Annotated in this window: 37 protein-coding genes; 11 read left to right on the top strand and 26 right to left on the bottom strand. The window is 27.9% G+C overall.

Translation table 11 applies throughout. The features are described from left to right. Window positions 1-81: IS3 family transposase (locus HCG70_RS17840; protein ID WP_221697873.1), on the top strand; the 81-nt coding region annotated here is incomplete at its 5' end. A 119-nt stretch (window positions 82-200) separates the two neighbouring features. Here the strand turns inward: HCG70_RS17840 and purD are convergent. From purD to HCG70_RS13410, 8 genes are all read right to left on the bottom strand, one after another. Beyond that, window positions 201-1439 (bottom strand): phosphoribosylamine--glycine ligase, encoded by a 1239-nt coding sequence (purD, locus tag HCG70_RS13445; protein WP_042400860.1) that lies wholly within the window; start codon window positions 1437-1439, stop codon window positions 201-203. A gap of 109 nt (window positions 1440-1548) precedes the next feature. Beyond that, on the bottom strand, window positions 1549-3054 hold the full coding sequence (gene purH, locus HCG70_RS13440) for a bifunctional phosphoribosylaminoimidazolecarboxamide formyltransferase/IMP cyclohydrolase (protein WP_055291998.1): 1506 nt from the start codon (window positions 3052-3054) through the stop codon (window positions 1549-1551). Window positions 3055-3067: 13 nt separating this feature from the next. Continuing rightward, complete coding sequence (purN, locus tag HCG70_RS13435) at window positions 3068-3670, bottom strand: phosphoribosylglycinamide formyltransferase (protein ID WP_042400866.1); 603 nt, start codon at window positions 3668-3670, stop codon at window positions 3068-3070. Beyond that, on the bottom strand, window positions 3658-4659 hold the full coding sequence (gene purM, locus HCG70_RS13430; protein ID WP_055277778.1) for a phosphoribosylformylglycinamidine cyclo-ligase: 1002 nt from the start codon (window positions 4657-4659) through the stop codon (window positions 3658-3660). Before purM ends, purN begins: the two co-directional genes overlap by 13 nt. Window positions 4660-4668: 9 nt before the next feature. Next, window positions 4669-6084, bottom strand: coding sequence for an amidophosphoribosyltransferase (purF, locus tag HCG70_RS13425; protein ID WP_154820610.1), 1416 nt, complete (start codon window positions 6082-6084; stop codon window positions 4669-4671). A gap of 177 nt (window positions 6085-6261) precedes the next feature. After that, a complete protein-coding gene (gene purC / locus HCG70_RS13420) occupies window positions 6262-6966 on the bottom strand; it encodes a phosphoribosylaminoimidazolesuccinocarboxamide synthase (RefSeq protein ID WP_042400876.1) in 705 nt (234 codons plus the stop codon). Next, the gene (gene purE / locus HCG70_RS13415) at window positions 6966-7445 is read right to left on the bottom strand and encodes a 5-(carboxyamino)imidazole ribonucleotide mutase (protein ID WP_042400878.1); all 480 of its coding nucleotides are present in this window, start codon (window positions 7443-7445) and stop codon (window positions 6966-6968) included. Before purE ends, purC begins: the two co-directional genes overlap by 1 nt. Window positions 7446-7594: 149 nt before the next feature. Further along, complete coding sequence (locus HCG70_RS13410; RefSeq protein WP_055277781.1) at window positions 7595-11341, bottom strand: phosphoribosylformylglycinamidine synthase; 3747 nt, start codon at window positions 11339-11341, stop codon at window positions 7595-7597. A 296-nt stretch (window positions 11342-11637) separates the two neighbouring features. On the opposite strand from HCG70_RS13410, the gene HCG70_RS13405 reads away from it, so the two are divergent. The 3 genes from HCG70_RS13405 (at window position 11638) to HCG70_RS13395 (ending at window position 16135) form a co-directional block, all read left to right on the top strand. Beyond that, window positions 11638-12279, top strand: coding sequence for an undecaprenyl diphosphate synthase family protein (locus tag HCG70_RS13405; protein WP_221697872.1), 642 nt, complete (start codon window positions 11638-11640; stop codon window positions 12277-12279). Between the two features lie 25 nt (window positions 12280-12304). After that, window positions 12305-13786 carry an NAD(P)/FAD-dependent oxidoreductase gene (locus HCG70_RS13400; protein ID WP_042400887.1) on the top strand — a complete coding sequence of 494 codons (1482 nt, stop codon included), beginning with the start codon at window positions 12305-12307 and terminating at the stop codon, window positions 13784-13786. A gap of 171 nt (window positions 13787-13957) precedes the next feature. Next, window positions 13958-16135: a UvrD-helicase domain-containing protein gene (locus tag HCG70_RS13395; protein ID WP_221697871.1), complete on the top strand. Its 2178-nt coding sequence runs from the start codon at window positions 13958-13960 to the stop codon at window positions 16133-16135. Window positions 16136-16272: 137 nt separating this feature from the next. On the opposite strand, the gene HCG70_RS13390 is transcribed toward HCG70_RS13395, so the two are convergent. Both HCG70_RS13390 and HCG70_RS13385 read right to left on the bottom strand, forming a co-directional pair. After that, window positions 16273-17214, bottom strand: coding sequence for an SPFH domain-containing protein (locus HCG70_RS13390; RefSeq protein WP_042400895.1), 942 nt, complete (start codon window positions 17212-17214; stop codon window positions 16273-16275). A 1-nt stretch (window position 17215) separates the two neighbouring features. After that, a complete protein-coding gene (locus HCG70_RS13385; RefSeq protein WP_055277784.1) occupies window positions 17216-17644 on the bottom strand; it encodes an NfeD family protein in 429 nt (142 codons plus the stop codon). A gap of 315 nt (window positions 17645-17959) precedes the next feature. Between HCG70_RS13385 and HCG70_RS13380 the strand changes: the two genes are divergently transcribed. Next, complete coding sequence (locus HCG70_RS13380; RefSeq protein ID WP_055292013.1) at window positions 17960-19864, top strand: NAD(+) synthase; 1905 nt, start codon at window positions 17960-17962, stop codon at window positions 19862-19864. A gap of 105 nt (window positions 19865-19969) precedes the next feature. Here HCG70_RS13380 and HCG70_RS13375 read toward each other — a convergent pair whose 3' ends face one another. The 6 genes from HCG70_RS13375 to HCG70_RS13350 form a co-directional block, all read right to left on the bottom strand. Next, window positions 19970-20620, bottom strand: a complete 651-nt coding sequence (locus HCG70_RS13375; RefSeq protein ID WP_042400906.1) for a deoxynucleoside kinase — start codon at window positions 20618-20620, stop codon at window positions 19970-19972. Between the two features lie 125 nt (window positions 20621-20745). Continuing rightward, a complete protein-coding gene (locus HCG70_RS13370; protein ID WP_055292015.1) occupies window positions 20746-21609 on the bottom strand; it encodes an NAD(P)/FAD-dependent oxidoreductase in 864 nt (287 codons plus the stop codon). 15 nt (window positions 21610-21624) lie between these two features. Further along, the gene (gene trxA, locus HCG70_RS13365; RefSeq protein ID WP_042400914.1) at window positions 21625-21939 is read right to left on the bottom strand and encodes a thioredoxin; all 315 of its coding nucleotides are present in this window, start codon (window positions 21937-21939) and stop codon (window positions 21625-21627) included. Between the two features lie 140 nt (window positions 21940-22079). After that, window positions 22080-23789: an ABC transporter ATP-binding protein gene (locus HCG70_RS13360; protein WP_042400916.1), complete on the bottom strand. Its 1710-nt coding sequence runs from the start codon at window positions 23787-23789 to the stop codon at window positions 22080-22082. A gap of 129 nt (window positions 23790-23918) precedes the next feature. Next, window positions 23919-24143, bottom strand: coding sequence for a hypothetical protein (locus HCG70_RS13355; protein ID WP_042400921.1), 225 nt, complete (start codon window positions 24141-24143; stop codon window positions 23919-23921). Window positions 24144-24192: 49 nt separating this feature from the next. After that, window positions 24193-24567 carry a hypothetical protein gene (locus HCG70_RS13350; RefSeq protein ID WP_042400923.1) on the bottom strand — a complete coding sequence of 125 codons (375 nt, stop codon included), beginning with the start codon at window positions 24565-24567 and terminating at the stop codon, window positions 24193-24195. A 169-nt stretch (window positions 24568-24736) separates the two neighbouring features. Between HCG70_RS13350 and HCG70_RS13345 the strand changes: the two genes are divergently transcribed. Further along, window positions 24737-25336 (top strand): restriction endonuclease, encoded by a 600-nt coding sequence (locus HCG70_RS13345; protein ID WP_055292017.1) that lies wholly within the window; start codon window positions 24737-24739, stop codon window positions 25334-25336. Further along, on the top strand, window positions 25314-25826 hold the full coding sequence (locus tag HCG70_RS13340; protein ID WP_052330732.1) for a restriction endonuclease: 513 nt from the start codon (window positions 25314-25316) through the stop codon (window positions 25824-25826). Before HCG70_RS13345 ends, HCG70_RS13340 begins: the two co-directional genes overlap by 23 nt. A gap of 70 nt (window positions 25827-25896) precedes the next feature. Here the strand turns inward: HCG70_RS13340 and HCG70_RS13335 are convergent, their stop codons facing one another. After that, window positions 25897-27150, bottom strand: a complete 1254-nt coding sequence (locus HCG70_RS13335; RefSeq protein ID WP_198134002.1) for an MFS transporter — start codon at window positions 27148-27150, stop codon at window positions 25897-25899. Window positions 27151-27322: 172 nt separating this feature from the next. On the opposite strand from HCG70_RS13335, the gene HCG70_RS13330 reads away from it, so the two are divergent. Beyond that, window positions 27323-28051 carry an HAD family hydrolase gene (locus HCG70_RS13330; RefSeq protein WP_221697870.1) on the top strand — a complete coding sequence of 243 codons (729 nt, stop codon included), beginning with the start codon at window positions 27323-27325 and terminating at the stop codon, window positions 28049-28051. Window positions 28052-28177: 126 nt separating this feature from the next. Here the strand turns inward: HCG70_RS13330 and HCG70_RS13325 are convergent, their stop codons facing one another. From HCG70_RS13325 to HCG70_RS13295, 7 genes are all read right to left on the bottom strand, one after another. Then, window positions 28178-29458 carry an MFS transporter gene (locus HCG70_RS13325; RefSeq protein WP_042400933.1) on the bottom strand — a complete coding sequence of 427 codons (1281 nt, stop codon included), beginning with the start codon at window positions 29456-29458 and terminating at the stop codon, window positions 28178-28180. Between the two features lie 10 nt (window positions 29459-29468). Then, window positions 29469-30770 carry an ectonucleotide pyrophosphatase/phosphodiesterase gene (locus tag HCG70_RS13320; protein ID WP_221697869.1) on the bottom strand — a complete coding sequence of 434 codons (1302 nt, stop codon included), beginning with the start codon at window positions 30768-30770 and terminating at the stop codon, window positions 29469-29471. Window positions 30771-30910: 140 nt separating this feature from the next. Next, window positions 30911-32338, bottom strand: a complete 1428-nt coding sequence (locus tag HCG70_RS13315) for a HAMP domain-containing sensor histidine kinase (RefSeq protein ID WP_042400938.1) — start codon at window positions 32336-32338, stop codon at window positions 30911-30913. A gap of 5 nt (window positions 32339-32343) precedes the next feature. Then, entirely contained in the window at window positions 32344-33027 is a 684-nt protein-coding gene (locus HCG70_RS13310) for a response regulator transcription factor (RefSeq protein WP_042400942.1), read from the bottom strand. Between the two features lie 68 nt (window positions 33028-33095). Then, window positions 33096-34412, bottom strand: coding sequence for a hypothetical protein (locus HCG70_RS13305; RefSeq protein ID WP_042400945.1), 1317 nt, complete (start codon window positions 34410-34412; stop codon window positions 33096-33098). Between the two features lie 279 nt (window positions 34413-34691). Continuing rightward, window positions 34692-35531 (bottom strand): S1 RNA-binding domain-containing protein, encoded by an 840-nt coding sequence (locus HCG70_RS13300; RefSeq protein WP_055276091.1) that lies wholly within the window; start codon window positions 35529-35531, stop codon window positions 34692-34694. An 8-nt stretch (window positions 35532-35539) separates the two neighbouring features. Beyond that, on the bottom strand, window positions 35540-36043 hold the full coding sequence (locus HCG70_RS13295) for a gamma carbonic anhydrase family protein (protein ID WP_042400950.1): 504 nt from the start codon (window positions 36041-36043) through the stop codon (window positions 35540-35542). 133 nt (window positions 36044-36176) lie between these two features. On the opposite strand from HCG70_RS13295, the gene HCG70_RS13290 reads away from it, so the two are divergent. Further along, entirely contained in the window at window positions 36177-37205 is a 1029-nt protein-coding gene (locus tag HCG70_RS13290) for a CehA/McbA family metallohydrolase (protein WP_042400953.1), read from the top strand. Window positions 37206-37238: 33 nt separating this feature from the next. On the opposite strand, the gene HCG70_RS13285 is transcribed toward HCG70_RS13290, so the two are convergent. Further along, window positions 37239-37604 (bottom strand): hypothetical protein, encoded by a 366-nt coding sequence (locus tag HCG70_RS13285; RefSeq protein WP_042400956.1) that lies wholly within the window; start codon window positions 37602-37604, stop codon window positions 37239-37241. A gap of 205 nt (window positions 37605-37809) precedes the next feature. On the opposite strand from HCG70_RS13285, the gene HCG70_RS13280 reads away from it, so the two are divergent. Together HCG70_RS13280 and HCG70_RS13275 are read left to right on the top strand one after the other, a co-directional pair. Continuing rightward, entirely contained in the window at window positions 37810-38277 is a 468-nt protein-coding gene (locus HCG70_RS13280) for an Lrp/AsnC ligand binding domain-containing protein (RefSeq protein WP_042400958.1), read from the top strand. A 103-nt stretch (window positions 38278-38380) separates the two neighbouring features. After that, a complete protein-coding gene (locus tag HCG70_RS13275) occupies window positions 38381-38584 on the top strand; it encodes a DUF378 domain-containing protein (RefSeq protein WP_042400961.1) in 204 nt (67 codons plus the stop codon). A 96-nt stretch (window positions 38585-38680) separates the two neighbouring features. Here the strand turns inward: HCG70_RS13275 and HCG70_RS13270 are convergent, their stop codons facing one another. Continuing rightward, complete coding sequence (locus HCG70_RS13270; RefSeq protein ID WP_042400965.1) at window positions 38681-40423, bottom strand: phosphoenolpyruvate carboxykinase; 1743 nt, start codon at window positions 40421-40423, stop codon at window positions 38681-38683. Between the last annotated feature and the right edge of the window lie 100 nt (window positions 40424-40523).

The following is a 40523-nucleotide window of genomic DNA, read 5'->3' as shown; positions in this document are numbered from 1 at the left end:
TTTCATACTTACGAACAGCTTGAAAAAGCTATAGATGAATATATAGAATTTTATAATACAAAAAGAATACAAAAAAACTAAAAGGCATGGCTCCACTTGAATATAGGAGTCATACCTTAGCATCATAATTTTTTATTATTTACCCTGTCTACTTGACGGGGGGCAGTTCACTGCCGATGGCTTTTTACATTAATAATATACTATATATCTCTTCTAAAATATTTCCCCTTAAAATCAACCTTTTCAATCAATCCATAAGCTTCTTTTCTAGCCTCCTGAACAGTTCTACCTCTACCAACAACAGATAAAACTCTTCCTCCACTAGTTCTAAGAACTCCATCTACTAATTGAGCTCCTGCTAAGAATACTTTATCCTTAATGCTTTCGTCAATAGTGATTTCGAACCCCTTTTCAAAAGTTCCAGGATACCCCTTAGAAGCTAAAACAACATTAACACAAGCTCCATCATACCATTTAACTTCAACTTCATCTAATCTACTGTTTAAAGCCGCTTGAACTAAATCAACTAAATCACTTTCCATTAAAGTTAATACAGATTGAGTTTCTGGATCTCCCATTCTTACATTATACTCTAAAAGATAAGTTCCTTTCTTTGTTATCATTAATCCAAAGAAAATAATCCCCTTAAAATCAAATCCTTCTTCTTGAATTCCCTTTAAGGTATTAGCAACTATATTTTCTTCAAACTCCTTCATTACCTCTTCAGTAACAAATGGATTTGGCGCTAAAACTCCCATTCCTCCAGTGTTTGGTCCTTTATCTCCATCAAAAATTTGCTTGTGATCTTTTCCTGAAATAAAAGGTATTAAGGTCTTACCATCTGTAATTGAAAGTATTGAAGCTTCTACACCTTCAAGAAATTCTTCAATAACAACCTTTTGACCTGCACCACTAAATATATCTGAAATCATGAAATCATTAATTGTTTTCATAGCTTCTTCTTTAGTTGCTGCAATTACAACACCTTTACCTGCAGCTAATCCATCTGCTTTAATAACTATTGGATATTCACAATTTTCTAAATAAGCTTTAGCTTTATCATATTCTGTAAAAGTTCCATATTGAGCTGTTTTAACTCCATATTTCTTCATGAAATCCTTAGAAAAAGCTTTACTTCCTTCTAATTGGGCTCCTCTGCTATCAGGCCCAAAGCATCTTAATCCTGCTGCTTTAAATTTATCTGTTATACCCTTTGTTAATGGATCTTCAGGTCCAACAAAAGTAAAAGCTATATTATTTTCTCTTGCAAATACTACCAACTCATCTAAATCAGTAATATTAACATTTTCACATTTATTTGTCGTTGCAGTTCCCCCATTACCAGGTGCTACAAATACCTTACTAACCTTTTCACTCTTAGCCAATTTCCAAGCAATAGCATGCTCTCTTCCACCAGAACCAACTAATAAAATTTTCATATAACATTACCTCTTCTCAAATATACTATTTTTTAAATTCACAGAAAGTCAGCCTAAGCTGACTTTCTACCTTCACTATTAACTCTTCACTCTTACTTCTTAACTATTCTTAGTGTTTAAAGTGTCTAATTCCTGTAAACACCATTGCTATTCCATGTTCATTACAAGCATCAATTGATTCTTGGTCTCTCATAGAACCACCTGGTTGAATTATTGCTTTAATTCCATACTTAGAACATTCATCAACGATATCTCTAAATGGGAAGAATGCATCTGAAGCTAAAATTGTAGCTCCTTCACCTCTTCTTAAAGCATCCATTGTTGGCCAAATTCTATTAACTTGTCCTCCACCAATTCCTACAGCAACACCGTCTTTAACTGTAACTATAGCATTCGATTTAACGTATTTAACTACCTTCATACCAAATAATAAATCTTTCATTTCGTCTTCAGTTGGAGTTTTTTCTGTAACAATCTTTAATTCATCTAAAAGCTTAGTATCTTCTTCTTGTACTAAGATTCCTCCATCAACAGTTACCATGAATCTCTTATCGCATGGTTTAACATTACATTTAATAACTCTTAAATTCTTCTTAGTTCTTAAAACTTCTAGTGCATCTTCATCAAACTCTGGAGCTGCAACTACTTCTAAGAATATTTTAACCATTTCTTCAGCAGTAGCTTTATCAACTTTCTTATTGATAGCAACTATTCCACCAAAGATAGAAGTTGGATCTACATCATGTGCTTTAGTATAAGCTTCTACAGCAGTCTCACCTATTGCAACACCACATGGAGTGTTATGTTTTAATGCACAACAAGCTGTTTCTTCAAATTCATTAGCAACTTTCCAAGCAATATCTAAATCCTTTATATTGTTATAAGAAAGTTCTTTACCATTTAATACTTCAAAGTCATTCATACCACCATCAAATTCATTTGAAATATAGTATGCAGCACTTTGATGTGGATTTTCACCATATCTTAAACTTTGCTTTTTCTTATATGAAATTGAAAGATATTCTGGATATTCTTCTTCATCACTCAACATAAAGTTTGAAATTGCAGCATCGTAAGCACTCATTAAGTTAAATACCTTACCAGCTAATTTCTTTCTTAACTTGTAGCTAACATCTCCAGTTTCCTTAATTTCAGTCATTACAGCTTCATAATCAGAAACATCTGAAATAACAACAACATCTTGGAAATTTTTCGCAGCTGCTCTAAGCATTGTTGGTCCACCAATATCTATAAATTCAACCTTTTCTTCAAAGCTTAAATCTTCTCTTACTTTTTCAAAGAAAGGATATAAATTAACTATAACCATATCTATTGTTTCAATGTTTCTTTCTTTTATAGTCTTCATATGTTCTTCATTATCTCTTATAGCAAGTATTCCTGCATGAATTATTGGGTGAAGAGTCTTAACTCTTCCATCTAGCATTTCTGGGAAATTAGTAACTTCATTAACTTCTGTTACAGCTACTCCATTATCTTTTAAGTGCTTATAAGTACCTCCAGTTGAAATAACCTCAACTCCACTTTCAGCTAAAAACTTTGAAAAATCTAAGATACCTGTTTTATCAAATACACTAATTAATGCTCTTTTAATCATGTAAAAATCCTCCCTATTTTAAAATATTTACTCTACCGTCTATAATTTCAACTTTACCTCTGCTTATTAAATCAATAGCTCTAGGTAACATTTTATGTTCCTCTACTAATACTCTCTTTTGAATATCCTCTGCAGTATCCTCAAAATATACTGGAACTGCTTCTTGAAGTATGATTGCCCCACCATCTACTTCTTCATTTACAAAATGAACTGTACATCCAGTAAACCTTACCCCTGAAGCTCTTACTGCATTATGTACATGCATTCCATACATTTTATCTCCACAAAAACTTGGAATTAGTGAAGGATGAATATTTACTATTCTATCTTTAAATACTTTTAATATTTCCCCATCTAATATTGAAAGATAACCAGCTAATACTATTAAATCAACTTTACCTTTAGTTAATTCTAATATTTTATTTGAAACTTCATCTCCATATTCTTTTCTTGAAACAACATAACTTGGAACTCCTGCGTTTTTAGCTCTTTCTAAGCCATAAATACCATCTTTACTTCCAATAACCATTTCAACTTTAAAAGAATCTTGTTCATAATCTAAAATTGATTGGAGGTTTGACCCTCCACCAGATACAAGTACTGCTACTTTAAGCAAACTCCTTCACCTCCAGCTGTTACAATACCAATTTCATAAGCTTTTTCACCTAATTCAATAAGGTCTTTAATAACAGAATCAACATCTTTTTCATCAACACATAATACAAAACCAATTCCCATGTTAAATGTATTATACATATGATCTCTGCTTACACCTTTATTAATCATATCTTCGAATATTGCAGGTAATGGATAACTATCTTTTCTTATTTCTGCAGTTAATTCAGAACCGTTAAACATTCTTGGAACATTTTCAATAAATCCTCCACCTGTTATGTGAGACATACCTTTAATCTCAAACTTTTCTATTAAGTTTAATATTGGTTTAACATATATCTTAGTTGGAGTAATTAATGTTTTCCAAACCTCTTCTCCATTAAATTCTTCATTTAAATCTGTATATAATTTTCTAACTAAAGAGAAGCCATTTGAATGTACTCCTGAAGAAGCAATACCAATTAGCTTATCTCCTGGTTTAATATTTTTTCCATTTATTATTTTATCTTTATCTACAATACCTACTGCAAATCCTGCAATATCATATTCTCCTTCTTTATAAAAACCTGGCATTTCAGCAGTTTCTCCACCAACTAAAGCACACTCTGACATAACGCATCCATCAGAAACACCTTTAACTAAATCAGAAGCTACTTCTGCTTCAAGCTTTCCACAAGCTATATAATCTAAGAAAAATAATGGTTTTGCTCCATGACATAAAATATCATTTACGCACATAGCTACACAGTCAATTCCAACTGTATCGTACTTCTTAGTTTTAAATGCTAATTCAAGCTTAGTTCCAACACCATCTGTACCCGAAACTAAAACTGGCTTTTTATATCCTTCTGGTAATTCAACCATTCCAGCAAAACTTCCAAGACCATTTAAAACATATTCACTCATTGTTCTTTGTGCATATTCTTTTATAAGCTTTACTGACTTATAACCTTCTTCTATATTAACCCCAGCCTCTTTATAAGTTATCATTTAAATTACCTACCTTTCAGTTTCTATTGGTGTCGCAACTGGATATATTCCATTGAAACATCCTACACAATATCCTTGATTTGCATTAAAGCACTTGTACATACCATCCATTGATAAATATCCTAAAGAATCGCAGCCAATTATTTCTCTCATTTCTTCTATAGAATGATTAGCTCCTATAAGATCTTTTCTGTAAGGAGTATCAATTCCAAAGTAACATGGATATTGAACAACTGGAGATGCTACTAAGAAGTGAACTTCTTTAGCTCCTGCTCTTCTTAATGATTCTACTAAATGCTTTGAAGTCGTTCCTCTTACTATAGAATCATCTATAAGAATAACTCTCTTATCTTTAATATTTACCTTTAAAGGATTTAACTTAACCGCTACAGCTCTTTCTCTTACCTCTTGAGATGGTGTAATAAATGTTCTTCCTACATATCTATTCTTTACAAATCCAGTATCATAAGGTACTCCTGATGCTTTAGCATATCCTATTGCCGCTGGTATACCTGAATCTGGAACTGCAACAACTACATCTGCATCTATTGGGAATTCTTTATATAATTGTTCTCCAGCTCTAACTCTTGATTCATGAACATCTAATCCATCTATTATAGAATCTGGTCTAGCAAAATATATATACTCAAAAGCACAAGTTTGACATTGAGTATTTTCAGAATATCTATATGAATTTATTCCATTTTCATCAATTACAACAATTTCACCTGGCTCAATATCTCTAACTAACTCTGCACCAATTGCATCTAAAGCACAACTTTCTGAAGTTAATACATAGCCTTCTTCAATTTTTCCTAAACTAAGAGGTCTTATTCCATGTGGATCTCTTACACCAATAAGCTTATTTTCAGTTAATATAACCATTGCAAATGATCCTCTAACAGCTTGAATAGCATCTAATACAGCTCTTTCAACACCTTTTTTAGCGCCTCTTGCAATTAAATTAGCAATTACTTCTGAGTCAATTGATGTATGGAATATATGTCCTCCATCTTCTAATAACTCTCTAATAACATCTGCATTAACTAAAGTTCCATTATGAGCCATAGCTATTGGTCCTAGCTTTGTTTGGCTTAATAATGGCTGTGCATTTTCTATTCTAGTATCACCACTTGTTGAATATCTAACATGTCCAATAGCAGCAAATCCCTTTAAACTATCTATATCTTCTTGAGAAAATGCTTCTGTTATAAGCCCCATTCCTTTTTTAATATTTATATCTTCACCATTTGCAACAGCTATACCCGCACTTTCTTGCCCTCTATGTTGAAGTGCATATAGACCGTAATATGTTACTGAAGCAACATCTAATGGATTATTAGAATAAATACCAAATACTCCACATTCATCTTTAAATTTATCATTACTTGGATCCATTATAATATTGTCCAACTTTAGATTCATACTCCTACCCCCGTTAATTAGTTAATAGTTTTGAGTTAATAGTTATTAGTTCTGAGTTAGTAGTTTAGGTAGAAACTGCTATCGTAGTTTCTTAAAGTTTATTTTTCCTAAAACTGATTTGAATCAACTTTATTCCTCAACTTACCACTTGTAACTTGAAACTTGAAACTATCTAAACTATTCTTGTATTCTCTTTAAGATTTCAACATATGCATCTTTAACATTTCCAAGATCTCTTCTGAATCTGTCTTTATCTAACTTTTCTCCAGTAGTTGCATCCCAGAATCTGCAAGTATCTGGTGAAATTTCATCTGCTAAAACTATATCTCCGTTATATCTACCAAACTCTAATTTAAAATCTATTAATCTTATGTTAGATTTTAAGAACATATCCTTTAAAATATCATTTATTTTTGCTGTTAAAGAATAAATCTTTTCTAATTCTTCAAAAGTTGTTGCTCCTATAGCAACTGCATGGTAATCATTTATTAATGGATCTCCTAGTGAATCATCCTTGTATGATAATTCAAATACTGTTGTTTTAAGTTCTGTTCCTTCTTCTAATCCTAATCTCTTAGCCATTGAACCAGCTGCAACATTTCTTACAATCACTTCTAGTGGTACTATTTCAACCTTTTTACATAATTGTTCTCTATCATTTAGCTTTTCAATAAAGTGAGTTGGAATTCCCTTGTTATTTAACATTTCAAATAACATTGACGTAATTGCATTGTTTAAAACACCTTTATCTTCGATTTGACCTTTCTTTTCGCCATTAAAAGCCGTTGCATCATCTTTGTAATATACTACAACTTCATCAGCCTTATCTGTAGCATATATTTTCTTTGCCTTACCTTCGTACATCATTTCTAATTTTTCCATTATAAATCCACTCCTTCACCATTTTCAGCTATAAACTTTTCTTTCATTTCTTTTCTATATTCAACTAATTTAGCTTTTAATTCTTTATCTCCAACAGCTAACATTTGAACTGCAAGCATTCCAGCATTGTAAGCATTATTTATTCCAACTGTTGCAACAGGAATAGATTTTGGCATTTGCACTATTGAAAATAATGCATCTAATCCTTCAATAGCTCCTTTACAAGGAACTCCTATAACTGGCATTGTTGTTTGAGAAGCTATTACTCCAGGTAAGTGTGCTGCAAGTCCTGCACCTGCTATTACAACTTCACATCCTTGTGCTTCACATTCTCTTAAAGTTTCTTCTAACTTTTCTGGAACTCTGTGAGCTGATAAAACAAATGCTTTATACTCAATTCCGAATTCTTTTAAGCAGTTAGCTGCTCCTCTCATTATTTCTGTATCAGATTTAGATCCAAAAAATATTGCTACCTTCATTTTTAAAACCACCTTTTTGTAGTTAGTAGTTTTTAGTTAATAGTTAGTAGTTTAGGTAGAAACTCCTTAATAAGTTTCTAAAATCAATTACGCTGACTTTATTCTTTAACTTTTAACTATTAATTCTTAACTCTTAACTATTTTAAATTTTATTTAAAATACTTAACTCCTGATTCGAAAATCTTTTGATCAAAGTTTCCTGGTACGTTTTTATATAGGTTTTCTCCAATTCTTTCAGAGTGTCCCATTTTCCCTAAAACTCTACCATCTGGACTTGTTATACCTTCTATTCCAAGCATTGACCCATTTGGATTAAATGGCATGTCTAATGCTATATTTCCTTTATTATCAACATATTGAGTTGCTACTTGTCCATTTTCAACTAATTGTTTTAATAGTTTTTCTGGAGCAACAAATCTACCCTCTCCATGAGAAATTGCAACATTGTGGATGTCTCCTAATTCTACTCCACTAAACCATGGTGATTTCTTAGAAACAACCTTAGTCTTAATTATTGAACTCATATGCCTATTAATTTCGTTATAAGTTAATGTTGCCATATCTTCTTCAATATCAACTATTTCACCATAAGGTACTAATCCTAACTTAATTAATGCTTGGAAGCCGTTACAAATACCTAACATTAATCCATCTCTATTCTTTAATAAATCCATAACTGCATCTTTAATTCTTTCGTTTCTAAATACTGTTGATATGAATTTACCTGAGCCATCTGGTTCGTCTCCAGCCGAGAATCCACCAGGTAACATTATTATTTGACTTTCTCTAATTTGCTTTTCTAAGTTTTCAATTGACTCTGCAAAAGCTTCTTTAGAGTAATTTCTAAATACTAAAGTTTCTGTTTTTGCTCCAGCATTTCTAAATGCTCTTTCACAATCATATTCGCAGTTTGTCCCTGGGAATACTGGAATTATTACCTTTGGTTTAGCAACCTTTATAATAGGTGATTTAACATTTGATTCATTGTATAAGACTTCCTTAACTGATTCATTTTTATCAGTAGTTTTAATTTTAAATACCTTTGATAATTTCTTTTCATAAGTTTCTTCTAAAATATTTAATTTTAAATTCAAATCATATTCTTGTGAAACTATTAATTCATCTTTAATTGTGCATCCTATTGCCTTGTAAGCGCATCCTTTAAATTCTTCATCTACATTTACATCAGATTTTACTTCTAAAACTAAACTTCCATAGTTTAATCCGAATAACTCCTCTTTAGTTAGATTAGAGAATTTAACCCCAATTTTATTTCCGAAAGCCATCTTTGAAAGTGTTTCAGAAGCTCCACCAAACTTAACGCTTGAAGCTGATATTACTTTACCTTCTAAAATAAGCTCATGTAACTTCTCTAAATTCTTTTTATATCCTTCTACCTTTAATGTGTAATCTTCATTTCTTTCTGCCATTAAGAATACTAATTTTGAACCAACTTCTTTAAATTCTGCACTAATTATATTCTTTGCCTTTTCTACTCCAACAGCAAAAGCTACTAATGTTGGAGGTACATCTACATCTCCAAAACTTCCAGACATTGAGTCTTTACCACCAATTGCAGGTATTCCTAAATCTATTTGTGCTTGGTATGCACCAAGTAGTGCTGCAAATGGTTTACCCCATCTTTCTGGACTCTTTCCTAATTTTTCAAAATACTCTTGAAGAGTCAATCTTGCTTTTCTGTAATCTCCACCTACAGCTGCAAGCTTTGTAACTGCTTCTATTATTGAGTAGTATGCCATATGATATGGACTCCATACTCCTAAATCTGGATTTAATCCATAACTCATTATTGTAGCCTCTTCACTTACTCCATTTAATACTGGAATCTTAGCAACCATTGCTTCTTGTTCTGTATTTGCATCCCTACCACCATATGGCATAAGAACTGTTCCTCCACCAATAGTAGAGTCAAATCTTTCAACTAATCCTTTTTGTGAAGCAACATTTAATTTTGTTAAGTTATTTAACCACTCTTCTTTAACATTTACATCCCCAACTGTTAAAGGATATTCTCCTGGTAACTTAACTTCTACATTAGTTACTTGTCTTGCCCCATTTGTATCTAAGAAGCTTCTCTTTAAGTTAACTATTTCTTTACCTCTCCAATACATTCTTAATCTTTCAGTATCTGTAACTTCTGCAACAACAACCGCTTCTAAGTTTTCTACTTTAGCTAACTCTATAAATCTATCTACATTTTCCTTATTAACTACTACAGCCATTCTTTCTTGTGATTCAGAAATTGCAATTTCAGTTCCATCTAAACCTTCATATTTTTTAGGAACTTTATCTAAATTGATATCTAACCCTCTGGTTAATTCCCCAATTGCTACTGAAACTCCCCCAGCTCCAAAGTCATTACATCTTTTAATCATTTGAGCTATTTCAGCATTTCTAAATAATCTTTGAATTTTTCTTTCTGTTGGTGCATTACCTTTTTGAACTTCTGCTCCACATTCATTTATTGAATCTTCAGTATGTTCCTTCGATGAACCTGTTGCTCCCCCAACACCATCTCTTCCAGTTCTTCCTCCAAGAAGAATTACTATATCACCAGATTGTGGTTCTTCTCTTATTACATTTTCTTTTGGTGCTGCTGCTATAACAGCACCAACTTCCATTCTTTTAGCAACATAGTTTGGATGATATACTTCTGAAACTTGTCCAGTTGCTAACCCAATTTGGTTACCATATGAGCTATAGCCATGAGCCGCTCCTAAAGTAATTGTTCTTTGTGGTAATTTACCTTTTATAGTATTCTCTACTGGTACTGTTGGATCTGCTGCACCAGTAACTCTCATTGCTTGATATACGTATGTTCTACCTGATAGTGGGTCCCTTATAGCCCCTCCTAAACAAGTTGCTGCTCCACCAAAAGGTTCAATTTCAGTTGGGTGATTGTGTGTTTCATTTTTAAACATCACTAAGTATTCTTCATTACCCTTATCTGTTTCTATGTTAACTTTTATTGAACAAGCATTTATTTCTTCAGAAACATCTAGGTCGTCTAGCATACCTCTTTTTCTCATTTCTTTCATAGTAATAACTGCTATATCCATTAACGTTTCGTCTCTATCAGTTTCTCCATAAACGAAATCTCTTGATTTTAAATATGCTTCATATGATTTTTGTGCTGCATTGTTTAATTCACCTATTTCAAAAGTTACATCTTCAATTGCAGTACTGAATGTTGTATGTCTGCAGTGATCTGACCAATAAGTATCAATTACCCTTATTTCAGTAATAGTTGGTGTTCTTTCTTCACTTTTAAAATAATCTCTTATCATCAATAAGTCATCCACACTCATTGCTAGTCCTAATTCTTTATGGAAGTCTTCTATTTCTTTTCTATCTTTATTAATAAAATTATGAAGTATTTCTACATCGTTAGGCTCTGCTAATTTTGAAGAAAGTTCAATATTATCTATTGCTACTTCTCTAGAATCTACAGGATTTATATAGTAACTCTTAATTTTTTCTATATCTTCTTTAGTTAATTTTCCTTTCAAAACTATAACCTTAGCTGATTTTACTTCAACTCTTTCCTCAGCTCCTAATAATCCAATACATTCAGATGCTGAGTCAGCTCTTTGATCATATTGTCCTGGTAAAAATTCTACAGCAAATGCTATTTCATCATCACTTATAGGAAGATTTTCTTCATATAAATTATCTACTGTCTTTTCAGCAAATATTGTATATAAAGATTTTTGATAGTATTCCTCTTTCATTTCACCTAATATATACTTATTTACTACTCTTACAGCTTGAAGATTTTCTATTCTTAAATTACTTTTGAAATCTTCCATAAGACTCTTAGCTTCAACATTAAAGCCATCTTTTTTTTCTACAAAAATGCATTTAAACCCTAACATTCTATACCTCCACATACATATTTTTCAAAACACGAACATTATTATATTTTTTATTTATATTCTTCGTGTTAATTAAATATTACCAATTCGATTTATATTTGTCAACATTACCAGATATCATTTAACATATTTTTCGTCATATATCCGAATTTTAATCAAATTTTACTATTTTTAATTCGTTTTATTTGCTATTTATCAATTTTATATCCAAAAATAAACTTTTACTGTATTAACATTATTAAAATTAGCAATACTATATAGCATAAATTTATAAATATAATAGAAGGAGTGATTTTATGAGACTTCCTAAACATATTGGCATTATTCCTGATGGCAATAGACGTTGGGCTGAAAATAATGGTCTTTCAAAGGAAAAGGGTTATAACATAGGTATTAATCTTGGACTTGTACTATTTAAACTATGTGAAAATCTAGGTATAAAAGAAATAACTTACTATGGATTTACTACTGATAATACTAAAAGACCTACTGTTCAAAAGGATGCATTTATAAAAGCTTGTATAGATGCTGTAAAGTTACTATCTAATGAAAACGCAGAATTACTAGTTATTGGAAACATCGAATCTCCTTGCTTCCCCCCTGAATTGTTACCTTTTACAACAAGAAGGACTTTTGGAAAAGGTGGAATAAAGGTAAACTTTTTAGTTAATTATGGTTGGGAATGGGATTTAAACTTATCTAGACAAACACATACCAAAAGAAATAATTTAGATTTAGTATTACACTCAAAAGATATTTCTAGAATCGATTTAATTATTCGATGGGGTGGAAGAAGAAGATTAAGTGGTTTTTTACCTATACAATCAGTTTATTCTGATTTTTATGTAGTTGATGATTATTGGCCTGATTTTAAACCTCAACATATATACGATGCACTAGAATGGTATTCAACTCAAGACATTACATTAGGAGGTTAAGCCTTAATTCAAGGATGTGATTTAAATGAAAAAAGCAATTGTTATTGGTGGTGGTATAGGTGGTTTATCTATAGCTGCTAGGTTATTAAAGGATGGTTTTAATGTTGATTTATACGAAAAAAACAAATCGCTTGGTGGCAAAATTAGTCAAGTTAAATTTGCTGATTTTAAATTTGATTTAACTGCTTCCTTGCTAATGATTCCTAATGATTATACTGAAATTTTTTCTTATTGTAATAAAAATTATAAAGATTATTTTTCTTTTATTCCTCTTAACAATCTTTATAAAGTTTTTTATTATGATAATACAAATTATACTTTTCAAACAGACTTACCATCTCTTTGTAAAACTATAAATAATATAACAAATAATGATTTAAATGATATGTATTCTTACTTTAACTTTTTATCAACCAATTATAAAAAATATTTATTAGCTGAAAAATATTTTTTAAATACATCATTTATAAATACTAATAACTTTTTTAATCCATTAACTTTAAGTAAAGTTTATAAATTACATACTTTAAACTCTTGCTATAAAGACTGTAAAAAGTTTATATCATCTGAAAAATTAATAAATTATATTTTGTTTCAATCTATGTATGTAGGAGTATCTCCCTTTAGTTCCCCTAGTATTTATAATTTAATTCCTTCGGCAACTCAATATCAAGGACTTTATTATATAAAAGGTGGAATGTATTCCTATATTCAATCATTAAGAAAATTAATTTTAGATCTTGGTGGTAAAATTCATCTTTCTTCTCCAGTAGATGAGATATTATTAAAAAATAATACCGCTATAGGGATTAAAATAAAAAATAAAAACATACATAGTGACTTAGTAGTTTGTTCAAGTGATTATTCTTATGCAATTAATAATTTACTAAAAGATAAATCTATCACTCAGATATCAAAAAACATTAATAATCTTGAACACTCCTGCTCTACTTTTATTATTTATTTAGCTTTAGATAAAAAGTATCCTTTACTTAATGTACATAATATATTTATTAATAAGGATTTCAGAAAAAACATAGAGGCTCCTTTTAAAGGAAAGCTCTCATCTAATCCGTCACTCTATATTTATTGTCCTAGTTCTATAGATAATTCACTTTGTCCTTTAGGATGTGAAACAATAAATATTATGGTGAGAGTTCCAAATTTACTTTATAAAAATATTTATTGGAATAGTGATACCATCAGTAAATTAAGCAATAACTTGTTGAGTATTGTTTCAAAAATTCCAGGATTAGAAGATCTACAATCTCATATATTGTTTAAACATCATTTAACTCCTATTGATTTAAAAAATATATTTAATACCTATGCAGGATCTGCATTTGGAATAAGCCATAATTTAAATCAAAGTTTAGTATTTAGGCCTCAATGTACATTACCAAAGATTAAAAATTTATACTTTACAGGTGCTTCAATACATCCTGGTAATGGAACATCTATGGTATTAAAAAGCTCAAAAATCTGTTCAGAAATAATAAAAGAATAAAAAAAGTGCCACAAGATACTTCTTGCGACACAATCCTACGTAACCTAAAAGGTCATTAATATTTTTTCCTTAAAATTTCATTTTATTCAAGTATTAATTTATATTCATTACTTGACATACACTATTAGAAACTATTAAAATTTAATGACCATTATTTTAAGGAGAGATTAAATGATTATCGGAAAAGAACTACAAGATGAAAATAAATACTTAAATAAAACAATAGGAAAAATTACTGATTTACTTAATAGCTATGGTGTTTCAAGTGAAGAACAAGATAAAGAAATAATAAAGCATAGAAAATTTTTATGGGATAATAGAAATGAATTAGATGAAATTGAAATAAATGAAAACTGTGGACAGGTTGCATTAAATGAACAATTGCACGCTAAGAAAATATCAAGAATTAGAACTTTAGAAAAGCAACTTTCTAATCCTTATTTTGCTAGAATTGATTTTAAGGAAGACGGCGAAGAATCAGAAAGTTTTTATATAGGTCTATCAACTGTAGAAGATGAAGATAATTTTGATATTTTTGTATTCGACTGGCGTTCTCCTGTTGCTAATATGTTTTATGACTTTGAAGTTGGTCCTGCATATTATGATGCTCCAGTTAGAAGAATAGAAGGTCATATAGAATTCACTAGACAATATAACATTAGAAATGGTGAAATAGTCTTTATGCATAACTCAAATGAAAGTTTATGTGATGAGGCTTTAACATCAATGTTAAGCGGAAATGCTACTGATAAGATGAAAAACATAGTTGCTTCTATTCAAAAAGAACAAAATGATATTATAAGAAGTGATGATAGCAAAATACTATTCATTCAAGGTGCTGCTGGTTCTGGTAAAACATCTATAGCATTACATAGATCTGCTTACCTATTATACAAGCATAGAAAAAATCTTAGCGCTGATAATATTTTAATCTTCAGTCCAAATGAAGTTTTTGCAGAGTATATTTCTGATGTATTACCTGAGCTTGGTGAAAGTAATATACGTCAAACTACATTTGAAATTTTTTCAAAGAGATTCTTACCATCAAATTATTTATATGAAAGCAAAAATGATCATTTAGATTATATTTACTCTAATCATACTGATTTAAAAACATTCAAATTAAGAACTAAATCTATGGAATATAAAAATACTTTAGATTTTATGAATACTTTAAATAAATTTATATTAGATATTCCAAGACTTATTACTAATGTAACTCCTATTACAATTGAAGGTGTACAAATAGTTAGCAAAAAATCAGTAGAAAAAACTATATTTGAAAGATTTAAGGATATTCCTTTCTTGAACAGAATTGATGTTGTTAAACAAAGTTTATTCTCTCAAGTAGAAAATAAATATTTATCTTCAAAAGATAATTCTCATTTTGATTATGTTGAAGATAAAAAAACATTCTATGATTTTTGTAAAGCACAAGTTGACTTACAAGTTGATGCTATGATTAAAACACTTGATAGTGTTGCTATTTATAAATCTCTTTGGAGTAATATTGAAAAGTATACAGATATTGATTTAAACAATACAAAAGATTTAACTTTAAATTATTTAAACAATAACGAAGTAAAGTTTGAAGATATTACTTCTATAATTTATATAAGATCTTCATTAGAAGGTTTCAGAAGTTACGGAAATATGAAACATGTTTTAGTGGATGAAGCTCAAGACTATAGTCCATTATTCTACGAAATAGTTAAAAGATCTTTCCCAAATGCTTCACTAACAATTATGGGTGATTTAAATCAAAGAATTGATAAACATTCTAATGTAAAAAGTAGAAATAGTATAACTAATGTATTTAATGATGTTAAAACAGTAGTTTTAACTAAAAGCTATCGTTCAACAGGTAATATAACTAACTTTACTAAGGATATTTTAGAAACCCACGAACCTATAGAAGCTGTTGATAGAATTGGTGATAATCCAACTATTCATATTGTTAATAATAATTTAGAAGAAAGGATTTCTACTAAGATAAATGAAATGAAAGATAAAGGTTATAAATCTATAGCTATTATTTGTAAAAATAAAGAAAATAGTAAAAAACTTTATTCTTCTTTAAAAGAACTAAATGATGATATAAACTTAATAATTAGTGATAAATGTGAATTTAAGATTGGTATTAATGTAATATCTTCATATATTGCAAAAGGATTAGAATTTGATGGAGTTATTTTAGCTGATGGTGAAAGTTATCTATCAATTGAAGATAAGCATTTATTCTATACTGCTTGTACAAGAGCATTACATGAATTGCATATATATACCAATACTTCATTAGAAAATATACTACCTCAAGATAATAGCTTGTATACCCTAATTGATAATTAATTTATAAAATAACTAATTTAAATAGAGCTAACATATAAACGAACTCCTTTTAATATTTATTTTAGTATTTTTCATAAGCACTTTTAATTATATATAATAAAAAAGCATCGTATAAATTCATACGATGCTTTTTTATATTAATTATCTTTCTTAAGCATTTCTCCAATAGCTGCTATGCTACCAAGTGATGATAAAGTTTCATTTGGTAATATAAGCTTATTAGCTGGATTTTTAGCCATTTCTTTAAGTGCTTCAACTTGTTTAAGTGCTATAACTGTTTCATTAGTTCCTGATTCAATAATAGCCTCATTTACTTTTCTAATAGCTTCTGCTTCAGCTATAGCTATTTGTTCTATAGCCTTAGCCTTACCTTCTGCTTCTAAAAGTTGAGATTCTTTTAAACCTTCAGCTCTTCTAATATTAGCTTCCTTTTCTGCTTCAGCTTCAAGAATTTTAGCTCTCTTTTCACCTTCAGCTTTTTCTATTTGAGATTGTCTTTGACCTTCAGCCACTAATATAGTAGCTCTCTTATCTCTTTCAGCTTTCATTTGCTTTTCCATAGCTTGTTGTATTTCAGCTGGTGGAATTATGTTCTTAATTTCAACTGATAGCACCTTTATACCATAAGCATCAGTAACCTCATCAATAATACCAAGTAATTGTTGATTTATACTATCTCTTCCTGCAAGAACTTCATCTAATGTCATATTACCTAGTATATTTCTTATGTTTGTTGTAGCTGAATAAACTATACCTGCTTTATAATCTTCAATATTATATACTGCATCTTTTGCATTAAGCATCTTATAGAAAATAACATTATCAACAGAAATTTTAACGTTATCTTTAGTAATAACTGATTGTGGTGGTACATCTAAAATTTGTTGCTTAGTTGATACTTTTTTTCTTACAAAGTCTACACCTGGAATTACAAAGTGCCACCCTGGTTCTAAAATTTTATGGAATTGTCCTAGTCTTTCTACTACATATAAGTACCCTGTATTTACAACTTTAATTGATGATAATAGCACTAATAAAATAATCACTAATAATGCTACTAAAAATATTAATCCTGACATTTTAATCCTCCTTCGAACTTACAATTAACTTATTTCCTTCAATACCTGTAATTGTATATTCTTCACCTTTTTTTATTACTCTTCCCTTATTATAAGCAGTCCAATAAATACCACTTACCTTTATCTTTGAGTTCTTCCCCATATCCTCTTCTGCAATCATTGTTCTACCTATATAGGTTTGTTCCATCGTTGGTACATGATTAACATCAGCCTTGAATTTCTTTTTTGCCCAAGGATAACCAATAGAAACAGTTGCAACTCCAACAATTAAAAAGGCTATTATTTGCCATACAACAGTAACTTCAAATAAAGAAAGTATTATTGCAACTATAGCTCCTAAAGAAAACCACATAAATATGAAACTACTAGTAATAACATCAATAGCAATTAAAAAAACTGCAACAAGTATCCAACTAATTACCTCAACCATTATTTTTCCCCCTTTCCTGATTTATTACTAAACCATTCATTATAATTTAATTATATACTATATTATTCTTCTTTTGTATTAATTCTTCCAAATAGTTAAATCTTAACTACAAACTCATTATAATATAGTTTAAATCTTTTTGCAAGTTATTTTTTATTGTTTTATAAGGTATTTATTATCTCTTAAAACGTTTAGATTTATCTATTTTTTAAATAATTTGATTTTCTAAGGTTTTCCTTTTATTATTTATTTATATGTATTTTATTAGAGAACTAATACAATACTAAAATTATATAACGTATTGGAGATGATATTATGGATTTTATAAAAGTAGGATCTGCATGTCCTAAAACTAAAGTTGCAGATGTTATTTTTAATGTTGAAAATATATGCTCATGTATTAATGATGCTTATAATAAAGATGTTAAATTTTTAGTTTTTCCCGAACTATCTATTACTTCTTATACCTGTGCTGATTTATTTTTAACTTCTACATTAATAAATAAATCTATAGAAGGAATTAAATTAGTTTGCGAAAATAGTATTAATAAAGATATGTTAATTGCTGTTGGATGTCCTCTTGTGCATAACAACGTTCTTTATAATGCAGCATTTATTATTTTTGAAGGAAAGATTCTTGGAATAGTTCCTAAATCATATATTCCAAACTATAGCGAATTTTATGAAAAAAGATGGTTTACATCTGCTGCTATGTTAGTTGATGAAACTGTAGATTTACCTTTCCAAGATAATATACCACTAGGTACAAACTTGCTATTTACTGCTGGAGATTATAAGTTTGGTATAGAAATTTGTGAAGATCTTTGGGTAACAATACCTCCAAGCTCTTATCTTTCACTTCTAGGTGCTAATATTATAGGTAATCTTTCTGCATCAAATGAATTAGTAAGTAAAAAAGATTATAGACTTTTATTAATTTCTAATCAAAGTGCTAGATGTATGTCATCTTATATTTACTCTTCAGCTGGTGTACATGAATCTACAACTGATTTATTATTTAGTGGTCACTTAATAATAAGTGAAAATGGTTCTATATTAAAAGAAAATAATAGATTTCAAAGAGAAAATGAAGTTATAACTTCTTGTATAGATGTATTTAAGCTAAATGCTGAAAGATTAAAAAACTTAAGCTATAGAGATGCTTCTAAAATTGTACCTTTTAAAGCTAAAAACATTAACTTCAATTTTAAAAGCACAGAAATTAAAGATTTTGATAGATATGTAGATAAACATCCATTTGTTCCATCTAATGAACATGAAAGAGAAGAAAGATGTAAAGAAATATTCAATATTCAATCATCAGCACTTGCAAAACGTTTAGAACATACTAATCTAAAAAAAGCAGTAATAGGAATTTCTGGTGGACTTGATTCAACTTTAGCTTTACTAGTCATAGTAAAAACATTTAAATTACTTGGAATCGATAATAAAAATATTATAACTATTACTATGCCTGGATTTGGTACTACTGATAGAACATATAATAATGCTTTAACACTTTGTAGAGAATTAGGTACCGATTTAAGAGAAATAAATATCGTTGAAGCTTCCCTTCAACATTTTAAGGATATTGGTCATGATAAAGATATACATGATGTAACTTATGAAAATGTTCAAGCAAGAGAAAGAACTCAAATATTAATGGATTTAGCTAACAAAGAAGGTGGCTTACTAATAGGAACTGGCGATCTTTCTGAACTTGCACTTGGATGGTGTACTTATAATGGCGATCATATGAGTATGTATGCTGTTAATCCTTCAATTCCAAAAACGCTAGTTAGATACTTAGTTAAATATGTAGCAGAAAAAGAATCTACAGAAGAAGTTTCTCATACTTTATTAGATATTTTAGATACTCCTGTTAGTCCTGAACTTTTACCAAAAAGTGAAAAGGGGGATATTGTTCAAAAAACAGAAGATATCGTTGGTCCATATGAACTTCACGACTTCTTCTTATATCACTTTATTAAACATGGTTCTTCAAAAGAAAGAATTGAACTTCTTGCTAAGGCAGCATTTAAAGATGATTACTCTGAAGAAGAAATAAATAAATGGCTTGATAAATTTATTTATAGATTCTTTACTCAACAATTTAAGAGAAGTGCATTACCTGATGGTCCTAAAGTTGGTTCAATTTCTTTAAGTCCTCGTGGCGACTGGAGAATGCCATCTGATGCTTCATTTAATTCATTTAGATAGCAAAAAGAGTGATTTTATTCACTCTTTTTTACTAATTATTTTAAACTCCATTATAAAATAAAAAAATAAGGAAATTTATATCAGAATATAAATTTCCTTACTTAATTATTTTCTTACTTGTTTTAATTTTTCTTCTACCATTTGTATTAACTTAATTTTATCATCTTCATTATTTACAACATCCATGACATTCATATCAATTACTAATACTTCAGATGCTTTATAATGATTTTTTACCCAATTATCATAGTCTTTCCATAAGAAATGATAATATTCTTTTAAACTATCATCAACTTCGAAATCTCTTCCTCTTAATTTGATTCTATTCATAACAGTTTCAAAAGAACCTTTTAGATAAATCATTATATCTGGTGCCTTCTTTGGAAGTGATTCTAGTTCTTCCATCATATTATTTAATAAATTTTCATATATGTCCATTTCTAATTGTGATATTCTTCCAAGCTCCATATTCTTCTTAGCAAAATACCAATCTTCATATATAGATCTATCTAATACATTATTGTCATTAACTAACGCTTCTTTTATACTTTTGAATCTAGTATTTAAAAAATATAATTGTAATAAGAAAGGATATCTTTTTCTTTGTATCTCTTCTTCAGACTCACTATAAAATAACGGCAAAAGTGGATTATCATCAACAGATTCATAAAAAACATCTGATTGAAAATGCTCTCCTAGAATTTTTGCTACTGAACTTTTTCCTAAGCCTATCATTCCACCAACTACTAACAACATACTTCACCTATCCTTTACTATTCATCCTTAGTGCTCATTAATGATAACTTGTATTTATTTTTAAATCAAGACTTGACATAAGAAAAAGGCATATAAATACAAATTATTTATATGCCTTATTACATTTATTTCATTTTTAAAGTATCGATATATTTAACTGCACTTAATGATGCTATATTACCTTCTCCAGCAGATTTAATATATTGATATGGTTTTCCTACACAATCTCCTGCTGCAAAACATCCTGGAATATTGCATTTCATTTCTCTATCAACATGAATATGTCCATCTACTATTTCTAGTCCCGGTACTAACTGTCCAGGTGATATACTATCTTTTAATATAAATACTCCATCTGTTTCTAATTCACCATCTTCCAATTTAACTGAAGAAACCTTTGCTTCTCCAACTATTTCTAATGGTTTTTTAGCAACTACTTCTATATTTTCATTTAAACTAGTTTCACCTTTATACATTGGAATATAATAAACTTTTCCAGCAAGCTCACTAACATAATTGGCTTCTTCTTCTGCTTCTTTATTATATCCTATTATTGTTACAGTTTTTCCTTTATAAAGAGGCGCATCACATGTAGCACAATAACCTACACCTTTACCTATTAATTCCTCTTCACCTTTTATTGGTTTTGTATATTCCATTCCAGTAGCTAAAATTACAGTTGTAGCTTCATACATTTTCTCATTTACCATTAAGGCAAAGTAATCACCCATGGCATATATGTTATTAACTCTTTCTTCTGTAATTTCAATGCCCATCTTATCTATATGCTCAAGAAATTTATCTTTAACATCAGCTCCATTTACTCCATAAAAACCTAAGTAATTATTAATCTTAGGAGCTTTACTTAATTTATGACTTAATTCCTTATTACCAAAAATAATAAACTTTTTATTTCTTATTTTTGCATTAAGAGCTGCAGATAATCCTGCTGGACCACTACCTACTATGGCTATATCATATCTTTCCATAGTAACCTCTACCTTCTAAAGATGTTTTTCAACAGCTTCTTTTAATTGATTCTTTGGCATGAATCCAACTAAAGTATCAACAGGTGCTCCATTTTTAAATACCATTATTGTTGGTATACTTGCAACTCTGTATTTACCAGCTAAATTTGGACATTCATCAACATTAACTTTTGTAAATTTAGCATTTGTTAATTCTCCTGCAACTTCTTCAAAGATAGGTCCTATCATTTTACAAGGTCCACACCATTCAGCCCAGAAATCTACTATACTTACTCCATCAAAATCAATTACTTCTGTATTGAATTCATTTTCTTTTAAATGCTTAACCATTTTATTTCCTCCTACTCCCCCTTAGGGGGATATTAATATTATTTGTTTTATTTTACAGCGATAATTATTATTAGTCAATAATTTTATCCTTACTGATAGTTTGCCCTACTTTTTTCATTATAATTCTATAAAATAAATCTCTATTTAGCCATTGAGTATCTATTTAGATTTTCATAAATACCACCTTTTTTTATAAGTTCAATATGACTTCCTCTTTCTTCAATACCTTTATCAGTTAATACTATTATTTCATCTGCATTTTTAATTGTTGATAATCTATGAGCTACAACAATAGTTGTCCTATTTTTACATAACTCTTCTAAAGATTTTTGAATTAAATATTCTGTTACATTATCTAAAGCAGATGTTGCTTCATCTAATATTAATATTGGTGGATTCTTCAAAAATACCCTTGCAATTGATATTCTTTGCTTTTGCCCGCCAGATAATTTAACTCCTCTTTCTCCAATATATGTATCATATCCATCCTTTAGTTCCATGATGAATTCATGTATATTGGCTTTTTTAGCAGCTTCAATTACTTCCTCATCAGTTGCATTTTGGTTACCATATTTAATATTTTCTTTTATAGTCCCAGTATATAAAAATACATCTTGTTGTACTATTCCAATATTTTTTCTTAAAGAATTAAGTTTAATATCGTAAATACTTTTACCATCAATTTTTATATCTCCTTTATCAACATCATAAAATCTTGGTATTAAACTACAAAAAGTAGTTTTTCCACCACCAGATGGACCAACTAATGCAAGCATCTTTCCACTTTCTATTGATAAATTAATGTCATTTAACACACTTTCATTTTCATAGCTAAAACTTACATTTTCAAATTCTATATTTCCTTCTACATTATTAATTTCAACTGCATTTGGATTTTCTTTTTCTTTTTCCACATTCATTATTTCCATAAACCTTTTAAATCCAGTCATACCATTTTGATATTGTTCAACAAAATTAATTAACTTCTTAATTGGATCAGTAAATAATTTTACGTAAAGCATATATGCTAGAAAATCTCCTAAGTTTATCACACCATAATATGTAAAAACCCCACCTGCAATTAATACAACGTAATCTAATATATCTACGCCAAAATTAACTCCTGCAAAATACTCTGCCATTACCTTATATGCTTTTTTTCTAACTTCTCTAAACTTATTATTACCTTTATTAAACTTTTCTTTTTCATATTCATGTGCTACAAAAGCTTTCGAAATTCTAATTCCTGCTATAGAGTTTTCTAAAGTTGAATTTATATTAGATGTATGAACTCTAGTTTCCATAAAGCAATCATTCATCTTTTTTCTTTTCTTCAAAGTAAATATAACTATAAATGGAACAAATGCAAAAACTAATATTGTAAGTGGTATGTTAATTGTTGATAAAATTATAAATGACCCTAAAAACATAACTATAGAAATAAACAAATCCTCTGGTCCATGATGAGCTAACTCTGATATTTCCATAAGGTCATTAATCATTCTACTCATTAAATCTCCAGTTCTGTTATTATCAAAATAAGAATTAGGTAATTCTTCAAGATGATTAAACATATCTCTTCTCATATCAGCCTGCATTCCTACACCTACAAGATGCCCAAAATACTGCATGAAATAACAACAGCCTGCCTTTATTAAATATAGTAACATTAAAATTATTGCAAATATACCTATTACTTTAATTTCTTTATTAGGTATAGTTTCATTTATTAATACTCTTGTCATCATCGGATATATCAAACTACATATGGTTGCAATGGTCGCTACTATTAAATCCAATATAAACAATTTTTTATATGGCTTATAATATGAAATAAATTTTTTTATCATTATTTAAGTCCCCTCCTATTAAAGCTTAAATTTATTTTATACTCTTATTTATATAAAAGTAGTTTTATTTTTTATAACATAAAATAAGGACAAGATAAATATCCTCTTGTCCTTAAACACAAATATGTATTATTTTTCCCTATGAACATCAACAACTCCAGCTTCATCATCTGAAATAGGAATTAATACTGTACCAAACATCTTTTCTTCTTTCTTTGCATATATATGATAATCTAAGCCTACTTTTAAATTTTTAATATTATCATTTTTTAATATTTTGTACTTTTTATTATCATAAGATTTACCTATATAATATTTATCTGTTTCTTTTTTTATTATTACCCTATAAAGCATTTATTTCCCTCTTTTTTTCGTTGTAGCTCATCTTTGGTTTTATCTTAAATTAATTCATAAAAAAGTCTTTTAATATTTTAAGTTCTTCTTCATTGAAATTATAATCATTTAACTTGTTTTTAGCTATCCATTTTGTATTACTTATAGTTTTATGACAAGTAATATATTCTTTAACTGTTCCTGTAAAGACTCTTAATATATCATTATTTTCAAGTGTATAATCTTTAAATGGCTTTAAATCGAAAATTGTACATTTTAAATCTTTATCTATTGCTTTATTAATACACTTTTCGTCAGTTTCTTTACCTTTAATCTCTTTACCGAATATCCCCCATGTTCTTTCATTCTTCTTTCCTCTTTCAGCAATTAACACATTATCAAAATCATCATAAATAATAATTGAGCATCTTACTACTTTCCCCATACGTACCTCCATCAGAACATTTTCCTACACTTTTCAATTTTATATATTAATTATTAATAATAATTATACCCTATTGTTTACAATAAAACAAATTTTTTAATATTAATAAATTTATTTTTATGTGAATATAAGTAAAAAAATTGTTCATACTTAAGAAGAGGTGATTTTTTTGGTATATTTTAGATTTATTCCACTTATTGTATTATCTTTTTTTGCTTTAAAATTCTTAATATCTTATATAGAAAAAGCAACAATTAATTTAAATAATAAGGCAATCAAAAGACAAATTGAGCTAGGATTGTTATCAATAAAAGATATACAAAGAAACAACTATAGTACTTTTCTTAAAATTATAAATATATATCTTGATATATTAGGATGTAAAGAAATTGTGGCTCTACCTGGTGGGAATAGTGATTTAACCAATTTTAAATGTACTCTAAATAATACTGATATTCTTATTTGTTGCATTCAAAATGACCTAATAGGTGAAACTGCCAAAGATGAAGATAAATGGGAATCAACTGGAAGGCCTGATGTGCAAAGCTTTTTAGCTCGAATGGTTCTTAATGATTGTAAAAAAGGAATTATTATTACTAATAGCACTTTTTCAAGTAATGCTATAGAATTTGCTAATAACCTTAACGATCAAAATCGTGGAATAGAAATTAAACTTATTGATGGTTATGAATTAACAAAATCAATTAGAAATCATAAATATTATATTATTAAGGAGGGTTTAATAAATGAAGTTAAATACAATATATAGTTATTTTATAATAATTTTATTCTCTCCTTTAATAGGTAAGCTAATTAAAAATATTACTATTTATTATAAGTCCTATAAAGAATTAAAAAAAAGTGACTTACTTTATAACTTAGTTCATAGACTTACACCTCATGAATTTGAAATTTGGTGTAGTGAATATTTATCCAATATAGGCTTTAATAATATAGTTGTACTTCCTTTAGGACCAGATGGTGGAAAGGATATAATTTGTGAAAAAAATAGTGAAAAATTTTATGTTGAATGTAAAAGATATTCAATTTCTGATTCCATAACAGCCTTTGAAATTGAAAAACTATTAGGTGCAATGATTTGTGATAATATAAATAACGGAATAATAATAACTACAGGTACTATATCCGATGAAGCTAAATCTATTTTAAATAAAATAGAAAAACCCTATAATATTAGCATCATAAGTTCTAAAGATCTGGCTATTCCGTATACTGAATACGTTCTTAACCCTAATTAATATTTAGCTATCTCATTTTCCTCTCAATATATAAGGGATGTGTCATTTACTATGCACATCCCTTTTAATTTTACTTTTCTTTTCCTATAAACGTTACAGCTACACCTATAAGAGAAATTATTATAAATATGTAAAAGCTTCCAATGTATTGTGACTTAGAATAAACTCTTATTCCATCAATAATATTACCATTCCAACCTAAATCTAAAATAAAACCAATAATTAAACTTATAATTGAACTTCCAATAAATTCTCCTGAATTTACAATACTTGATGCTAGTCCACTATTTTCTATGTTGCAATAATTATTTATATCAGTAAATGCTACTATATGAGCCATAGCAAAAAATCCCATAAAAAAGAATATTATACTTAATTCAAATAATGTAGGCATTCCCTTTCTTATAAATAATATATAAATCCAAAATACAGAGTTTAAAATTGCTGCTATTCTTGGATAAATAATTATATTCTTTTTAAAAATCATTGTTGCCTTATCTACAAATAGCGAACCACAAACCAGTCCATATACTATAAATGCTACATAAAATGATGCTTTAGTTGTAGATACTCCATACACTGCAGTTAAATAATTTATTCCCCACAGGCCTGTAATTGTTGTAGTACATCCAACTAAGGTAAATAATACAAAAAAATTTCTCCAAGTTGCTTTTAATTTTAATACTTCTCTAATTGATTTAAATACATTAATCTTTATACTTTTAAGTTCTATTCCTTGTGGCTCAAAACCATATTCACGTGGAGAATTCTTAATATAAAACTTTATTATTATAGCTATTAAAACACAAATGCTACCCATTAAAATCACAGCTAGTCTCCATCCCATAAAACTTACTAAAATAGCTAATGGAAATGTTGCAATTACTCCCCCTAAATTTCCTATGAAAGATAACTTTCCAGATGCCTTCGTAAAATCATCTTTTTTAAACCATATAGTTTGAGCCTTTAAAACTGAAATAAATATAACTGATGTTCCAAGTCCAACTAATAATCTTCCTCCATAAGCTATTGTTACATTAGTTGCAATCCCTAATAAAATTGATCCTATTCCCGTTACCAATGCTCCATAATAACTTATTCTTTTATAACCTAAATAATCTAGTAATAACCCTGCAGGTATTTGCATAAATGCATATGTATAAAATGTAATTGAAGCAACATTTCCAAGTTCTGTTGCTGTTAATCCTAAATCTCTACTTAAATCTCCTGATATTACTCCAATAGCTCCTCTATGAAATAAAGACATCACAAATGAAATTGCCAATATACTCCATACTCTCCACTTATAAAAATTATAATTCACTTTTAACCTCCATATACTTCACTAATTTATATACTTTACTAATTTATATACTTTACAAATTTTATATTAATTTTATTAACAAATCAATTTTTGTAAAAAAATTCCCTATTTTCCATAACATAATGTTACAATAAATATATTAATATTTTTTTTATTAAGGAGATTATTTAATATGTATTCAAATTATATTTTCGATTTATATGGAACATTAGTAGATATTAATACAGATGAATCTAGCAAAGAGTTTTGGTACAAGCTTTCGTTATTCTATTCATTCAAAGGTGCTTTATATACGGCTGAAGAATTACAAACATCATATAATAATATGATAAAAACTAAATTACAAAGCTATACTAATACTAAATACCCTGACACACCACTTGAGCCTATTTTCAGTGAGTTATATAAACTTAAAGGAATTAATCCTTCTAAAGATCTTGTTATAGATACTGCTCATTTATTTAGAACATTATCAATAAAATATATTAAATTATATGATGGTGTAATTGAGCTATTAGAACTGCTAAAATCTAAAGGTAAAAATATTTATTTACTTTCTAATGCACAAAGAGTTTTTACTTTTTCAGAAATGAAAATGCTCGGAATTGAAAAATATTTTGATGACATTTTATTTTCTGCAGATTATGAAATATGTAAACCAGATATAAATTTTTACAATACATTAATAAAAAAGCATAACTTAGATATTAAAGATAGTATCATGATTGGAAATGATTATATTTGCGATATTGTTGGTGCAACTAATGCAGGACTTAATTCACTTTACCTACACTCTAATCTTTCACCTGAAATTAAAGGTCCTCTTACAAGCACCTATTCCATCATGAACATGGACATATCCAAAATATCCGAATTTATCATTGATAGTACGAAAAAATAAATATTAACTTGCATAAATTATATTAGTTTTATAACAATATATCTGGAAATAAAGAAAAAATAAATAGAATATATCCCAGGAATATTCTATTTATTTTTTTCCTATCATCATAAAGGCTCTTTACTTCTACATGCTTTCATTTGTAGTTATTACTTTATTACTTTCCTTAATATCTGGTACCTTCATCATAACAATACCACCTATAATAAATAAAATTATCAAACTTATTATTCCATTATTTGTTTTACCTGTTAATTGCGTAACTATCGCTACTAAGAATGGGCCTAATACTGCTGCAAATTTACCAAAAATACTATAAAACCCAAAATACTCTGCTGATTTCTCTTTTGGTACAAGCTTTGCAAAATATGATCTTGATATAGCTTGTATACCTCCTTGAGCTGACCCAACAAGCATTGCTAATATCCAAAAATCTAATACAGTTTTGATGAAGTATCCATAGCAGCAAATAAGAGCATAAGTTATTATTCCTGCCATTATTAGCTTTTTACCACCAAACTTTTCTGATAATTTTCCATAAATAATTGTAAATGGGAATGCAACAAATTGTGTTAGTAATAGTATTATTAGCAAGGAAATCATTGATATTCCTAAATCTGTACCATATGATGTTGCCATACTGATTATAGTATGAACACCATCTATATAGAAAAAGTATGCAATTAAAAATAACAATACTGCTTTATCCTTTTTTATATTCTTTAAAGTACTTCCTAAATCTTTAAATGAATTTTTTATAATATGACTTTGTTTTTCCACATAATATTTTTGATTAACATTCTTAACTAATGGTATTGTAAACACACCCCACCATATTGCTGTTATTAAAAATGTAATTTTACACGCCAATGTTAAACTCATATTAATTAAACCACTTTGGGATAACAAAACTACAACTATACAAAGTATAAAAGGAATAGTACTTCCTATATAACCCATACCATATCCCATAGATGATACATAATCCATCCTATCTTCTGTTGTAACATCAACTAAAAAAGCATCATAAAATACATTTGCACCACAAAATCCCACTGTACTTATTGTATAAATAACTAGTAAAGCAATTGGGTTATTTTCTGGTACAAAAACCAATAATACTGTTGCTATTAATCCAATGAAAAAAAATAAATTAAATAATTTCTTTTTATTTCCTTTATAATCAGCTATGTTACCCAATATTGGTGCAATCATCGCTACAATAAAGGTTGCTATTGATATAGTATAACCCCATAATGCTGTAGATGTTGCAGAACTCATACCACCTTGCTCTGCTACTAATTTAAAATAAATTGGTAATATTGTAGATGTAATTGTCATTGAATATGCCGAGTTTGCCCAGTCATATAAAATCCAGCTTTTTTCCTCTTTGTTTACCTTACTCATTCTCTTCCCCCTAAATATCTAATATTTTTTCTTCTGCCATACCATCTGCATCTTTTAAATCAATACCCAAAATTTTAGCAATTGTTGGTCCATGATTTATTAGTTTTCCATTTTCTAATACTATTCCACTTTTTATTCCTTTACCTGAAGCAATAAAAAATGTTTTATAATTATCTTTAGTAGGTAAATATCCATGTGCTGCCATTATTTTATGTTTTATCTTAAAAGACTTGTCCTGACTCAACTCTTCAATAGTTTTACCAAATAAATCATCTATAAAATAATAACCTTCTCTAGCTTCAACCATAAAAATAGCATCTCTATCTGCACCTAAATTACTTATTGAATCATTACTATAAATTTCTTCTATAGGACTATCTTTTTGATTTTTTAAATTATTTAATATTTCTTTTAATTTATTTATAATATCTTTATCATTTTTATTATTTAAATAAATATAACTACTACCATCACAACTTTTTGCTATAGCCTTATAACTTTTAACTTTATTATTTTTTACTTCTATAAGATTATTTTCCACTAATATTGAATTTAATCTAATTACACTGCTAACATCTATTTGACTATGATCTCCTAGAGCAATTATTGTTGAATCGTTATATATTCCAGAAATTTTTAATACTTCAACTATTTCTCCTAATCTATCATCATGTCGTCTCAATGCTTCAATGGTTTGTTGACTTTTAACACCATACTTATGTTTTTGACTATCAACATCTACTAAATGAAGTAATAATAAATTAGGTTTTAATTCTCTAATTGTTTTCTTTGCAACTTCCATTGCAAAATTATCTAAATATGGTTGTTCTATTCCTCTTCTTAAGTATCCAAATCTTTTATTCATACTCAATTGATAAAATATACTTCCTGCTAAAGCTGACTTTATTGCTTGATTATCATATTTTTTAGTACAGCATATCTCTGGCATATTATAAGTAATTTTACTTCTTCCAGTTACAGGCCATAAAATAGAACAAGTCTTCATTCCATTTTTCTCTGCTAAATCAAAAATTGTATCACCATATATATATTTCCTATACCAATACCAATCTGGATTATAACTATTAAAATCTAAAACAGTATTATTTATAATCCCATGATTCTTAGGATACTTACCAGTAACTATTGTTGCATGCGCTGGATATGTTAAAGATGGATATATACTTTCCACATTTTTAATTAATGATCCCTCCTTTATTAATTTTGAGAAATTGGGCAGCTTACTTAAAAAATCCAAATCTTCTTTTGATACTGCATCAAAAGATATAACAATTACATACCTTTTTTCCATTATGCCCTCCTAATATAAATCTACTTCATTATTGTTATATTCATTTTATTATAAAGTTAATTCTTTGTAAATTTTTTCCTTTTTTGAATATTATTCTCACTTTTATTTTGTATATAAAAAGCAATCCCTAAAACCAATAATTAATTGATTCTAGGGATTATTAATTTAAAACTTATTATATTTTCTTCTATTGCATATTCTAATTTTAAATTATTATCTTCCGCTAGTTTATTACAGATATATAATCCTAAACCGGAGCTTGTTATTCCTTCCTTCTTCAGAACAATATCATTACTATGCTTAACAAATGGATCAAATAAATTATCTTTTATTTTTTCTGGTATCTCATAAATCTCATTAGATACTTCAGTGATACATTTATAATCATCTTCATAAACTTTTACTGTAATTTCTTTTCCTGCTGTATATTTAATAGCATTATCTATGAGATTTACTATTATCGTATTAATATCCTCTTTATTAGAAACTATATTTATATTTTTAATATCGACATTTAATTTAATCTGAGCTTTTATTATTCTAATATTCATATCAGATATTTTACTATTGATAAGATTTCCTAAATCAAACTCTTCTTTAACTATACTTCGCTTTACTTCTCCTCTTGATATTTCAAGAATATTTTTTACAAGAGAATTTAATTTATTGCTTTCTTTAATGATTCTGTCTAATGCTCTATCTCTAAACGCTTCTTCTATTTCACATATATCATTATCTATTAATAATTGAGTATATCCACTTATTGCAGTTATTGGCGTCTTAAGTTCATGTGTTGCATTATTAAAAAACTCTCTACTTTTATTTTGCTCATTAATAATAACTTTCATTTGATCCTTTATTTCATTTTTCATAAAATTAAAGTTATTTGCTAGTACTGCCACTTCATCTTTAGTTTCAATTTTAATATCTTCTAACTCTTCTCCTTTACCAAATCTTTCTATAGCTTCTGATAAATTATTTAATGGTTTAGTAAGATTACTAATCATTCCACCTATTACAATTATTAACATTATAAAAATTGCAAACTGCCCAATAAATATAGTCATTAATATTTTTGTATTTTGATTATACTCTTGAAAGTAATTTCGCTGAACAATAATATTACCATAATAGTTTTCTTCTATGTATATGGGATAATTAAATGTCGCAATATATGAATTTTTTTCCTTTGTTAACATAAGCAAAGATTTCTTATCTTCACTTTCTTCTAATATTAAATTTACTTTTTTCTCACTTAACAAATTTCCTCTGCTCTTTAATATTTCATCTTTCTCTAACACTATCGCTACATAATTTCCAAACATATTGTACAATCCATCAACTACATTCTTAGCTCCTGATTCTACTTCTAAATTACTTTCACTATTATCAATTTGAAGCATAGCAAAATTTCTTGCTATAAACTTTATATTATTCATATTATCTTGTATGGTGCTTTCTAACTTATTATTAATTATAAAAAATATATACACACTAAGAAAAACATTTAATATCCCAACTATTACTATAGACCCTAATGTAACTTTTCCTCTAATAGTATTAAACATTTCATTTACCTCATAACATATCCAACACCAAATACAGTCTCTATTACAGTGCTATTTTTTTCCTCTCCAAGTTTTGCTCTAACTCTCCTAATATGAACATCAACAGTCCTTAAATCACCCTCATATTCCTCTCCCCAAACTCTATCTAATAAATCTTCTCTTGAAAATACTATATTTTTATTTCTATACAAAAAGCTTAGCAAATCAAACTCTTTTTTCTTTAATTCAATTTCTATTCCATCTTTATAAACTTTTCTATCACTTAAACTTATAAATAAACCTTTATCTAATATTTCCTGGGTAATATTAGACATAATATTACTATTTTTATTAACTCTTCTAAAAATACTTTTTATTCTTGCTGTTACTTCTCTTATTTCAAATGGTTTTGTTATATAATCATCTGCTCCTATTTCAATACCAAGAATCTTATCTATAACATCATTTCTTGCTGTTAACATTATTATAAAAGCTTTATCACAAATTTCTCTGCAAACCTGAAATCCATCTTTGTCTGGAAGCATAATATCCAAAAGAACTAAATCCGGTTTAAAAGTATGTACCATTTCAATAGCATCTTCTCCTTTATATACCCCTCTAACTTCATAACCTTCTTTTCTTAAGGCAAAGGTTAATATATCATTAATTGAAATTTCATCTTCTACAACCAATATTTTTTGATTTTCCATCTTGTCCCCTTATTCTTATTAATACATTCTAAAGTTTTACATATTAAGAATTATATCACATACACTACTTATTCTATATTTAATTTATAAATCTCATACTTAGATTCATATTCATTTCTATAATAATTAATCATTGTCTTTTCATCCTCATCCATAATCGCATAAAAACTACTCCCACTTTCTACTTCATACATATATTCCACAATATTATTTTTTACCCTACATAAGTAACTTTTTCCTTCCATAGAATTGTAATCACTTCTATTTATAATTAAGTATTTATCTGAATTTAAATTTGAAATAAAATAACTTATATTATTTTTATCTTTTTCAAATACGTTAATTTCTTTACTATCTAAATTAAATAAAACATGTTCTATTTCTTCTGCATTAAAATTGCCATACTCATCAATTTCATTTGGAATATATGTTTCTAAAATAATACTATTATCTAAAACTTTAGAATCCCAAACTCTAATCAATCTATTATCATAGTCAAATTTATAATATAGTTTTATATCATAAATATCATTATCAATATTTATTTCATATATTTCATTCTGAAAATAACCTCCAATTGCATAAAATTTATTATTCTTTTTACTATAAAATACATCTGCAATTACAGGAAATTCTAATGCACTTAATTCGCCTCCATAAATTATTGATTTCTTATTTTCTAAATCAAATAGAACCATTAAACTTTGTACATTATCATATGAACTATAATCAATTTTATCGTAATACCATCCAGAGTTATCATTTCCAGTTTCTTCATCCTCTGAACCACCATTTGTAATTACTCTATAACCATAATTATTATTTTCTTCTATTACATTATAGCTACCTGAAGACATCATGCCTTGATTATCTTCATTCGTTAAAAATTCAATATTTATATTTCCATTTTCATCTTTAACTGGAGTAGCCACTTTAATTTCTTCTTTCTTTGTAATATTTATTTCTGGCAATTTCATTCTTTCTCCAGTAGCATTGTCTACCATATAATAATTATCATCTTTTTTCCCACCCCAGCCGATAGCAACTCTATTTTTATAACTCATATCTATATATTCTTCATACCCTGATATTTTACTTACTTTTACTAAGCCTTCCTCCTCAGAATAATATGAATTATACATCTCTTCGTCAGTCCAATTATCTGATAATTTCACTATTACTCCATATATCTTATCTTCATAAATAAATCCAGGTTCAAAAGTGTACCCTTCTTCTAAGGGTATATTTAATTCTTCCTTTGTTATCTTTTGGGAATTTCTAATTTCATCCATTAATACATTATCATTTACTACTATTGTCTTATCTTTTTCTGAACACCCAGTAAAAGTAAATATAATAGTTAAAAAAAATATATATTTTCTCATATTATTCACCTCTTTAAGAAATTTATATTAGATTATCGTTGTAACATTCCAAGCACTTCTAATGCTTTACTTTATACTTAAATTATAGTTCCTACTTTTTACATACTATAGTTTACTTATTGCTAAATTGTTACGTATCAAAAATATTTTATATTCAATATCAAAAAGAGCACTGTATTTACAGTGCTCTCCTTAAGAACGCAAACTTAAATATTTCAAATTTGCTTATAACTTTTATTACTTAAACTAAATGTACTACATATTACTTGAACCTTGTTACTAGATAAGTCTACTTCCTTCTTTATCTTGAGTAAGCTTTCCAGCTTTCATAAGTCCACCTAAAGCCATCTTAAAGTAATTCTTACTAGTTCCAAAAGTTGCTCTTATATCTTCTGGATTAGATTTATCATTAAACTCCATAAATCCACCATTCTTTCTCATATATGCAACTATCTTTTCTTGAAGTTCATCTCTTTCACTTAATCTAGTCTTTCTTGGAGTTAATCCAATTACTCCATCTTCATAAAGTCTTTTAACTCTTAATTTCATTTCATATCCAGGATGCACTTCATCATAATACTCATTAGGTAAAACTAATCCTCTATACTTAGCATCAATTGCAACATTTAAAGTTCCTGATGGAGTCTTTGAAAATACCATTGCAGTAACTTCATCTCCAACTTTAAATGTTCCTTCTTCTGCAACATCAATATAAGGTTCAACTTCTGTTGTAGCTGCAAGTCTTCCTGTTTTATCTACATATATGTAAAATAAATATTTTTTTCCTGTATGTAATTTATATCTTTGCTCTTTTAAAGGCACAAATATATCTCTGTCTAATCCAAAATCAACAAATGCACCAAATTCCCCTTGATGTACTACTTTTAAGTATGCTACATCTCCTACTATTGCTAAAGGCTTTTTAAAAGTAGCTATTGGTCTATCTTTAGAATCTCTATATATAAATACAGTAACTTCTTTACCAACTTCTACCCCCATTCCTTCTGCTAAAGACTTTGGAAGCAAAACATCTTCTCTGCTTTGTTTATCCATTAAATAAAAACCAAAGTCCTTTTCTCTATCTACTATTAACGTATTGTATTCACCTATTCTTAACATATGTCCTCCTATTTTTTATATTTTTTACTTAAGCTAACATAATTATCAGCAGAACGTTGTATACTTTCAATTTCTGCTTCTGTTAGTTGCCTTATAACCTTTGCTGGATTTCCTAAGATAAGAACACCTTCTGGAAACTCTTTTCCTTGAGTAACTAAACTCCCTGCTCCTATAATAGTATTCTTTCCAATTTTAGCATTATTTAATATTATTGACCCCATTCCTACAAGTACATTATCACTTATACTACATCCATGAATAATTGTTCCATGACCTATTGTTACATTCTTTCCTATAATACATGGAGAATTAATGTCTACATGCACTACTGAATTTTCTTGAATATTAGTATTTTCACCAATAATGATATTATTCATATCACCTCTAAGTCTAGTACCAAACCATATATTTACGTTTTCTTCAACATTAACTTTTCCTATTATATCAACACTTTCAGAAATGTATGTATTTTTATTTATTCTAGGAGTAACTCCCTCAAAATCCATAATCATATTATTCAAACTCCCTTATCTTTGAAATTCACCATAAAGTTTCACTTTATTTTATCACCCTTTATAATTATTGTCATTATTTTAATGTGTTTAATACTATATATAAGTAAGTAATAATTTTTGAGGCGAATTTGTGGGTAAAAGTAAACATAAAAACAAAGTAAGTTTTGATCAAAATAAATTAAAATATTATTATGGTATTCCTCACTGTCATTCAAGCTATTCAACTGGGAAAGGTACACCATTAGATTTATATCAATTTGCAATCAAATGTAAATTAGACTTTTTATTTGTAACTGACCATAATGATTTTTTATCAAATAAAACTTCCGTAAAGGATAGCACTTTAACGAGATGGAACGCTACAAATTACTATGCTAATAAAATAAAAAAAAGCGAAGATGATTTTCTGCCTATTGTTGGGTTTGAATGTAAAACCATTCCTTATGGTGATTTTAATATAATAAACCCTTCTAATTACTTTACAGGTAGTATAAAAGACCTAAGACTATTAACTTTATGGATGTTAAATAACAATCAAGCTTTTATAATAATCAATCATCCACATAAAGAAGTTGGAAAACTTCGATATAGTGAATTCTTTAATAAAATAATAACATCTATAGAAGTGTATAATGGTAATCCCGCAAGTAAATATACAAAACATGAAAAATACTATTACCAATTACTTGATGATGGTTGGAAATTAGGTGCTATTAACGGGCAAGATAATCATAGAATTAATTTTGATCAAGCAGATTATCTTACAGCATATATTGCAAATGATTTATCAAAGAATTCATTAATTGATGCTTTTAGAAGCCATAGAACATATTCTACTGAATCAAGATTTTTAAAACTTCATTTCACAATTGATGAAACATTTATGGGTGAAACAATCTCAATATATTCACCTAAAATAAAGTTTTCTATTTTTACTGAAGATATTCGATATAAAATTAAAGAAATACAAATTCTTTCAAACGGAGGTACTATAATAAAAAAAGTAGATGATATAAATTTAAATAGTATAAAATATATTTATGAACACCAAAACTCTCCAAAAGAAACTTGGTATGTAATAAAAGTCTTACAAGAAGACAATAAAACTGCTGTAAGCTCACCTATCTTTATTAATCATTTAAATGTTAATCACATTTAAAAATAATAAAAGCGCCTTTAAATGGCGCTTTTATTATTTTTTATTATTTGTGTTATTTTGTGCATTATTCAAATGCTTAACTCTATTTGGCTTAGCTTTTGGTCTTATTTCTATCTTTTTCTCTTTTTGCTTTGGTCCACCAGTTGTAACAATATCCATAAACCATAAAAAGAAAGTAACTGTTAATATTGTTAATAAAAATGATACCCATACAATATTTTTACCTAAAATAGCAGGCATAAATATTTGTAAAATAAATAATACTATTGCAATTCCTAGTGGTATATATTTATTTATTCTAACTTTAGAAAATACATATTTTCTACCTAAAAACATTACACCAAATACTATAGCTAATAAAACTAAAAAATATAATAGTGTTCCTAAAAAATTCGCCATTAATCGTTCTCCTTCCTATTATCTTTCTACTATATATATTACTGTCAAATTTACATATTTTCAAGACGCTTTTATTTCCATATATTGATAATTTATTAATGTTATTATTCTTTTTTATAATAATATTACTTTAATGCTTCATTTTTTATGTAAAATTTGATAAAATATATTAAAGATATTATAAATTTATTAAAGGGGTGTTATTATGGGTTTAAGCCAAGCCTATCAACTTGATGATTTAGATCTTCAAATTTTAGATATATTAATAAAAGATTGTAGAACGCCATATTTAGAAATCGCTAGATTATGTCATGTAAGTGGTGGAACTATTCACGTTCGTATGAAAAAAATGGAGGAGCTTGGAATAATAAAAGGTACAAAAATACTTTTAAATCTTCCTAAGCTTGGATATGATGTTTGCTGCTTTGTTGGTATTTACATCGATAAAACATCATCATTCTCTGAAGTTTTTGACGAAATGTCTAAAATTAAGGAAGTTGTAGAATTACATTTAACAACAGGAGATTATTCTGTATTTGCTAAAGTTATTTGTAAAAATATAAGCGATCTTCAAGACATATTATTAAATAAGATAAATGTAATTTCAGGAATTCAAAGAACTGATACTATAATTTCCTTAAATCAACCTATTGATAGAAATATTTCTATTTAATAAAACGGAATAATATTTTAAAGTAATACAGTCTTCTCATGAATATATATGACTCTTTTGGAAAAGATAAGTATGTTATCAAAACTAAAGGAGTTGTTTTTTTATGAAAATTTTAGATACTATAGTACTTTGTCTGGTTATCATTGGTTCTGTTAACTGGGGATTAATAGGCTTCTTCCAATTTGATCTTGTAGCAGCAATCTTTGGTGATATGACTATGTTTAGTAGAATAATCTATGCGATAATAGGTATCTGTGGATTATATGCTATTTCATTTTTTGCTAAAGATAGGTTTATAAAAAAATAAGTTAGTTAATATGTATAATAAAAAATAACTGGATTATATTCAAAAATTAATATAATCCAGTTATTTTTTCACCATTATATGCTGATTAACAATTTGTTATAACTCTTTAATTATTTCAAATAAATCTAGAGCTGCCTTTCTTGGTCCTTGTTGCTCTTTTCCTTTAATACCTAAGCAAGTTTTTATTTGTCCGACTTTTACATTTCCATTAAACATAGTATTAAAATACTTCTCTATCAATATGTCTGTTTCTTCTTGCTTTTGTGCTGGTCCAAATGGATTTGCGAAATAACTTTGTACCAGCCCTTCTTCAGTTGTAGTTCCTTTGGCCATTCTTGGTCCTGTTTTAAATAGTTTTTTTGCATCTTCTACATTATCAAAATAATCTATAGATTTTTCTCCTTCTGAAACATCAGTAAAATTATTAGCATATAATAATACATCAATTTTATATCCTTTTACTATTTCACTATAAGGTGAAACTGGCATTACTAACCTTGCATTAATCTTATCCGGATTCATAAATATACTTCTATCTATTTCTCTAAATGCATATCCTTGAGCTAAATCATCTAATCTAACAAAAGCTCCTATTTCTGTACCATAGCCATAAACCTCACCATTAATTTCCTTAAATGTTCCCATATCATCAAAAATTACAGTCATATTACTTATATACTCTTCACTCATTGTTCTAAATGCTTCAAGGCTTTCAGATTTACCTGCCCCACTATCCCCCATAATCACAACATTTGCATGTTTTCCATTTTTCATTTGTATATTAACCATAGCTCCATGTATAGGTAAATTTCCTCTTTTAATCATTATTAAATTATGCAATGTCAAAATCATTTTTTTCATATATCCAAAATAATCTATTTCTTCTGAATAATTAACATAACCTAGCATAATATTATTTTCATCATCATCATAAAAAACAGTTTTTAATTCTTCTCCATCATTTATACCAAATACATATATAATATCTGGTCTTCTACCCCTACATTCTTCCTTAGTCGCTACTTCAAATAAATTACACAATGTAATTCCATGATTCATATAATCTCTATGAAAATAAACATAAGCTATTAATTCACCTACTTTAATAGGACAACAGAACCAATGATCCTTATTTATATGTGTATACTTTAATGGATTTTCTTGTACTTCTGTAAACATTCCATTTCTAGTATTTTTCTTTGGATAAGTAATAAATGGTGGTTCTAGTAAAATGCAATCAATAAAATTTATATCCTCTAAAATTTCATATCCTCTTGGGATTGGCCATAGTAACTTATTAATCATAATGCTACAATTTCCACCAGCCGTAAGTTGTCTAAATACTAAAGGATATCTACCTAATACATTTTGCTCAATTTTTCTGTAAAACTTTAATATTAGCTTTTCAAAAGATGAATTTGCTTCGGTAAAGTTCATAGCAGCAAGTCCTTGACTAATTTTATCATTTTGTATTATCGTATATCTTTCTAATCTTCTCCAAAATAAATAAAAATCTTCAATTACCTTAATGAAATCTTCTTTACTTCCTAATAGCCCCTCATATTTAGGATTAAACTCCACTATCTCCTTTACATCCATTATTGTTAACCATTTAAACACTTGAGTCATATCTTCTCTTAATCTTGATAAATCAGTAGTATTTAATGAGCTTACTAAATATCTGTATGATAATGTTCTTTTCTTTTCTGCTTTTTTTAGATAAACACTTAAAACTCTTCTAAAGCCTTCACTCTCTAATAAGCTTTCAAAATTATTACAATATCTAGCCGAAAAATTCATCAATACTTTATCATTGCTTATTGAAAATTCTTTTTTCATATTTCTCCCCCTAATTATTTTTTTCGATCTGTTAAGTTATATGAACATTGCTCTTCTCAACCTAAGGAAATACAATAAGTTTGCGAGACTAAATAATACC

Source organism: Clostridium sp. K04 (assembly GCF_019734375.1).
In the GTDB taxonomy this organism is placed as follows: Bacteria; Bacillota; Clostridia; order Clostridiales; family Clostridiaceae; genus Clostridium; species Clostridium saudiense.
Note: the sequence above shows the minus strand (reverse complement) of the source record. Positions and strands in the feature narration are given on the sequence as shown.

Excerpts from the sequence above, each read along its gene's own strand:
- purD (WP_042400860.1), bottom strand. The coding sequence starts at position 1,439 with ATGAAAATTTTATTAGTTGGTTCTGGTGGAAGAGAGCATGCTATTGCT.
- purH (WP_055291998.1), bottom strand. The coding sequence starts at position 3,054 with ATGATTAAAAGAGCATTAATTAGTGTATTTGATAAAACAGGTATCTTA.
- purM (WP_055277778.1), bottom strand. The coding sequence starts at position 4,659 with ATGATAACTTATAAAGAGGCTGGGGTTAATATAGAAGAAGGTTATAAG.
- purF (WP_154820610.1), bottom strand. The coding sequence starts at position 6,084 with ATGAATCTAAAGTTGGACAATATTATAATGGATCCAAGTAATGATAAA.
- purC (WP_042400876.1), bottom strand. The coding sequence starts at position 6,966 with ATGGAAAAATTAGAAATGATGTACGAAGGTAAGGCAAAGAAAATATAT.
- purE (WP_042400878.1), bottom strand. The coding sequence starts at position 7,445 with ATGAAGGTAGCAATATTTTTTGGATCTAAATCTGATACAGAAATAATG.
- HCG70_RS13410 (WP_055277781.1), bottom strand. The coding sequence starts at position 11,341 with ATGTTAGGGTTTAAATGCATTTTTGTAGAAAAAAAAGATGGCTTTAAT.
- HCG70_RS13405 (WP_221697872.1), top strand. The coding sequence starts at position 11,638 with ATGAGACTTCCTAAACATATTGGCATTATTCCTGATGGCAATAGACGT.
- HCG70_RS13400 (WP_042400887.1), top strand. The coding sequence starts at position 12,305 with ATGAAAAAAGCAATTGTTATTGGTGGTGGTATAGGTGGTTTATCTATA.
- HCG70_RS13395 (WP_221697871.1), top strand. The coding sequence starts at position 13,958 with ATGATTATCGGAAAAGAACTACAAGATGAAAATAAATACTTAAATAAA.
- HCG70_RS13390 (WP_042400895.1), bottom strand. The coding sequence starts at position 17,214 with ATGTCAGGATTAATATTTTTAGTAGCATTATTAGTGATTATTTTATTA.
- HCG70_RS13385 (WP_055277784.1), bottom strand. The coding sequence starts at position 17,644 with ATGGTTGAGGTAATTAGTTGGATACTTGTTGCAGTTTTTTTAATTGCT.
- HCG70_RS13380 (WP_055292013.1), top strand. The coding sequence starts at position 17,960 with ATGGATTTTATAAAAGTAGGATCTGCATGTCCTAAAACTAAAGTTGCA.
- HCG70_RS13375 (WP_042400906.1), bottom strand. The coding sequence starts at position 20,620 with ATGTTGTTAGTAGTTGGTGGAATGATAGGCTTAGGAAAAAGTTCAGTA.
- HCG70_RS13370 (WP_055292015.1), bottom strand. The coding sequence starts at position 21,609 with ATGGAAAGATATGATATAGCCATAGTAGGTAGTGGTCCAGCAGGATTA.
- trxA (WP_042400914.1), bottom strand. The coding sequence starts at position 21,939 with ATGGTTAAGCATTTAAAAGAAAATGAATTCAATACAGAAGTAATTGAT.
- HCG70_RS13360 (WP_042400916.1), bottom strand. The coding sequence starts at position 23,789 with ATGATAAAAAAATTTATTTCATATTATAAGCCATATAAAAAATTGTTT.
- HCG70_RS13355 (WP_042400921.1), bottom strand. The coding sequence starts at position 24,143 with ATGCTTTATAGGGTAATAATAAAAAAAGAAACAGATAAATATTATATA.
- HCG70_RS13350 (WP_042400923.1), bottom strand. The coding sequence starts at position 24,567 with ATGGGGAAAGTAGTAAGATGCTCAATTATTATTTATGATGATTTTGAT.
- HCG70_RS13340 (WP_052330732.1), top strand. The coding sequence starts at position 25,314 with ATGAAGTTAAATACAATATATAGTTATTTTATAATAATTTTATTCTCT.
- HCG70_RS13330 (WP_221697870.1), top strand. The coding sequence starts at position 27,323 with ATGTATTCAAATTATATTTTCGATTTATATGGAACATTAGTAGATATT.
- HCG70_RS13325 (WP_042400933.1), bottom strand. The coding sequence starts at position 29,458 with ATGAGTAAGGTAAACAAAGAGGAAAAAAGCTGGATTTTATATGACTGG.
- HCG70_RS13320 (WP_221697869.1), bottom strand. The coding sequence starts at position 30,770 with ATGGAAAAAAGGTATGTAATTGTTATATCTTTTGATGCAGTATCAAAA.
- HCG70_RS13315 (WP_042400938.1), bottom strand. The coding sequence starts at position 32,338 with ATGTTTAATACTATTAGAGGAAAAGTTACATTAGGGTCTATAGTAATA.
- HCG70_RS13310 (WP_042400942.1), bottom strand. The coding sequence starts at position 33,027 with ATGGAAAATCAAAAAATATTGGTTGTAGAAGATGAAATTTCAATTAAT.
- HCG70_RS13305 (WP_042400945.1), bottom strand. The coding sequence starts at position 34,412 with ATGAGAAAATATATATTTTTTTTAACTATTATATTTACTTTTACTGGG.
- HCG70_RS13300 (WP_055276091.1), bottom strand. The coding sequence starts at position 35,531 with ATGTTAAGAATAGGTGAATACAATACGTTAATAGTAGATAGAGAAAAG.
- HCG70_RS13295 (WP_042400950.1), bottom strand. The coding sequence starts at position 36,043 with ATGATTATGGATTTTGAGGGAGTTACTCCTAGAATAAATAAAAATACA.
- HCG70_RS13285 (WP_042400956.1), bottom strand. The coding sequence starts at position 37,604 with ATGGCGAATTTTTTAGGAACACTATTATATTTTTTAGTTTTATTAGCT.
- HCG70_RS13280 (WP_042400958.1), top strand. The coding sequence starts at position 37,810 with ATGGGTTTAAGCCAAGCCTATCAACTTGATGATTTAGATCTTCAAATT.
- HCG70_RS13275 (WP_042400961.1), top strand. The coding sequence starts at position 38,381 with ATGAAAATTTTAGATACTATAGTACTTTGTCTGGTTATCATTGGTTCT.
- HCG70_RS13270 (WP_042400965.1), bottom strand. The coding sequence starts at position 40,423 with ATGAAAAAAGAATTTTCAATAAGCAATGATAAAGTATTGATGAATTTT.